The organism is Microbacterium sp. ZW T5_45 (assembly GCF_044987415.1).
GTDB lineage: Bacteria > Actinomycetota > Actinomycetes > Actinomycetales > Microbacteriaceae > Microbacterium.
Genome location: NZ_JBJDRJ010000003.1, coordinates 1 through 54,278, shown reverse-complemented (window position 1 = coordinate 54,278; position 54,278 = coordinate 1). Strand labels below are relative to the sequence as shown.

Below are 54,278 nucleotides of genomic sequence, written 5' to 3'. Positions count from 1 at the left end.
ACCACTGCTGTCACGGCCAGCGCACCGGCGACCCACAGCGGACGGCTCGTCCACCAGAGCGGCTCGCCCGGATGCGGCAGGTCGACGACCCCGACGAGCCCGAGGACGACACAGAGGCCCGCCATCCCCAGCAGGACAGGCATGTGCCAGAGATAGATCGTCATGGTGCGGCGGTTCACGAAGTCGCTCAGCATGCGCACGCGCGGCCTCCTGCTCCACGCCGCAATCCGTTCGCGCAGCAGCGACACGAGCATGATCTGGATGCCGCCGACGAGGAGCAGCGCGTTCGTCGGCGGATTCAGGTTCGCGATGAGATCGGGTGAGTGCACGCCGGTGAGGAAGGAGACGAGGAGAAGGCCCGCGCACGCGGCCGCGATGCCGATGCGCGTCCGCACTCCGACCCGGTCGATGCGTCCGTCGGCGAGGAGGAAGCCGATCTGCTGCAGCGTGAGCCAGACGAAGGCGAGGTTGAGGAAGCCGATGGCGTCCAGTCCGCTGAGGAGTCGGATCGCGTCGACCGAGACGGCTGCTCCGACAAGCAGTCCGAGCGTGCGCAGCGGCGCCTGCTCGTGCAGGCGGAGCAGCGCCGGGAGGAGCGCCTGACACAGCAGGAACACTCCGAGGAACCACAGCGGCTGCCCGAAGCGGAACCCGGCGACCGCGACGATCCCTGCAGGAACACCGGCCATGCTCAGCAGGGCCAGTCCGGCCCCCACGGCGGCGATGGTGAACCCGGCGGGGCGCAGCAGTCGGTGCAGCCGATCGGCGACGAACGCGGATGCCGTTCCGCCCGCCTCGCGCTGACGACGAAGGGCGATGGCACCGGCGAACCCCCCGATGATGAAGAACAGAGGCATCACCTGCAGCACCCAGCTCACCGGGACGATCCACCAGCCGCTGTCCGCCGCGTTCTCGAAGACCGGGCCGGAGGGGGTCACGGTGACGCCGACCATGAGTGCGTGCAGCACGACCACCGCGATCACGCTCACGGCCCTCAGGAGGTCGATGCCGGTATCTCGCGAGCGCGTGCTCGACGGGCGCGGATCGACGCGGGCGGGTGTCTCGATGACGGTCATCGTCTCCTCCTCGGATGGGTGTCCGAGGAGGTTATGGAGACGGTGCAGTTGGAAGCATCACCCCGCGGGCCGGTATCGCACCCCTACCGGGGGATGAGTGAGCTCATCCTGCGGGCTCGACGAGCCCCGTGTCGTAGGCGAGGATCACGGCGTGGACGCGGTCGCGGAGGCCCAGCTTGGCGAGCACCTTGCCGACGTGCGTCTTCACGGTCTGCTCCGCGATGAACAGGTCGCCGGCGATCTCGGTGTTCGAACGCCCCTTGCCGATCAGCACGAGGACCTCGCGCTCGCGGTCGGTGAGAGCCGCGAGCGACGACGCGGTGCGCGGCGGCCGCGGACGGCGCATGGAGAACTGCTCGATCACTCGTCGGGTGACGCTCGGCGACAGCAGCGCCTCTCCGGCGGCGACGACACGGACGGCGTGCACGAGCTCTTCGGGCAGCGCATCCTTCAACAGGAACCCGCTCGCACCCGCCTCCAGCGCGTCGTACACGTAGTCGTCGACGTCGAACGTCGTGAGCATGAGGATGCGCGGCACCTTCGCCGCCGGATACGAGGGGCCGAGGATCCGGCGGGTCGCCTCGATGCCGTCGAGCTCCGGCATCCGCACATCCATGAGGATGACGTCGGGATCCACCCGGGCCGATAGCGCGACGGCTTCCGCGCCCGAGGCCGCCTGTCCGGTCACCCGGATGCCGTCATGCGCGTCGAGCAGTGCGGCGAAGCCTGCCCGCACCATGGCCTGGTCGTCGGCGATGAGGACCTCGATGGTCATGCGTTCTCCTGTCGGGGTGCGAGGGGGATCTCGGCCACGACGGTCCAGCCGCCGTCGTCGGACGCCGCAGCGTCGAGCGAACCGCCCAGGATCTCCGCGCGCTCGCGCATGCCCCGCAGGCCGTGACCGCCACCGGCGGGAGACGACGCCGGTGCGCCGGGGCCGTTCTCGATCCGCAGGCGCACCGCGTCGGCATCCGTCCGGATTCGCACCGCGATCGGCGCGCCCGGACTGTGGCGGAGCGCATTGCTCAGGCACTCCTGGACGATGCGGTACGTCGCGATCTGCACCGACGCGGGCGCCGTCGACGTCGAGCCTGTGACGTCGAGACCGACGATCGCGCCGGCGCGACGGATGCTGTCCACCAGAGCCTCCACATCGTCGATGCCGTGCTGCGGCGCGAGCTCCGCACTGTGGTCCTCGGTCCGCAGCACGCCGAGCATCCGGCGCATCTCGGTGAGCGAACCGCGTGCTGTGGCCGCAATGGACTCGAACTCGGCCACCGCCGCCTCCTCGAGTCCGGGAAGCCGATAGCGGGCCGTCGAGGCCTGCACCTGGATCACCGACATGCTGTGCGCGATCACGTCGTGGAGTTCGCGCGCTATGCGCGTGCGCTCCTCGACGAGTGCGCGCCGCGCCTGCTCCAGCGCGGTGTGCTCGCGCTCCCGGCTCAGTTCATCGCCGATGCGCAGCCGCCCGGCGATCAGCACGGCGATCAGCAGGGCGCCGATCGAGATCGACGTCGTGACGATGAGATCGGCTGCGGCGGCACCGCCGGCTTCGATATCAGGGCGCACGAGCAGGGCGCCCACCCCGCTCAGGGCGCCGATCACGAGAGGGAAGAGGCCGAGGCGGGGTCCGTGCGTGAAGGTCACGGTGCCGACCAGGAGAACGAAGGAGAGCAGCGCGGGCACCGACCACGGCCACGGTGCGATCATCCCTCCCTCTGTGCTCACGAGCACGGAGAGCGCGAACGACGAGACGCAGAACATCGCGATCGCCGTGCGCGGTCGTGTCGACGAGAGCACCGGAGCCGCGCAGACCGCGCTCCCGAGGAGGAACACCACCGGGAGGGACGTGCCGTAGACGACGGCGTGGATCGGCACGAGCACCGCGAAGAGGACGGCACCTGCCGCGGCCAGCGCGAGAGTTCCGGCGGTCCGCCGGCTCAGCGAGCGGAGACGCGACCGGATGACCATGGCACTCATCCTGCCAGGCGGGGCTCCGCGGCACGACGTCGCCGAAGAGCGCTCAGACGATCGATCACGATCCCGATGACCAGCGCGAGCGCGATGCCGATCGCCGCTCCCACGAGCGGTTGGTCCTTGACCCAGGCTCCCGCGAAAGCGCCGATCGCGAGGCTGACCGCGCTCCAGCTGACACCCGCGACGATGCTGAGCGGAGCGAAGCGTCGCCACGGGAAGCCGAGTGCGCCGGCGGACATGTTCACCGCGACCCGGCCCACCGGGATGTAGCGCGCTCCGAGGATGAGCGCTCCGCTGCGGCGATCGAGCGCTGCGGCCGCGTGATCGAACGCGCGTCGCACCCGGGGGTTCCGCATCCATCGGAAGCGGTCGGTCCCGAGTCCGCGCCCGATCGCGAAGGCGATGTTGTCGCCGATCGTCGCTCCCGCGGCCGCGACGAGGCCGAGCGCGATGAGCACCCCGGCCTGCCCCGAGCCTGCGGCGATCGCCGCTGCGGCGACGAGCACGGTCTCGCTGGGCACGGGTGGGAAGAACCCGTCGACGATCGTCACCGCGAGCAGGATGAGGAGCAGCCACGGGGAGGCGACGCTCTGCAGGATGATCTCATTGATGACGTCCACGATTCGACGGTAGGAACCGGATGCCGCTCCGCGCATCACTCTCGGGTATCGCCGACGTCACCCCACGGAGTGATTCTCCGGCGCGATGCAGTCAGCGCACCGCCTTATACTGGGAGGCTGGCCCGTCGGCCGACATCCACCCCGAATGAACGGACATCCCGCTGTGCTTGCCGTGCACGAACTCGAGATCCGCGTTGGCGCCCGCCTGCTCATGGAGAACGTGTCGTTCCGCGTCTCCGATGGAGACAAGATCGGTCTGGTCGGACGCAACGGCGCCGGCAAGACGACGCTCACCAAGGTGCTCGCGGGCGACCTGCTGCCCTCTGGCGGCACCGTCACCCGATCGGGTGAGCTCGGCTACCTGCCGCAGGACCCGCGCTCAGGCGATCCGGAGATGCTCGCCCGCACCCGCATCCTCGACGCGCGAGGGCTCGGTTCGCTCGCGCTGGGGATGTCCGAGGCCACGGTCGCGATGGGATCGGACGACCCCGCCGTCGCGGAGAAGGCAATGAAGCGCTATGCGCGATTGACGGAGCAGTTCGAGGGTCAGGGCGGCTACGCCGCTGAGGCGGAGGCAGCATCCATCGCGAACAACCTCTCGCTGCCGGATCGCATCCTCGATCAGCCGCTGAAGACGCTGTCCGGTGGTCAGCGCCGCCGCATCGAGCTCGCCCGCATCCTCTTCTCCGACGCCGAGACGATGATCCTCGACGAGCCGACCAACCACCTCGACGCCGACAGCGTCGTGTGGCTGCGCGAGTTCCTGAAGAACTACAAGGGCGGGCTGATCGTCATCAGCCACGATGTCGAGCTGGTCGGCGAGACCGTCAACCGCGTGTTCTACCTCGACGCCAACCGTCAGGTCATCGACGCGTACAACATGAACTGGAAGAACTACCTCCGCCAGCGCGCCGCCGACGAGGAGCGTCGCAAGAAGGAGCGCGCGAACGCCGAGAAGAAGGCGACGACCCTGCAGCAGCAGGCCGCCCGATTCGGTGCGAAGGCGTCGAAGGCCGCCGCCGCCCACCAGATGATCGCGCGCGCCGAGAAGCTGCTCGCGGGTCTCGACGATGTGCGTCAGGAAGACCGCGTGGCCAAGCTGCGCTTCCCCAAGCCCGCGCCCTGCGGCAAGACGCCCATGATGGCGTCCGGGCTCTCGAAGTCCTACGGATCCCTCGAGATCTTCACCGACGTCGACCTGGCGATCGACCGCGGATCCAAGGTCGTCGTGCTCGGTCTGAACGGTGCCGGCAAGACCACGCTGCTGCGGATGCTCGCCGGCGTCGACCAGCCCGACACCGGGCAGCTCGAACCCGGGCACGGACTCAAGGTCGGCTACTACGCGCAGGAGCACGAGAACCTCGACGTGAACCGTTCGGTGCTCGAGAACATGGTGTCCGCGGCTCCGCACATCACAGAGACCGAGGCGCGCAAGGTGCTCGGTTCGTTCCTGTTCACGGGCGATGACGTGTTGAAGCCCGCGGGCGTGCTCTCGGGCGGGGAGAAGACTCGGCTCTCGCTGGCGACCCTCGTGGTCTCCTCCGCCAACCTCCTCCTGCTCGACGAGCCGACCAACAACCTCGATCCCGCCTCGCGAGAGGAGATCCTCGGGGCTCTCGCGCACTACGAGGGCGCGGTCGTCCTGGTCTCGCACGACCCCGGTGCCGTGCAGTCGCTCAACCCCGAGCGCGTGCTGATCCTCCCGGACGGCGTCGAGGACATCTGGAGCCAGGAGTACCAGGACCTCATCGAGCTCGCCTGAGCGAGCGTTGTCGGCGACGATGGCATGATCGGGGGCATGACGCTCGACGACATGTCCTCCTGGTTGCGTGCCCAGCCGTCTCTGCGCGGCTCCGCGCCGCCGCTCGACCTGCGCACGCTTCCGGATCTGCCGCACGTGCTCTTCGCGCAGTGGATCCTCGCCGCTGCAGGGGAGGGCGTACCGGAGCCGCACGCCATGACGCTCGCCACGGTCGACCATGAGGGCGTCCCGGATGCACGGACACTGATCCTGAAAGACGTGTCCGAACGCGGGTGGGCGTTCGCCGGGCCCCGCGCGAGCCGCAAGGCGGAGCAGCTCGTCACCCGTCCGCACGCGGCTCTGCTCTTCCGCTGGCAGCCCCTCGTGCGCGAAGTCCGCGTACGAGGACGGGTGCAGGAGGCGTCGCCGGAGGAGAGCGCGGCCGATCTCGCCGCCCGGTCGGAGGCGGCACGACGCGACGTCGAGCCCGGCTCCTGGGTGCGCTGGTGGCTCGTGCCCGACCGGGTGGAGTTCTGGCAGGGTGCCACGGACCGCCGGCACACGCGTATCGTCTACGAGCGCTCGGATGACGGGTGGTCCCTGTCGACACCCGCTGCTGTCGGCTGAGGATCAGCGCGCGTCGAGCAGTTCGTCTTCGTCGGCGGCGTCGCGGTCGCGCCGTCGGGGCTTCTTCTCCCGAGGCGGGGCGCCCTCGAGTTCCTCGCGGTGCTTCACGATCTCGGTGCGGATGATGTACCCCAGGAAGACGAAGGCCATCACCGCGAAGAGGATCCACTGGATCGCGTACGACAGGTTCATGCCGGCGTCCTCCTCCGGCTTGTCGAAGGATCCCAGCGACACCTCGGGGGATGGATTCTCGGAGACGAGTTGTCCGTACATCGTCGTGATCGCCTCGGGCTCGTCGAGTTCTGCGGCGACGGTGGGCAGGTGGATGGTCGGCACCTGACCGGGAGGAGCCGAGCGGCCCGACGACGGCAGGTTCTCGCCCGGGCGGGCGCGGACGACGATCGTGACCTCGCCGCTCGGGGGCGAGGCGATGGCCTCCGGTTCATCTCCGGACGCGGCCATGACCCAGCCGCGGTCGACGATGAGCACGCGTCCGTCGTCGGTGACGAAAGGCACCAGCGACTCGTACGCGCTGGTCCCCGCGTGCACACGATTGCGCACGACCGTGCCCTCGCCGATGTACTCGCCCGTGAGCTCGATCTGCATCCACTCGTCCGCGACGGCGTCGAAGGAGTCGTCGTCGCCGAGGACTTCGTCCAGCGCCACCGGAGTCGCATCGTAGTTCGCCTCCACGCGGGCGATCGTCGCGTTCTTCTCCTCCGAACGGTCGAACTGCCAGTGCGAGAGGAACGCGCAGGCGACGGCGAATCCGATCGCGATGAGGACGTACACCGTCCAGCGCAGCATCCTTGTGCTCATTCGGGTACTCCGTCTCGGACGACGACGGGGAAGTCCCGCGCGGCCAGATAGTCGTGCAGGAAGTCGACGTGCTCGGCGCACGCCAGCCAGATCTTCTCTCGGTCGGCGGCATGGATGCGCGGGTTGCGCCAGACGACCTGCATCGTCGCCGCGCTCCGGCAGCCGGCGCGCGAGCACTCCAGCGCGCTCACTCCTCGTCCCGCCGGCTCTCCTGGATGCGCAGGATGCCCGGATGCTCGTCATCATCGATCGCGGGCGGGGGAGCGGGGCTCTCGATCTGCGGGAGCGGGGACTCGGCCGCGGACTCCGTGCTGTCGCTGCCGGCGTTCGCGAAGACGACCGCGATGTACGGCAGCACCGCAGCGGCGATGCCGAACACCCACGTGTACCAGCCGTACGGCTGCACGAAGACGAGCAGCCCGAAGCAGACGATGCGGATGGTCATCGTGATCGCGTATCGACGCACGCGGTGGTCGCTCTCCTCCCGCGGAGCTTGCGGGAGAGAGGTGACGGCGGGCACCTGGCGCTTGTTCTTCACGATGGTTCCAGCCTACGCCGCTCCGCGTGCGCCGACGCGTCCGCGGCGTCGCGATCAGCGGTTGATGATCGCCGGCACGAACGCGCCGAAGAGCAGCAGGCTGCCCACGAAGAAGAGGATCTGAACGATGACCAGGCCAGCGCCGACATACCCCATGATGAGTCCGGCGAACGCCATTCCTCGACCGCCGAGATTCGGGTCGCGTCGCGTGCTCTTCACCGCCGCGTGTCCGCTGACGATCGCCACGACCGACAGGATGCCGGGCACCCAGAACCAGAACCCCAGCAGGCCGATGATCCCGCAGACGAGCGAGGCGACGGCGGCGCCGCTGCGCGGCAGGGGCGCCGGAGTGTATGCGCCGTAGGGTGCCTGGCCGTAGGGTGCCAGTCCGTAAGGTGCTTGTCCGTAAGGTGCTTGTCCGTACGGCGCTTGGCCGTAGGGCGTCTGTCCGTACGGGGCTCGGCCGTGCTGTGTCTGGTCGTAGGGGACCGGGGCACGGGACGGTGCGACGTCCCCTGCGGGGAGAGCGGGTGCCGGCGGCTGCGCGATCGGCGGAAGATACGGAGAGGGCGGAGGCGCGGGAACGACGTCGTCGTTCTGCGGGGTGTCGTCGTTCATGCTCGCTCCTCCTCGGATCCGGGTGCCAGGCTGTCATCCGTGCGGAGCGGTGTCAAACGGGAACCATGCCGGATCCCGCTGCTCGGTAGGATCGTTGACGACCGTGCCGCGAAGGCACCGGCCGGATCAGGAGTGGAAAAATGAGTTCTCAGCGCGTCGTCCTCGTCACCGGTGGCAACCGCGGCATCGGCCGCGCCATCGCCGAGAGGTTCGTGCGTGACGGCTACAAGGTCGCCGTCACCGCGCGCAGCGGCGAGGGCCCTGAAGGCGCTCTGACGGTGCGCGCCGATGTGACGGATGCCGCCGCGCTGGATGCCGCGTTCACCCAGGTGGAACAGGAGCTCGGCCCGGTCGAGATCGTCGTCGCCAACGCGGGCATCACCAAGGACACCCTGCTCCTGCGGATGAGCGAGGACGACTTCGACAGCGTCGTCGCGACCAATCTCGGCGGCTCGTTCCGTGTCGTCAAGCGGGCGTCGAAGGGCATGCTGCGGGCGCGCTTCGGCCGGGTCATCCTGATCTCGAGCGTCGTCGGCCTCTACGGCTCGGCGGGCCAGATCAACTACTCGGCGTCGAAGAGCGCTCTCGTCGGCTTCGCCCGCTCTCTCACCCGCGAGCTCGGCGGCCGAGGAATCACCGCGAATGTCGTTGCGCCGGGCTTCATCGAGACCGACATGACGGCCGAGCTGCCGGAGGAGACCCAGAAGCAGTACAAGGCCAGCATCCCCGCCGGGCGCTTCGCGACCGCCGATGAGGTGGCCGGAGTCGTCACCTGGCTGGCAGGCGACGATGCCGGGTACATCTCGGGAGCCGTCATCCCCGTCGACGGAGGCCTCGGGATGGGTCACTGACGATCAGCCGCGCCTCGTCGGCGTGAGCGTCATCGTGACGCCGCCGCGTCGACGAGTGCCGCGAGCCGAGCGGGGGCCGTGAACTGCGGCCAGTGACCCGATCCGATCGGGATCACCTCCACGTCGGCGATCCGCCGGAACTCCTCGGCGTACGGACCCCAGTTCTCGAGTTCGGCCTCCAACGCGGCTCGATCGGCCCCGCCCATCAGCAGCGTCACCGGCACCCGGAAGCGATCGGAGTCCTCGAGCAGGATGCGGTCCGTCGGCACCCGAGCCGGGACGCTCAGTGCTCGAGCGGCGGTGCGCTCTCTGGTCGGGGCGTCGAGATCGCGGACCTCGTCTTCGGGGAAGAAGTCCCACCCGGGGAACGGGATCACGCCGTCGACGATCTCGAACTCGCTGATGCCGTACCCCGTGGGCGGCGGCACCGTGTCAACGAGCACGACCCGCGAGACCCGGTCGGGACGAGCATCCGCCACACCCCAGGCGACGTTCCCTCCGCCGCTGTGCCCGACCACGACCGCCGGGCGGCCGATCGAATCGAGGGTCGCGGTCGCTGACGCCACCCAATCGGCGATCCCGATGTCGCGAGAGCTTTCGGCGGCCGCCCCCACGCCGGGCAGGGTGAGCGCGTGCGTGCGATGGCCCGCCGCCTGCAGTGCGGGTACGACGTCGTTCCAGCTGGCCGCATCGAGCCAGAGGCCCGGGATGAGGATGATGTCCATGTGGCCGAGGCTAACCCCGGCCGCCCACCCTCCGCTACGGGAGCAGAGGGATGACCTGGCTGAGGTCCTGAGGGCCGATGACGAGGCTCGCCGCCTGACGCACCGCCGGCTTGGCGTTGAACGCGAGCCCCAGGCCCGCGACCGCCATCATCCGCAGATCGTTCGCGCCGTCTCCGATGGCGACGGTCGCGTGTGGCGCGACACCGAGCTCGGCCGCCCACTCCTGCAGCGACGAGGCCTTGGCCTCGGCATCCACGATCTCGCCGTCGACGCGACCGGTCAGCACGCCGTCCGCGACGTCGAGCCGGTTCGCCCGCCAGCGATCGACGCCGAGTCCGGGGGCGATGTGGTCGAGGATCTCGTGGAATCCGCCCGAGACGACGCCGACGACGCCGCCGCGCTCGTGCACGGCCGCCGTCAGCTCGCGGACGCCCGGTGTCGGCTCGATCCGGGAGATGACCCGCTCGAACGAGGAGACGGGGACGCCCTCCAGCGCGGCCACGCGCGAGCGCAGGCTTGTCGCGAAGTCGACCTCGCCACGCATTGCCGCCTCCGTGGCTGCTTGCACCTCGTCACGGCGACCCGCCTCGTCGGCGAGGAGCTCGATGACCTCGTTGCGGATGAGGGTGGAATCGGCGTCGAGGACGACCAGGAAGCGCGCTGCAGTCACGCAGACGAGCCTAGCGACAGCCGCAGCGCGCTCCGGTCGTGTGACGTGACTCAGCGGTCGACGACGAGGCCCTTGCCGACGACCGTGATCCCCGAGTCGGTGACCGTGAAGCCGCGGGCGAGATCGCGCTCGCGATCGACGCCGACCGTGGCACCGTCGGCGAGCACGACGTTCTTGTCGAGGATCGCCCGGTGCACGCGGGCACCGGCCCCGACCCGCACGTAGTCGAACAGCACGGAGTCGGTGATGGTCGACCCGCCGCCGGCGAGCGTCCACGGTCCGACGGTGCTCCGCTCGAGGTGGGTGCCGGAGAGCACAGAGCCGAGCGACACGATCGAGTCGATCGAGTTGCCGATGCGCCCGACCGAGTCGCGCACGAACTTCGCGGGCGGAGAGTTCACCGCCTGCGAGTGGATCGGCCACTCGGTGTTGTACAGGTTGAAGATCGGCAGTGTCGCGATCAGGTCCTGGTGCGCGTCGAAGAACGAGTCGATCGTTCCCACGTCGCGCCAGTACGAACGGTCGCGCGGCGAGGAGCCCGGTACGTCGTTCTGCTTCATGTCGTAGTAGCCGGCCTCGCCGCGGTCGACGAAGTAGGGGACGATGTCGCCGCCCATGTCGTGCCCGGAGGTCGGGGACTCGCCGTCGGCCTCGACGGCGGCGATGAGTGCGTCGGCGTCGAAGACGTAGTTGCCCATCGAGGCGAGCACCTCGTGCGGTGCGTCGGAGAGGCCCACCGGGTCGGTCGGCTTCTCGAGGAACTGCTTGATGCGACCCGAGTCCTCGTCGGCGTCGATGACGCCGAACTGCGAGGCGAGCGCGATCGGCTGGCGGATGCCGGCGACCGTCGCCTTCGCCCCCGAGGCGATGTGCGCATCGATCATCTGACGGAAGTCCATCCGGTAGACGTGATCGGCGCCGATCACGACGACGATGTCGGGCTTCTCGTCGTTGAGGAGGTTCATGCTCTGCAGGATCGCGTCGGCCGAGCCCGAGAACCAGCGCTTGCCGAGACGCTGCTGGGCCGGCACCGAGGTGACATACGAGTCGAGAAGAGCCGACATGCGCCACGTCTGCGAGATATGCCGGTCGAGGCTGTGCGATTTGTACTGGGTGAGGACGACGACCTGGCGGAGACCCGAATTGATGAGGTTCGAAATGGCGAAATCGATCAATCGGTATTGTCCGCCGAAAGGCACTGCGGGTTTTGCGCGGTCGGCTGTGAGAGGCATGAGTCTCTTGCCCTCGCCGCCGGCGAGGATGATGCCGAAGATCTTCTTTGGTGCGGACATGGCTCCACCCTAGAGTGCCCATCCCGCCGTGTACTAGCGTTTGCGACATGCGAGTCGAAATGATCACGAAGGAATATCCGCCGGAGATCTATGGCGGTGCCGGCGTGCACGTCGCGGAGCTCGTCGCCGCCCTCAGAGCGCATACCGATGTGCGGGTTCGGGCCTTCGGTGCACCGCGCGATGAGGCGGGAACCTTCGCATATTCGACGCCCTCCGGACTCGCCGGCGCGAACGCCGCGCTGCAGACCCTCGGCACGGATCTCGAGATCGTCGCGGGCATCACGGATGCCGATCTCGTGCACAGCCACACCTGGTACGCGAACTTCGCCGGTCACCTCGCGTCGCAGTTGCACGGCATCCCGCACGTGCTCACCGCGCACAGCCTCGAGCCGCTGCGTCCGTGGAAGGCCGAGCAGCTCGGCGGCGGGTACGCCGTGTCCAGCGGCATCGAGAAGCTCGCGTACGAGAACGCCGCGGCGGTGATCGCGGTGTCCGCGGGAATGCGCAACGACATCCTCCGCAGCTACCCGGCGGTCGACCCCGCCAAGGTGCGCGTCATCCACAACGGGATCGACGTCGAGCGCTGGCGCCCCGTGCACGATCCGGACTTCCTGCGCTCGATCGGCATGGATCCCACACGCCCGTCCGTCGTGTTCGTCGGCCGCATCACCCGACAGAAGGGCCTTCCGTATCTGCTGCAGGCGGCGCGCGCCTTGCCCCCGGAGGTTCAGTTGATCCTGTGCGCCGGCGCCCCGGACACCCCGGAGATCATGGCCGAGGTCCAGGAGGGGGTGCGGCTGCTGCAGCAGAGTCGCGAGGGAGTCGTCTGGATCGAGCAGATGCTGCCGCGCGAGAAGCTCTCGGCGATCCTCACCGCGGCGACGACGTTCGTCTGCCCCTCGGTGTATGAACCCCTCGGGATCGTCAACCTCGAGGCGATGGCGTGCGGCGCCGCCGTAGTCGGCACGGCGACCGGTGGGATCCCCGAGGTCGTCGCCGACGGCCGAACAGGTCGCCTGGTGCCGATCGAGCAGGTGCAGGACGGCACCGGCACCCCGGTGGACCCCGAGCGGTATGCAGCGGATCTCGCCGCGGTGCTGACGGAGGTGGTCTCGGACCCCGACCGCGCACGGGAGTACGGTGAGGCCGGTCGGGAGCGCGCTCGGGACGACTTCAGCTGGGTCGCGATCGCCGACACCACACGCGCGCTCTACGAGGAGCTGACCGCCTGAGCCGTTAGGCTTGTCCTATGCCAAGCGCTCTCGAATTCACTGACGTCGTCGTGCGCCGCGAGGGGCGCAACATCATCGATCACGTGACGTGGCAGGTGCAGGACGACGAGCGTTGGGTCGTGCTCGGTCCGAACGGCGCCGGCAAGACCACGCTGCTCCAGCTGGCCGACACGCTCATGCACCCCACCTCCGGAGAGGTGACGGTGCTGGGTGAGACGCTCGGCCGCACGGACGTCTTCGATCTGCGTCCGCGCATCGGCTTCGCGTCCTCGGCGATGGCCAAGCGCATCCCTCGCGACGAGACCGTGCTGAACACCGTTCTGACCGCGGCGTACTCGGTGCTCGGGCGCTGGAACGAGCAGTACGAGGGCATCGACGAGCGCCGTGCCCTGCGCGTGCTCGGTGAGTGGAAGCTCGAGCATCTCGCCGAGCGCACGTTCGGCACCCTGAGCGACGGTGAGCAGAAGCGCGTGCAGATCGCGCGCGCCGTGATGACCGATCCCGAGCTGCTGCTCCTCGACGAGCCGACCGCCTCGCTCGACCTCGGCTCGCGCGAGGAGCTGCTGAGCCTGCTCAGCGGTTACGCCTCCTCTCCGACGACGCCGGCGATGCTCATGGTCACGCACCACGTCGAAGAGATCCCGGTCGGGTTCACGCACGTCCTGCTGCTCCGAGACGGCGGTGTCGTCGCGGCGGGTCCGATAGCGCAGACGCTCACGGCGGATGCTCTCGGCGAGGCGTTCGGCATGCCGATCGTGCTCTCCTCCGACGGCGGCCGGTACTCCGCACGCGCGGCCTGAACCGGCGCACCTGGTCTGCTAGAATCGATCCTTGGTGTTCTTCGCACCGCAGACTTCCCTCGCCCCTGGCACAATCCAGGGCACCACTTAAGGAATCCCATGAAGACTGACATCCACCCCACGTACCAGGCGGTCGTGTTCCGCGACCTCGGCTCGGGCGAGACCTTCCTCACCCGCTCGACGGTCTCGAGCGACAAGACGATCGAGCTCGACGGCGTCGAGTACCCCGTCATCGACGTCGAGATCTCCTCGGCCTCGCACCCGTTCTACACGGGCAAGCAGCGCATCATGGACTCGGCCGGTCGTGTCGAGAAGTTCAACCAGCGCTTCAAGGGCTTCGGCGGTTCCTCCAAGTAAGGTCCCGCACCCCGAAGGCCCCGCTCTCCTCGGAGAGCGGGGCCTTCGTCGTTCCCGCGCGTGAGGTCACAGATCGAGGACGATGCGTCCCGTGTCGCTGATCGTCGACGGCGGGTCGCCCGGCGCGGGAGCCGGGGCGGTGCGCTTGGTCTGCCGATCCCGCTCGATGCCGGCCTCATGCGCCGACGGCATCCACACGGCCTCGAAGGCTCCACCCAGCCCGCCGCCGGAGTTCTCGTACTTCTTCTCCAGGGGAACGCGGGAGTACACCGCGACGACCATGATGACGATCATCGCCGCCGCGGCGACGCTCACCGCGATCCACAGGATGTCCATGCGGCCAGGCTACGCGTCGCGGAAGGAGGGGCGCATCCGTCGGAAGGCGGAGATCAGCGGACGCGCCTGCCCTGGGCGAGGTCGATCAGATGCGAGAGCACCGGACCGGAGCGGAGCCCGTTGTGCTCGTGCTCGCTGGTGACCCAGAGCTCCACACCCGGAAGCAGCGCTGCGGTCTCGAGGGAGAACTCGAGCGGCACGTACACGTCGTTGACGTAGACGGCGGCAGCGCCGGTCGCATCGGATGCCGCGATCGCCGCGGTGTCGTAGATCGCCGGCCACTCGAACTCTGCGAGTTCGAGTGCGACGTCGCGCCACGGCTGGAACGCCGGGACGGTCTCTGTCCAGTCTTGCCGGATGTGCTCGCCGGTGAACAGGGTGACGTCCTCGACGAAGTCCGCAGGCTCCACGCGCTCGGCCGACCATCGCGTCGCCTCGCCGCTCGCATAGCTCGACTCGTGGAAGGCGAAGTAGAGAGGATTGCGGCCGCCGAACGGCATCGCGTGCTGCAGGTCGTAGCGGAACGCGTTCGACGAGGGGTCGCGTTCGAGCAGCGACCACAGCGTCTGCCAGCCGTCGTTCGTGCCCAGTGCCGAGCCGACCGACCGCAGGCGCGAGCGCGAGACGACTTCGCCGTCGGGCAGCACGAGCGAGCCGGCATCCGCCAGATCCACGAGCCGACGCATCACGTCCCGGTGCGCGGGGAACCGGCGGTAGTAGCGCTCGGACGCGACGCGCATCTTGTCATAGCAGAGGGCGTAGACCTCATCGGCGGAACGTTCCACGGTACTCAGACCGCCGGTGATGAACACGTCGTCGAGCGAAGCCGCATCCGTGGAGAGGTAGGCGAGCGTCGTGAAGCCGCCGAAGGACTGCCCGAGTACGCTCCACGTGTCCACACCGAGGTGCTCACGCAGTGCTTCGCAGTCGCGCACGATCGCATCCGCGCGCAGGTGGGTGAGGTACTCGGCGACGACGGAGGACCCGAGTTCGAGATCCGCGTCGCCGATCGGGGTCGAGAGGCCGGTTCCACGCTGGTCGATCAGCACGAGCCGGTAGTGGGCGAGCGCCTCGTCGAGCCACGCGGGTGACGTCGAGGCGTGGAACGGACGCGGTGCCTCGTGCCCGGGACCGCCCTGCAGGAAGACGAGGTGGGGGAGGGACTCGCCACCGGGGCGGGACACGACGCGTGCGAACACCTCGATCGTCCGGGTGTCCGCCGGATCGCCCCACACGAGCGGAACGGTGATCCGGTGCTCGTCGATGATCAGGTCGCTCATGGTCACATCACATTCCCGATGTAGGAGTACTTCACGAACACCTCGGAGGCGAGACCCGACTCGTCGAGGATGCCCTGGACGGCGCTCATCATGTAGTTCGAATCCCAGCCCATGTAGAGGAAGTGCGTGTCATCGAGCTGATCCCACTGCCCCTTCCACGCCATGTCATCGTAGATCGGTCCGCCGTGAGCGGCGCAGTACCGGAGCGCGGCGTCGCGCGTGTCGGTCCAGGCCCGACGCATGACGCGGTTGAACAGGTACTTGACGTCCGGGACCTCCCAGCGCTCGCCCCGGTACTCGACGTAGTCGAACTCGCGTTCCCAGCCGGTCGGCCAGCCGCGACGGCGCACCGCGTCGAGGATCGGAGTCAGGCCGTCATCATCGATCTCCGGCAGTGCCGGCCGGGCCCAGATCCGCAGCAGTTCGGCGGTCAGCGCCGCCGTGCGCGCAGAGATCGCCGTCGTGCCCCAGGCCTCGACGTCCGCGAGCGCACGGGTCATGGCGACGCCGCTGCGCGCGTAGGCGGCGTCGCGCTTGACCGGGAAGGACTCGCCGAAGACCCGCTCGGACAGCCCCTGCTCGAGCAGGGTGAGGTTCCCGAGCGTCGGCGCCAGGGCGCGGTGGGCGTTGCGCTCGTCCTCGGTGTACTCGATCCACGGGCGGGTGCCGTCTCCGGACCAGTGATCACTCGGAACGGTGGGGACGATGTGCTCGACGTCGTGGTCCGAGGTGTCGTCCACGCCCTCGAGGCGCCCGAGGACATAGGCGGGGTGCGGCAGTTCGCTGTACTTGAGCACGGCGCTGACGCGCTCGTCCGAAGGGGTGATCCGAGCGACCGCGCGCGCCAGCGCGTCGCGACCCTCGAGGCGCGCGCGGCAGAGGCGGGCGACCAGACGCTCGTTCGGCAGGCCGACCAGCGTGCGGCGCAGGTACATCGCCTGGATCCACTCCAGCGTCTCGATGAACTGCGCGCGGGGGATCAGCCCCCGCACGTGGTCGCTGTAAGCGCTCATGACCAGGGGGTATGCGGCGCGGCCGAAGGTATTGACGTGACGGATGCTCCGGGCGATCTCGGCATCCGCTTCGAGCGAGGGATCCAGCAGGATCCCGTAGATCTCGGCATAGTGACGCCATCGCTCGGCATCCGCCTGCAGATGCGCGACGTCGACCCGGGGGAAGCTGCGGCGGAACGCACCGTACACACCGTGCTCGCCGTCGACCGTGACCTCGCGGCCCGTCATCATCACGAGGTAGTGGCGCCAGAACGCGCCGATCGCTTCGCCGGTGTGCTGCTCGATCGGCAGCCAGAACCGCGACTCCACATCGAGCTGCTCGGCGTGCGTGAGCCCCATCAGGATGTAATTGTGGATCAGCTCGTGATCGCGCAGGGGCTCGCCCGTCGAGTTCAGGCTCTCGAAGATCTGCTGCGCGTTCGCGCCAGCGCCCAGCGTGATCGACACATGCTCGAGACGCTGCAGGCCCCGCCAGATGCGCTCGACCTCGTCGACGTGCACCTGGCTGCGGAAGAACGCGTAGTTGTCGTCGAAGCGGGACTCGCGCTCGGCGTCGCCGCGACGGTCCAGGACGACGGACTCGTAGAGGTCGGCCCAGGCGTCGTGCGGGCGCAGCCGCGTGCGCTGCGCATCGTCCGCGCGCACGAGCACGGACGCGAGCTCGGCGGCGAGTGCGGGATCGGTCTCCCGCACGGTGTGATGCAGCGCCGCGACGAGCAGCATGAGCGTCGTGATGCGCTGCTGGCCGTCGATGAGGATGAGGTCAGCCTCTTCGCCTCCGTCGTGCGCGGACAGGATCGAACCGATGAAGTGCCGGTGGTCGGAGTCCTGATCCGCCACCGCTCGGACGTCGCTGAGGAGCCTCTCGCACCCGCCGATGTCCCACCGGTACTGACGCTGGTAGACCGGCACGACGATGGTCGCGGATCCGGCGGAGAGCCACTCGATCGTGTTGACAGCAGTCGCCTCGACGTTTGTGGCAGTGCTCATTCCGAAAGCCTATCCGGTTATCCACGGCGCCCTTCCGGGGCTCCCGAAGGCTCGCCTGTTAGGCTCGCCTTATCAGGGCCTGTTAAAACGTGCTGGCCCCCGATGAAAGGATCTGGTTCAGATCATGGGTTACATCAAGTCCAAGGCACTCGAGGACAAGGGCTTCGTCGTCCTCGACAGCTACAACCAGGAGCTCGACCCCAAGGAATGGCTCGACATCGAGTACAACGACTGGAAGTCGTCGGGCGACACCCGCTTCGCACCGCTCGCCAGCGCGAAGGGCGAGATCGAGTGCAACGGCTTCTGGAACCACAAGCCGCCGCGCACCGACAAGGACGGCGTCTGGATCGACTCGCAGGTCGCCAAGGCCCCGAACCTCACGCGACGCGCCCAGGAGCCCGGTGCGAACGTCGGTCGCTGCCGCGTCATCGAGCTGCAGCCCACGCCGTACGGAGAGTGCCTCTACAACCTCCACCAGGACGACAACAACCGTCTGAACCCCGACGGCACCGGCTGGGTGGTCCGCGGCTTCTTCAACCTCACCGACGACAAGGACAGCTACTTCGTCCTGCGGGAGAACCGCACCGACCCGAGCATCGAGTACCGCCTCGCACTGCCTGCCGGAGCCCAGCTCATCGTCGACACGCAGCGTCTGTGGCACGCTGCCACCCACAACGGCACCGATCCGCGCTACTGCCTCATCACGTCGTGGACCTCCGGTCCCGAGCTCGACGCGTACATCGAGAAGTACCACGGCACCCAGGACGTCCCGAACGTCGAGGTGCCCCAGGATGTGCTCGAGGCCGGCTACGCGGAGCAGGCTCAGCGCGACGCCGCTCGTGCCGCCTATTACGCCGCCAAGGGTCAGCAGGTCAAGATGGCGATGAGCGAGGCCTGAGCCCCGCACATCATGAGAAAGGCCCCGGTCGTCGACCGGGGCCTTTCTCATGGGATCACACGCTTGTCATTTCACGGATCGTGGGCGAGAATAGCCGCACAACCGCATATTCTCGCCACTTCGGCAGTCAGGACGTTGGGGAAGACGCACCTGATGAAACGGAGAGATCATGGCGACGGCTTTTGCACGCGGAGTGGTGTTCATCCACTCCGCGCCTCGCGCGCTCTGCCCGCACCTCGAATGGGCGGTGGGACGCGCTATCGGGCGTGCGGTGAATTTCGACTGGAGCGACCAGCCGGTGCTGACCGGCGCCCGCAGAGCGGAGTTCTACTGGGACGGCCCCGTCGGCACGGGTGCTGCCCTCGCGACGGCGATCCGGGGCTGGGAGCACCTGCGGTTCGAGGTCAGCGAGGACCCCACGCCGCGTAGCGACGGCGGGCGCTGGATGCACACCCCGGATCTCGGCATCCACTACGCGCAGACCGATGCGGCCGGCAACGTCGTCATCGGCGAAGACCGGATCCGCTACGCGATGGAGATCGCCGCGGGCAACCTCACCGAGCTGCAGCGTGAACTCGACATCGCGCTCGGATCGGCGTGGGATGAAGAACTCGAGCCGTTCCGTCACGCGAGCGATGATGCGCGTGTCGTCTGGCTGCACAAGGTCGGCTGATCGGGCCCCGGCCACGAAGACGTGGAACGCGGAGGCGTGAGTATCGGATGCCGGTGAGTCGTCCCGGACGCTGAGAAGACGTATCCCGTTCCCTGAGTGGAGGACCCCGCCCCGGGGAAGGGGCGGGGTCCTCCTCGTCTGCCTGTCAGATGACCGCCGCGTGCGTGTGCTCGCGGGGGGACCGGCCGCGATCGTCGCCGAGGTCCTCCCACGCGCGACGCAGGCGCGTCATCGCCTCACGTGTGCGCTCAGGTGTGAGGGTGATGGGGATCCGCAGCCGACGCTCGAGCACGCCACCCGTCGAGAATCGCGGTCCGGGCGGCAGGATGAGGCCGTGGTCCCTGGCCGCGAGCGAGAGGGAGGTGGACACCGGAGAGCCGAGGTCGAGCCAGGTCGAGAGACCGCCGGGCGTCGGCGGCATCGCGAGGCGATCGATCGCGGCGAGCCCCTCGGCGACAGCCGCGCGACCTGCGCCGAGCCGAGCTCCGACGTGCGCCGTCAGAGCAGGCATCTCGTCGAGGAGCTCCACGGCGATGCACTGCTCGAGAAGGGCCGTGCCGAGCTCGAACGACGGCCGCGTCGCGAGGAACTGCCGGATCAGCGACTCCTCAGCCCGGATCCACCCCAGCCGCATCCCGCCCCAGGCGATCTTCGACATGGATCCCACCGTGATCACATGCGGACCGTGCGCGGCCATCGGCGTCGGCGCCCAGCCGCGATCGATGTCGAGCTCGGCCGTCGTCTCATCGATGAGCAGCAGTGTGCCCGCGTTGCGGGCGGTGGCGGCGAGTCGTGCGCGCTCGGCATCCGGAAGCGTCGCTCCCGTGGGGTTGTGGAAGTCGGGGATCAGATAGGCGAGATGCGGGCGGCTGTGCAGCAAGGTGTCGGCGAGATGGGACAGATCCCAGCCGTCGATGTCGACCGGAGTCGGCAGCATCCGATATCCGTGGCGCGCGAGCGCTTCCAACGCGTGCGGGAAGGTCGGCTGCTCCACCAGCGATCGGGACCCGCGCCGGCCGATCGAGGCGAGCACGAGGTTGACCGCGTTGAGCGCTCCTGAGGTGATGATGATCTGGTCGGCCGTGGTCGGAGCGCCGCGCTCGGTGAAGCGCGCGGCGACGGCCTCACGCAGCTCGGGGAGCCCTCGAAGCGAATACCCGCTGGTCCCGCGGAGCGCCGCGAGCCGTGGCAGCGAACGCACGGTCGCGTCGTACAGACCCGGGGTGGAGTCCATGGAGGCGATCGAGAGATCGATCGCAGTCTCGTCGTCGTCGGTCGGCACAGCGGGCCTCTCGTGCGGGAGGCTCACCCTCGTGCCGCCGCCGTGCACCCGAACGGCATAGCCGTCGGCCTCGAGCAGGCCATAGGCGCGTGTCACGGTCGACCGCGATCGACGCAGTTCGAGTGCCAGTGCCCGTTCACTCGGCAATCGTTCGCCGACTGTCAGTCGACCGTCGAGGATCAGTGCTCTGACCTGCTCGGCCAGTGTTTGAGCAGAGGCGCCCGCCAGGACCTGTGGACCGAGATGCGCGACCAGTCGAGAAGCCATGACTCCAGTATGGTGAAAAGTGGTATCCCATGTTGAGGCCACTTTCGAGTGAGTGGACTGATCTTCGGAGCCGCACCACCGGCCACGATGAGACACATGCAGATCCGTTCCCTCTTCCTCCCGATTACGATGAGCAGTCCTCGCGACCTCGTCGAGCGCCTCGTGCAGCTGATCGTCGGGCTCGTGCTCTACGGTGTCGCGCTGGCCTTCATGGTCCGGGGCAACATCGGGGTGTCTCCCTGGGACGTCCTCGCGCTCGGTGTCGCCGGGCAGTCCGGGATCGGTTATGGGCTGATCACGAGCCTCGTCGCCTTCGTCGTCCTGCTGCTGTGGATCCCTCTTCGTCAGCGCGCGGGGCTGGGAACTCTGCTCAACGCGCTGCTGATCGGACCGAGTGCTGACCTCGCCCTGCTGCTCGTCCCCGAGCCGCCGTCCGTCTGGGTCGGCGCGCCGATGTTCGTGTTCGGACTCGTGCTGCTGGCGTTCGCGACGGGGCTGTACATCGCCGCGGACTTCGGTCCAGGACCCCGGGACGGACTGATGACGGGACTGGTGCGACGCACCGGATGGCCGGTGTGGCTCGCTCGCACGCTGATCGAGGGCGGCGTGCTCGTGATCGGATTCCTGCTCGGCGGACCGGTGGGCGTCGGGACCGTGCTCTTCGCCTTCGGCGTCGGACCACTGATCGGCTGGTTCCTGACGTGGATCACGCGCCTGCGGGCGACGCGTTCGCAGAGGCTGCTCGCCACCCGCTGACTATCCTGGGCGGCATGCAGTCCGCCCATCACGCCCTCTTGTCAGCTCTCGATCGGGTCCGTGCGCACGAGGCTCCGCGACTGTCGCGCGATGATCGTCGCGAGCTCGAGCAACGCATGCGCGGGCTCGACGCCGCTCTCACCGCGGCGGAACGGGGGCACCTCGTCCTCACGGTTCTCGGCCGACGAATCGGTTCGCCCGGCGTCCCCGAGCATCCGTCAGACGAGGCCCGCGCCGCGGGTGCCGTGCTGCTCGACTCCGGAGCGCACGATCCGATCGAGCTCTCCGATGCGCAGGTGGGCTGGGCCCTGGAACTCGTCCGCTCACATCTGCCGGAGCGGGTCGATGCATCGAGCGCCCTGCCTCGTGCCGTGCTCGCCTATCTCCATGCTGCTCACCGCGAGGCTCCCAGCGAGCACACGCGCTCTGTCGCCGCACGCCTCGCATGGGAGTGGCCGGAGCCGACGATCCCCCTGCTGTGCCTGCTCGACGACCTGTCCGGCGGCGCATCGACGCATACCGGCGACGCTGGCGAGTCGCCGCATCTCCTCGCCCTCGCGCAGGCACGGCTCTGGTCCGTCGACGAGCGCCGCTCACTGCTCGCGCTCGAGAACGTGCCCGCGATCGCCCATACGTCGTGGTCTGTCTGGACGGAGCGCGTCGACGTCGATGAAGAGCAGCTCGAGGTCGCGCACGCCGAACTCTTGGCGATGAACCCTGCGCGGGTGAACGAAGCGTTCGAGACGCTGCAGTCGGGAATCAGTCGCTCTCGCGCGTTGCACGCCGGAGAGCTGGCGTACCACTCGGACCATCTGTTCACGCGGCGCGAGGTCGATGCGCTCGCCCGTGCCGCCGCGGTCGTCCTCGCCGCGGATGCTCCCGACGCGGGGCCACGGGTCGTCTCCCTCATCCGCGACGTGTCGATCGCCCCTACGACCGCGGCGACGGCGCCCTCGCAGGCGGCGACGCACGCCCTCGGGCAATGGTTGGCGAGGCTTCCCACACCGGAAGCGATCGCCGCTCTGACGGAGGTCATTCCGGACGTCCGCCACAAGGGGCTCGTAACGCGCCTGTCGAGGCAGCGCCGGAAAGCGATCAAGACGCTGCCGCTGCGCGCGACCGTGGCGCTCCGGATGCCGGCAGACGGCACATCGTCCGCCGCGCGCAAGCGCACCTACCTCGCGGCGTTGCAAGGCCAGTTCGCGATCGACACCTGGTGGTCTCCGGAGGAATGGCACAGGGCGTTCTCTGCCTCTGCCTGGACGACCTCGCTCGCGTCGGTGCTGGTCTTCGAGCACAGCAGCGACGGCGGCACCGTGTGGACCGCGTTCCGCCCGGGAACGTCGCAGCCGGACGCCCCCGAGATCCACGGCGTCGACGTCGAGGGCGGTGAGTCCAGATTCTCCGAGGGAGTCATCCGGCTCTGGCACCCGGCGCGGGCGTCGGCGGAGGAGCGCCGCATCTGGCGCGAGCACGTCTGGGCCGAGAGGATCGTTCAGCCGTTCGCGCAGGTCTTCCGTGAGCACTACGCGACAGCCGATCGCGAGTCGGACGCCGAGTTCGCCGGATTCGAGGTCGAGCTCCGCCGCCTCCTCGGGGTCGCGCTCTCGGACGGCTGGCGGGTGAGCCGCGGCGCGCTCGAGCGCGCGTTCGGATCGACCCTCGTGCGCTTCGGACTGAACACCGATGTGTACCCCGGGATGGAGGGCACGGGGATCACCGAGCGTGTCCGTGCGCGGGTCGCGGGTGCGGACGTCCCCTTCTCGGAGATTCCGGCGGTGACCGGGTCGGAGGTGCTGAGAGCCGTCGACCTGCTGGTGGGCACGAGCGCCCTGGAGACGGCATCCGCGGACCGGCGCTCGCATCTTCGCGGTGATCCGCGCTCGACGGACCGTGCAGCCGTCCGCCGGATCGTGGTCGAGCACCTGCACGGCACGGACCCGCGGGTGCGCGTCGAGGGGCGCCGGGTGCTCGTGGGGGAGTACTCCGTGCACCTGGCGACGGCGCGCGTCATGAGGAACGGCGAACAGGTGAGCCTGCCGGATGCTCCGCCGACCCGTCGCGCGTTCGTCCCCAGTGACGAGAAGCTCCTGCTGTCGATCCTCGACGCTCTGGATCGACTCCTCGGGTCGGACGCGTGAGACGAGTGAAGGCCCCGGGAGATCCCGGGGCCTTCACTCGTCACCTGCAGCGAGAGGTCATTCCGCGGCGCTGGCGAAGACGGCGACGGCGTTGTGTCCGCCGAAGCCGAAGGAGTTGCTGATCGCGTACAGCGTGCCGTCACCGAGGGGCTGCGCCTCACCGGAGAGCTTGAAGGGCACGGCCTCGTCCTGCTCGGTCATGTTGATCGTGGGCGGGGCGATCCGGTCGCGCAGCGCGAGCAGTGTGAAGATCGCCTCCAGAGCTCCGGTGCCGCCGAGCAGGTGGCCCGTGGACGCCTTGGTCGCGGAGACCGGGATCTCGTCGAGACGGTCTCCGAACACCTTCTTCAGCGCGACGTACTCGTTCGGGTCACCGACAGGGGTCGACGTCGCGTGCGCGTTGATGTGCGAGATCTGGCCCGCGGTGACACCCGCCTCCTCGAGAGCCTGCGTGACGGCGCGAGCCGCTCCGTTGCCCTCGGGGTCGTTGCCGGTGATGTGGTATGCGTCGGCGGTCACGCCGCCGCCGAGGACGTAGCCGTAGATCTTGGCGCCGCGCGCCTTCGCGTGCTCCTCGGTCTCGAGGATGAGCGCGGCAGCTCCCTCACCCATCACGAAGCCGTCGCGGTCGACCGCGCCAGGGCGCGAGGCGTGCGCGGGGTCGTCGTTGCGGCGGGACAGAGCCTGTGCCGAGGCGAAGGACGCCATCGTGATCGGGTGGATCGCCGACTCCGTGCCGCCGGCGATGACGACGTCGGCGAGCCCCTCCTGCAGGTGGTGCACGGCGTGGATGATCGACTCGGTGCTCGAGGCGCAGGCGCTGACAACGGTCTGCGCGTAGGCACGCGCGCCGAACTGCAGCGACAGGTTGCCGGCCGCCGCGTTGGGCATGAGCATCGGGACCGTGAGCGGCATGACGCGACGCGGGCCCTTCTCGCGCAGCGTGTCCCAGGCGTCGAGCAGGGTCCAGAGGCCGCCGATGCCGGTGGCGAAGTCGACGCCGAGACGCTCGGGAGCGACCTCCGGCGCGCCGGCATCGTCCCAGGCCTCGCGCGCGGCGATGAGCGCGAACTGCGATGAGGGGTCGAGACGCTTCGCCTCGTGACGGGGGAGCACCTCTTCGGGGCGCACCATGGCCTCGGCGGCGAAGGTCACGGGAAGTTCATACTGCGCGACCCAGTCGTGTTCGAGGGTGCGGGTGCCGGACATGCCGGCGAGCAGGTTGCTCCAGTTGTCCGGAGCGGTCCCGCCGATGGCGGACGTGGCGCCGATGCCGGTGACGACGATGCGCTTGGTCATGGTGTGGTTCCTTGTCGTACGGGGTGCGTGCGAATGAGGGCAGGAAGGAGGATGCCACGCCCCGCGGGTGGCGGGGGTGGCATCCTGCCGGGATTACTCCTGGCCTGCGACGATGAAGTTGACGGCGTCGCCGACGGTCTTGAGGTTCTTGACCTCGTCGTCGGGGATGGTGACGCCGAACTTCTCCTCGGCGTTGACCACGATGGTCATCATCGAGATCGAGTCGATGTCGAGGTCGTCGGTGAAGGACTTCTCGAGGGCGACCTCGGAAGCGTTGATGCCGGTCTCGTCGGTGATGAGCTCGGCGAGGCCGGCGAGGACCTCATCGTTGGTGAAAGCCATGGTGGTCTTCCTCTTTCTTGCGGGTTGTATTCGGAACCGTGGAACAGTCTAGAGAAGGTCGTGACGTTCTCAGGGGAGGACGACGACCTGTGCGGCGAAGACGAGGCCGGCTCCGAAGCCGATCTGCAGGGCGAGTCCGCCGGACAGCTCGGGATGCTCGGCGAGCAGGCGGTGCGTGGCGAGCGGGATCGACGCCGCCGAGGTGTTGCCCGTGGTCTCGATGTCGCGGGCGATGATGGTCGTCTCGGGCAGCTTGAGCTGCTTGGCGAACTCGTCGACGATGCGCATGTTCGCCTGGTGCGGCACGAACGCGGCGATGTCCTCGGGTTCGACGCCGGCGCGGTCCAGTGCCTCGCGGGCGACCTTGGCCATCTCCCAGACCGCCCATCGGAACACCGTCTGGCCCTCCTGGCGCAGAGTCGGCCACGGTGCCTGTCCGTCGCGGAACTCGGTCAGAGTGTGGTTCATCCCCACAGCGTCCGCCTTCGAACCGTCGGATCCCCACACCACGGGCGCGATACCCGGCGTGTCGCTGGGACCGACGACAGCCGCGCCCGCGCCGTCTCCCAGCAGGAAGGAGATCGTGCGGTCGGTGGGGTCGACGATGTCGGAGAGCTTCTCGGTGCCGATGACCACCGCGTACCGTGCAGCGCCGGACTTGATGAGGGCGTCGGCCTGCGTGACCGCGTAGGCGAAGCCGGCGCAGGCGGCGTTGATGTCGTAGGCGGCGGCCGGGTTCGATCCGACGCGGTCCGCAACGATCGCCGCGACCGACGGGGTCTGCTTCGGGTTGCTGATGGTCGCCACGATGACGAGGTCGATCTGGTCGGCGGGGACGCCGGACTTCGCGATCGCCTCGGCGGCGGCATCCGTCGCCAGATCGATCGCATCTGTGCCCTTGTCGGCGCGGACGCGGGTGATGATGCCGGTGCGCTGACGGATCCACTCGTCGCTGGAGTCGATGGGGCCGATGAGATCGTCGTTGGGCACGGCGTTCTCGCCGCGAGCGGCACCGTACGAGTAGATGCGAGTGTACGTGGCACCGGTGGGCTGGGTCAGGGTGGCGCTCATGCCGCTTCTCCGTTCAGCAGCGCGACAGCTGCATCGAGGTCGTCAGGGGTCTTCACGGCGACGGTCGGCACGCCGCGCAGCCCGCGCTTCGCGAGGCCGGTCAACGCGCCGGCCGGCGCGAGCTCGATGAGACCGGTGATGCCGTTCTCCGCGAACGACGCCATGCACAGGTCCCAGCGGACCGGCGACGAGACCTGGTCGACGAGGTAGTCGAGAGCGGTGGCGCCCTCGGTGACGATCGTGCCGTCCCGGTTGGTCCAGAGGCGCACGGTCGGGTTCGCGGGTTCGACGCCGTCGACCGCTGAGCGGAGGGCATCGACGGCGGGTGCCATGTACGAGGTGTGGAAGGCCCCGGCGACCTGCAGCGGGATCACGCGGGTGCCGCGCAGCGGCTCCTCGGCCAGCGCGGCGAGAGCGGGGAGTGCGCCGGCCGCGACGATCTGCCCGCCGCCGTTGTAGTTCGCGGGGGTGAGCTCGAGCTCGGCGAGGCGCGCGAGCACCGCCGCCTCATCGCCGCCGAGGACCGCGCTCATGCCCGTGGGAGTCTGTGCTGCGGCATCCGCCATCGCACGGCCGCGCACCCCGACCAGGCGCATCGCGGTGCGATCGTCGATCACGCCCGCCTCGGCGAGAGCAGCGAGCTCGCCCACCGAGTGCCCGGCGATGCCCTCGGGGGCTGTACCGGTGCGCTCGCGCAGGGCGCGCGCTGCGATCAGCGAGGCCGCGACGATGAGCGGCTGGGCGATGCGGGTGTCGCGGATCGTGTCGGCATCCGACACGGTGCCGTGGGTGTGGAGGTCGACCTCCGCCGCCTCCGAATAGGCGGCCAGCAGGTCGGCGACGCCGTCGAGTTCGAGCCAGGGGGAGAGGAATCCAGGAGTCTGAGACCCCTGTCCGGGGCATGCGTAGACGATCACCTCCCCAGTCTGTCAACGATCCGACGGAAACGGTGGATGATCCATCACAAGATTCCGCGAAACCGTTGTGCGTGGCGTACAGCGGCCTGCGGGACGGATGCTCCGCGGAGTACCGGGGAGCGGTGAGGCTCAGCGCGGAGGGCGCCGCAGGGGCGCGCGTCGACGCATCTGGTCGCCGGCACCGATCGAACCCAGGATCAGTGCGGTCTGGAGGATGAGAGCTTCTCGAGGACCGGTCGCGTCCCAGCCGATGACCTCGCTGACCCGCTTGAGGCGGTAGCGGACGGTGTTCGGGTGCACGAAGAGCTCTCGCGCCGTCGCCTCGAGGGAGCGGCCGTTGTCGAGATAGCTCCACAGCGTGGTCACGAGATCCGTGGAGTGGGCCTGCAGGGGCCGATGGATGCGCTCGATGAGGGTCTGCTTCGCCAGGGGGTCGCCGGCGAGGGCGCGCTCGGGGAGCAGATCATCCGCCTCGACGGGTCGTGGTGCGTTGCGCCAGGCTCGGGCCACGGCGAAGCCGGCGAGCGCGGCCCGAGCGCTCTGACTCGCGTCGACGAGCGCGGCGACCGCCGGTCCCAGCACGATGTGACCAGGGCCGAATGAGGGCTCCAAGCGCGAGGCGATCTCCTGGAAGCCCAGTTCCTCCTCTTCGGCATCCTGTCCCGGCACCCGCGCGCGTCCGAGCACGAGGACGAGACGGGATCCCTGCACGCCGATGAGCACGTCGACGGAGAGCTTGCGAGCGCTGCGTCGTACGAGGTCGACGTCGAACTGCGGAGGCGTCGTGCCGACGAGGACCGCGACCTCGCCGTGACCGTGCCAGCCGAGGGCGGCAATGCGGCTGGGAAGCTCCTCGTCGGCCTCGCCCGTGAGGATCGAGTCCACGACGAGGGCCTCGAGGCGCGCATCCCAGAGTCCGCGGGCCTCGGCGGCGCGTGCATACACATCGGCCGCCGCGAAGGCGACATCGCGTGAATAGAGCAGGATCGCCTCGCGCAGGTACTCGCCCTTGCCGGCGACCCGCTCCTCGGTGATCTCCACGGTCACCCGGATCAGCTGCAGGGTCTGCTGCAGGCTGACGCTGCGCAGCAGTTCGCGAGGAGCCGCGGCGAAGATGTCCGCAGCGATCCACGGAGTCGAGGTGGGGTCGTCGTACCACTGGATGAACGAGGTGATGCCGGCCTGGGCCACCAGCCCGACGGCGGAGCGTCGGGCCGGTGGCATGTCGGCGTACCAGGGGAGCGTGTCCTCCAGCCGCTTGATCGTCGCCGTAGCCAGGTCGCCGGAGATCCGGCGCAGCCAGGTGAGCGTCGCGGCCTTGTCCATCCCCGCGGGGGACGAATCCTTCGTCACCGAGGACTCAGCTTTCGCCGCCCGCGTTGCCGCTGGTGCCGGCGTTGACGTCGTGCAGGCTGTACTTCTGGATCGCCTGCGCCGCGAGCGAGCGGTCGACGACGCCGTCCTCGGCGAGCGACTGCAGCGTGCGCACAACGATCGACGGTCCGTCGATCTTGAAGAAGCGACGCGCGGCGGCGCGGGTGTCCGAGAAGCCGAATCCGTCGGCTCCGAGCGTCGCGAAGCGGTTCGGCACCCAGGGGCGGATCTGGTCCTGCACCGCGTGCATGAAATCGCTGACGGCGACGACGGGACCTTCTGCTCCCTGCAGCTTCTGGGTGAGGTAGGCCGTGCGGGGCTCCTCCTCCGGGTGCAGGAAGTTGTGCTCGTCCGCGGCGAGGCCGTCGCGGCGCAGCTCGGTCCACGAGGTGACCGACCAGACATCGGCGCTCACGCCCCAGTCGTTCTTCAGCAGCTCCTGCGCCTCGAGCGCCCACGGGAGTCCGACGCCCGACGCGAACAGCTGCGCACGGGGGCCGTCGCCCTCGCCGACGGAGACGCGGTGGATGCCGCGGACGATGCCGTCGACGTCCACGTTCTCCGGCTCGGCCGGCTGCACGAGGGGCTCGTTGTAGACGGTGATGTAGTACATCACGTTCGGGTCCTCGTGGGTGCCGCCGTACATGCGGTCGAGGCCGGAGCGCATGATGTGCGCGATCTCGTAGCCGTAGGCGGGGTCGTACGAGACCGTCGCCGGGTTCGTCGCCGCGAGCAGGTGCGAGTGCCCGTCGGCGTGCTGAAGGCCCTCACCCGTGAGAGTGGTGCGACCTGCGGTGGCGCCGATGATGAAGCCGCGCGCCATCTGGTCGCCCGCGGCCCACTGGGCGTCGCCGGTGCGCTGGAACCCGAACATCGAGTAGAAGAGGTAGATCGGGATCAGTGGCTCGCCGTGCGTCGCGTACGACGTTCCGGCGGCGGTGAACGCGGCCAGCGCGCCGGCCTCGTTGATGCCGACGTGGACGATCTGCCCCTGCGGGCTCTCCTTGTAGGCGAGCAGCAGCTCCCGGTCGACCGACGTGTAGTGCTGGCCGTTCGGGTTGTAGATCTTGGCGGTCGGGAAGTACGCGTCCATGCCGAACGTGCGGGCTTCGTCGGGGATGATCGGCACGATGCGGTGGCCGAAGTCCTTCGAGCGGAGCAGGTCCTTGAGCAGGCGGACGAACGCCATCGTGGTGGCGATCTCCTGCGTTCCGGAGCCCTTCTTGGGCAGCGCGTACGCGGAGTCGTCGGGAAGCGACAGACCGACGTGCGTGGTGCGGCGCTCGGGGAGGAAGCCGCCGAGCGCGCGGCGGCGCTCGAGCATGTACTGGATCGTCTCGTCCTGGGGGCCGGGGTTGTAGTACGGCGGCAGGTACGGGTTCTCCTCGAGCTGCGCATCCGTGATCGGGATGTGCATGGTGTCGCGGAACGTCTTGAGGTTGTCCAGCGTCATCTTCTTCATCTGGTGGGTCGCGTTGCGGCCCTCGAAGTGCGGTCCGAGACCGTAACCCTTGACGGTCTTCGCCAGGATGACGGTCGGCTGGCCCTTGTGCTCGGTCGCCGCCTTGAACGCCGCGTAGACCTTGCGGTAGTCGTGGCCACCGCGCTTGAGCTTCCAGATCTGGTCGTCGGAGTAGTCCTCGACGAGAGCGGCCGCGCGCTCGTCGCGCCCGAAGAAGTGCTCGCGGACGTACGCGCCGGACTCGGCCTTGTACGTCTGGAAGTCGCCGTCCGGCGTGGAGTTCATGAGGTTGAGCAGAGCGCCCTCGCTGTCGCGGGCGAGCAGGTCGTCCCACTCGCGGCCCCAGACGACCTTGATGACGTTCCAGCCGGCACCGCGGAAGAACGACTCGAGCTCCTGCATGATCTTGCCGTTGCCGCGGACGGGTCCGTCGAGGCGCTGGAGGTTGCAGTTCACGATGAACGTGAGGTTGTCGAGGCCCTCGTTGGCGGCGACCTGCAGCTGGCCGCGGCTCTCGACCTCGTCCATCTCGCCGTCGCCCAGGAACGCCCAGACGTGCGAGTCGGAGGTGTCCTTGATGCCGCGGTTCTCGAGGTACTTGTTCGACATCGCCTGGTAGATCGCGTTGATGGGTCCGAGACCCATCGACACGGTCGGGAACTGCCAGTAGTCCGGCATCAGGCGCGGGTGCGGGTACGAGGGGATGCCGTGCGGGGCGTGCGACTTCTCCTGGCGGAACCCGTCGAGCTGGTCCTCGCTCAGGCGGCCCTCGAGGAAGGAACGTGCGTACGTGCCGGGGGAGGCGTGGCCCTGGATGAAGATCTGGTCGCCGCCGCCGGGGTTGTCGAGTCCCTTGAAGAAGTGGTTGAAGCCGACTTCATACAGCGCGGCGGACGATGCGTAGGTGGAGATGTGGCCGCCGACGCCGATGCCAGGGCGCTGTGCGCGGTGCACGGTGATGGCCGCGTTCCAGCGGATCCACGCGCGGTAGCGTCGCTCGATCTCTTCGTCACCGGGGAACTCCGGCTCGTTCTCGGGAGCGATCGTGTTGATGTAGTCCGTGGTGGGAACCATCGGCACACCCAGGTGCAGCTCCTTGGAACGCTTGAGCAGGCTGAGCATGATCTCGCGCCCGCGGCCATGGCCCTTCGCGTCGACGAGTTCGTCGAGCGACTGCTGCCACTCTCCCGTCTCTTCCGGGTCGCTGTCGAGCGGGCCCTGGGAATACGGATCCTGGTCGTGCACAGTCACGGGGAGCCTTTCGTCAAGCTGGCAGGTCATGCCGAGGAAACGGGAAGCGACGCGGGCAGCCTTTGTCGGCTGTGCACAACGCGTGCTGTCCACAGCCTAGCCCTGTTCCGCAGGACGTGGTGCTCATCGGTATCCGGATAGACTGGACCGCACCAGGGCCTTTAGCTCAGCTGGTAGAGCGCCACGTTTACACCGTGGATGTCGTCGGTTCGATCCCGGCAGGGCCCACCTCATCTCCGAGCGATCGAGAGCGCGACTTCTCCCTGCGCAGGCTTCTTCCGGCGCTCCGGTCGCCGCTGTCCGGTGCGCGTCCATGTCTCACATGCATGCGTGTCGATGTCTCACACGCATGCGTTCTTCATCATTCAGGGACGGGACGACCGTCGGGAATTCTTCGTGCACCCCTTGGCTTTTATACCCCCAGGGGGTATCCTGGACGTCGACGAACGGCGACGTGCCTTGCCCACCTCTGAACGCATCGGAAGCGAAGGAGGCTCATGATGAGCCAGCAGGAGCACAGCACTTCACAGGGCCACGGTCCCCACGGGGCCGGCTCGCACAGGGGGAAGTCGGATGCCGATCGTGAGCACGACTTCGGCCACGAAGGTCACCTGCAGCACGGCGATCATGAGGATCACGCTGGACACGGCGGTCACGCTGAGCATGGCGGACACGGCGATCACGTCGGACAGTTCCGACGGCTGTTCTGGATCATGCTCGCGCTGGCGGTTCCCGTGGTCGCCTTCTCGTCGATGTTCGCGATGCTGCTGGGCTACTCGCTTCCCGATGCGGCGTGGGTCACGTGGGTTTCACCGGTTTTCGGAACCGTGATGTACGTCTGGGGCGGCGCTCCGTTCCTGACGGGGGCGGTGAGTGAACTGAGGTCCCGCAGACCGGGCATGATGCTCTTGATCGCCCTGGCCATCACGGTGGCGTTCCTCGCCTCGTGGGGCGCGAGCATCGGGCTCCTGCATCATGAACTCGACTTCTGGTGGGAGCTCGCGCTCCTGATCGTGATCATGCTCCTGGGCCACTGGATCGAGATGCGCTCCCTCGCCCAGACAACCTCCGCGCTCGATTCCCTCGCGGCGCTGCTGCCGGATGAGGCGGAGAGGGTCGAGGGCGAGAACACCGTCGCTGTCGCCCCGTCCGACCTGCGGGTCGGCGACGTCGTCGTGGTCCGCCCAGGCGGCCGCGTTCCGGCGGATGGACGGGTCGTGCAGGGTGCGGCCAGCATGGACGAGTCGATGATCACCGGCGAGTCCCGCCCCGTGCGCCGCTCGGGCGGGGATCAGGTGATCGCCGGCACGGTCGCCACGGACTCCGGACTGCGGGTGGAGATCACCGCCGTCGGAGAAGACACCGCATTGGCGGGCATCCGGAAGCTGGTGGCCGAGGCGCAGAGTTCCTCGTCGCGGGCCCAGCGACTCGCGGATCGTGCGGCAGGCTGGCTGTTCTGGTTCGCCCTCGGAGCCGGGCTGATCACGGCGATCGTCTGGACTCTCGTCGGGCTGCCCGACCAGGCCGTGATCCGCACGATCACGGTACTGGTCATCGCCTGCCCGCACGCGCTGGGGCTCGCGATCCCGCTCGTGGTGTCGATCGCGACCGAGCGCGCAGCGCGGGGCGGGGTCCTGGTGAAGGATCGTCTCGCGTTGGAGAGCATGCGCACCGTCGACACGGTGCTGTTCGACAAGACCGGAACGCTCACGAAGGGCACCCCTGCCGTCACCGGCATCGAACCGGCAGGAGCCTTCGGCGAGGCCGAGCTGCTCGCGCTGGCCGCGGCCGCCGAGTCCGACTCCGAGCATCCCCTCGCCAGGGCGATCGTGAACGCAGCGAAGGAGCGCGACCTGGCTGTCCCCTCGGCCCAGGACTTCGCTTCCTCGCCCGCCGTGGGCGTCACGGCGCGGGTCGACGGCCGCATCGTGCGGGTCGGCGGACCGCACATGCTCGCACAGGAGCATGCGGCGGAACTGGGTATCGCGGATCAGTGGCGCACCGAGGGAGCGATCATCCTCCACGTCCTCGTCGACGGCGCGGTCGCCGGCGCGCTCCGACTGGCGGACGAGGTCCGCCTCGAGTCGCGCGACGCCGTCCGGGCCCTGCACGACCGCGACGTGCAGGTCGTCATGATCACGGGGGATGCGGAGGCCGTCGCGGCATCCGTGGCGGCCGATCTCGGCATCGAGCGGTTCTTCGCCGGGGTGCGCCCCGAGGACAAGGCAGCGACCGTGAAGCAGCTTCAGGGCGAGGGGAGGAAGGTCGCCATGGTCGGTGACGGGGTGAACGACGCCCCCGCGCTCGCGCAGGCCGACGTGGGAATCGCCATCGGTGCAGGAACGGACGTCGCGATCGCATCCGCCGGCGTCATCCTCGCCAGCGATGATCCCCGCTCGGTGCTGTCCGTGATCGAGCTGTCCCGTGCCAGCTACCGCAAGATGACGCAGAACCTGTGGTGGGCGGCCGGGTACAACCTCCTGTCCGTGCCCCTCGCTGCGGGAGTCCTCGCACCGATCGGGTTCGTGCTGCCGATGTCCGTCGGCGCGGTGCTGATGTCTCTCTCCACGATCGTGGTCGCGCTGAACGCGCAGTTGCTGCGTCGGCTGCGTCTCTCCCCTGACGCGGTCATCGAGAAGTAGGCCGACGAGAAGGAGGCGGAAGGATGCTGATCACGATTGCGCGACGCATGACGACGCACCGCGCGCTCGACCGCACCCTTCTCATCGTCGTCGTGGTGGCCGTCGCCGTGATCCTCGGGCTCCTCGCGATGCACTCGGTGAGCACTCACGTCACGGCGTCTGGCCACGCTCGCACCGTCGCCGCGGAGAACGGCACCGCCCACACAGGCGGTCACCCCGCTGAGCTGTCGGTGGGCGATTCTCCCGGTGCGGTGCCAGCGGAGTGTGCGAACTGCGCCGATGACGACGGCATGGGCGGGATCGCGTGCGTGCTCGCGCTGCTCGTCGTCGCCGTCCTGGTCGTTCGGTCCACTGCATGGCGCCGTCCGTTCGGTTCCGCTCTCGGCCGGTCGACCGCCCCGACACGGCATCCGAGCGCTCAACGCCCGCTTGCGCCGCCCTCTCTCACCGCTCTCTGCATCATTCGCACGTGACCAGGGGCATGCCCGCGCTCAGCGGGCCATGTCTCCGTGCCCCGCACCCGCGGGGTGCCTGATCACCGACTCCTGGAGAGAAACATCATGAAGACCCGTTCGGTGGCTTCCGCCGCACTCAGCCTCGCCGCCCTGCTGGCCCTCGTCGGTTGCGCGAGCACCACATCCACCGACCACATGGGCGGCATGGACCACGGCGGCAGCAGCACTTCCGCCCCCGCATCCGCCGAGGCGAACGACGACGACATCATGTTCGCCGGCATGATGAAGCAGCACCACGAGCAAGCGATCGAGATGTCCGACATGCTCCTCGGCAAAGAGGGCGTCGATGAGCGCGTCGTCGCCCTGGCTCAGCGGATCAAAGCCGCGCAACGGCCCGAGATCCAGCTGATGGACGAGTGGCTAGAAGACTGGGGCGTCGACGCTTCCGCCATGGGCGGCATGGACCACGGCGACGGCATGATGTCGGAGTCCGACATGCAGGCTCTCGACGACGCCACCGGTGCGGAGGCGGGACCCCTGTTCCTCGTGCAGATGATCCAGCACCACGAGGGAGCCGTCGAGATGGCGCAGGACGAGGTCGACAACGGGCGCAACCCCGACGCCGTCGCCCTGGCCGAGACCGTCATCGACGCGCAGACCGAGGAGATCGCCGAGATGGAGGAGATCCTCGCCACCCTGTGATTCCGGTACGGGTGCCGGATCACCTCCGGCCCCGTACCGCCGTCGCGCGCGCCGCGGCGCTTCCTCGGAATCCCCGCCTCGGACTGCCAGACTGACGACATGGCGATCATCGAGAACTCGAAGCTCACCGTCGTCGGCGCCGGGAGCGTCGGATCGAGCGTGGCGTACGCCGCACTGATCCGCGGCTCGGCCCGCCACGTCGTCCTCTACGACATCGCGACCCAGAAGGTCGAGGCCGAAGTGCTCGACCTCGCTCACGGAACCCAGTTCACCGGGTCGAGCGACATCACCGGCGGCAGCGACCTCTCGGCCGTCGCCGGCTCGCACGTCGTCGTGATCACGGCAGGGGCGAAGCAGAAGCCGGGGCAGACCCGGATGGAGCTCGCCGAGGTGAACGCGGAGATCATCCGCGGCATGATGCCGCGTCTGCTCGAGGTCGCACCGGATGCCGTCTACGTGATCGTCACGAACCCGTGCGACGTGCTCACCGTCGTCGCCCAGCGGGCGACCGGCTTGCCACCCGAGCGGATCTTCGCATCGGGGACCGTGCTGGACACGTCACGGCTGCGATGGAAGCTCGGCGAGCGTGCAGGGGTCTCCACCGCGAGCGTGCACGCATGGATCGTCGGTGAGCACGGCGACACGGAGTTCCCGCTGTGGTCCCAGGCGACCATCGGCTCGGTCCCCGTGCTCGACTGGCAGGCGCCAGACGTTCCGGCTCTCACTCGGGAGGAACTCGATGAGATCGCCGTCGACGTGAGGGATGCGGCATACGCGGTGATTCGCGGCAAGGGCGCGACCAACTATGCGATCGGTCTGTCCAGCGCGCGCATCGTCGAAGCCGTCCTCCGTGACGAGCACGCGGTGCTGCCCGTCAGCACTGTGCTCTCCGACTTCCACGGCATCGACGGGGTCGCCCTCTCGGTGCCCTCGGTCGTGAGCGCCGCGGGCGCGATCCCGGTGAGGAACACTCCGTTCTCGGAGGATGAGCTCCGATCGTTGCGCCGGTCGGCGGACGCACTCGCGGCAGCCCTCGACGAACTCGACGTGCCCGGTGCCCCCTCGACCGGTGCGGAGGCGACGGCATGACCGGTCGGGTCGTGATCAGCGGAGCATCCGGTCTGATCGGCTCCGCCCTCGCCGAGTCCTTGCGGGCGGACGGCATCGCAGTGACCTCGCTGGTGCGGCGCGCGCCTCGCGGCGTCGACGAGGTGCAGTGGGCGCCGGGAGCGGCCCGGCTCGATCCCGCCGTTCTCGACGGCGCCGATGCGCTTGTCGCCCTTGGCGGGGCGAGTGTCGGACGTCTGCCGTGGACCGCCGGTTATCGCCGTGAACTGGTCGCGTCGCGCATGTCCGCGACGCGAACTCTGTCCACGGCGCTGCGCGAGCTCGGATCCGACGCTCCTCACTTCGTCTCGGCATCCGCGGTCGGGTACTACGGCGCCGTTCCCGGCGCTGTGCTCGACGAGGCGTCACCCGCCGGCGACACCTTCCTCGCCCGACTCTGCGTCGACTGGGAGGATGCGGCAAAGGGAGCGGGCGAGAGCGCCCGCGTCGCCCTGCTGCGCACCGCACCCGTGATCCACCGCCAAGGGGTGCTCAAGCCGCTGATCCTGCTCACCCGCTTCGGTGTCGCAGGGCCGCTCGGCCGAGGCACGCAGATCTGGCCGTGGATCTCGCTGGCCGACGAGGTGGCGGCGATCCGGCACGTGATCGACACCCGTATCGCCGGGCCGGTCAACCTCACCGGGCCGACGCGGGCATCGGCGAACGACATCGGCAAGGCCCTCGCCCGACGGATGCATCGGCCGTTCTGGCTGCCGGTGCCCGCATGGGCGCTGCGCCTCGGCCTGAGCGCCGCGGCGGCGGACTCGTTGCTGCTCAACGACGCGGATGCTCGACCCGGGGTCCTCGAGAGCTCAGGGTTCCGATTCGCCCACGCCACCGTCGAAGACGCCGTCGCCGCAGCGCTCTGACCCGATCACCTGCCGTGCGGATCCGTGCGGTTGAGCACCGACACGACCTGCGCGTAGTCGCCACGCGCCTCTCCGTAGCGCAGGAACTTGACCCGTTCGACCTGGATCTCGTCGGCATCCGGCCGGTTCTCGAGCAGATCCATGACCTCGGTGATGTATGCCTCGAGGGGCATGGCCGACGCGTTGTCCTCGTGGCCGGGCATCAGGGCGGTCTGCACGGCCGGGGGCTCCAGTTCGAGCACGCGGATGCCACTGCCCGCATACTGCAACCGGATCGACTCGCTGAGCATGTGGATCGCGGCCTTGGTGGCGTTGTACGTCGGCGTGACCTTGAGCGGCGCGAAGGCGAGACCCGAGGACACTGTCATGATCGTCGCATCCGGCAGCGACCGCAGGTGCTCGATGAACGCCGCGATCAACCGGATCGGCCCCAGCAGGTTCGTGGTGACCGTCTCTTCCGCGGTCTGCAGGAACGACGACGAGGTCCAGTCCTCGACGCGCATCACCCCGGCCATGGTGATGAGCACGTTGATCCCGGGGTAAGACGCCAGGACTTCGTCGGCCGCGGTGCGGATGCTGTCCGCATCCGTGGTGTCGATGCGGACGGTGCCGAATCCTTCGGCGGCGATCTCGGCGAGCAGCTCGGTGCGGCGGCCTCCGACGATGACGGTGTTGCCCCGGTCCTGCAAGGCCCTCGCCAGTGCGAGGCCGATGCCGCTCGTGGCCCCGGGGATGAAGATGATGTTTCCGCTGATGTTCATGACTCCACGATCGGCGGCGCGGGCGAGTCCGGGCAGAGAGCGCTCATCCGGGGATCGGCGATCCCTGGATGAGCACGGAGGCGCCGGGGGATACTGCCGGTATGGACCGTGATGCTCTCGCCGATTTCCTCGTGCACCGCCGCGAGGAGCTGCAACCGGCCGACGTCGGCCTCAGCACCGGATCCCGTCGGCGCGCACCAGGCCTGCGCCGAGAAGAGGTGGCCATGCTCGCGGCCATGTCGACCGACTACTACGCACGTCTCGAGCAACGGAGGGGTCCGCAGCCGAGCGTGCAGATGCTGTCGTCGCTCGCCCGCGCGCTGAGGCTGACCTCCGATGAGCGGGACTACCTGTATCGGGTCAGCGGTCACAGCGCGCCCGATCGTGCGGTGTTCTCCGACTACGTCGCTCCGGGGATGCTCCGGATCCTCGATCGCCTCACGGACACGCCCGCATTCGTCGTGTCCGTCCTCGACGAGGTGCTGGTCCAGAACGATGCGGCCCGCGCACTGTTCGGCGATGCCAGCGCCCTGGTGGGGATGGAACGCAGCGGCGCCTACCGCTGGTTCGCGCATCCCGACACGGCACGACGCGTCTATCCCGTGCGCGACCACGAGCGATCTCGGCGAGATCGAGGTCGACTGTCAGGCGCTGCTCACCGAGGACGAGGCGCAGGCACTGATCGTGCTCACCGCCCCGCGGGGGAGCGAGGCGGCGAGCAAACTCGATCTTCTGCGTGTGCTGGGGACTCAGCCCGTCGGCGCCGGCTGACCGTTCTCACGCCGTGCCGTGAGGCCGAGTGTCAGAGCTTCTCGAACACGAGCGTCGCCTGGATGCGATCGCCACCGCCGAAGCCGGCGCTTCCTCCGGATGACGTCGTGATCGTGTGCAGGCGGTAGCCGAGCGCGGCCTGGGCGTTGATCGCGTGCTCGAGTTCGGTGAGATTGCCCGAACCGGATCCCCAGAACTTCTCCTTGAGGACGACCTGGAGAACCACGTAGCTCATGCCGTTCTGCGCGGGGCGAGGCTGTGCTCCCGCGACGGCCTCGGCCTGGATCCGGTTGATCACTCCGTCGAGACCCGGTTCCGGGGCGCTCGGCGGTTGCACCGTCTCGGTCCAGCTCGTGCCGTCCCACCAGCGCTGCGTTCCCGTGCCGTCGTCGTACCAGCCGGCCTGCGTCGTCGACATCTCAGCTCTCCTCGTGGGTGGCGGGGTCGGCGTCGAACAGTCGTCCGTCCGGGCGGCCCAGTGCGGTGATCGCGTCGACCTCTGCGGTGTCGAGGACGACCGTGCCCGCTTCGAGGTTCGAGCGCTGATGCTCGAGAGACGATGCCTTCGGGATGGCGACGGTCTCGCGCGCGACATGCCAGGCGAGCACGACCTGGGCGGGGGAGATGCCGTGGGCGGCCGCGATCTCGGCGATCACCGGCTGCGAGAGCACATCGGATCCCTTGCCGAGCGGGCTCCACGCCTCGGTGATGATCCCGTGCTCGCGGTGATACGCCAGCTGCTCGCTCTGCGGGAAGTAGGGATGCACCTCGATCTGGTTCACGACGGGACGCACCCCGGTCTCACGCTCGATGCGCTCGAGGTGCTCCGGGAGGAAGTTCGAGACGCCGATCTGACGCACGACGCCGCGCTGCTGCGCATCGACCAGGGCCGCCCACGCCTGGACGTACTCGTCCTGGATCGGGTTGGGCCAATGGATGAGGTGCAGATCGGTCGCATCGAGCGCGAGACGCGAACGGCTCTCTTCGATGCTCGTCGGCGCCTTCGACGACGGGTGGTGGCGGCCGGGCAGCTTGGTCGTCACGATCACCTCGGAGCGGTCGACACCGGATGCCGCGACGCCGCGGCCGACGGAGCCCTCGTTCTCGTAGTTGAACGCGGAGTCGACGAGACGGTACCCGGCACCGAGAGCTGCGGCGACGGCATCCGCCCCTGCGTCTCCCCACAGGCCGTACGTGCCGAGACCGATCGCGGGCAGTCGGAACCCGTTATGGGCGGTGAACTCGGGGGATGCAGGCATCGGATCTCCTTCACTGGTGGATGCGTCTCAGCGTAGACCGGGCACGCTCCCGTGGTGCGGGTTGTTGCTCCATATGCCGCGCGGCGGCGGGCGAGGTGCTCCGGCGCCACCTGCCACGCGGTGGACGGAGGCTCCCCGAGTGGGCCAAGCTGGCTCTCATGACCTCGGTGATCCTGCCCTCATGATCGATGACTCCGCGCGGTGCCCGTGCGGCTCCGGCGACCTGCTCGGCGGATGCTGCGGTCCGATCCTCGCCGGAGTACCGGCACCCACCGCGGAGCGTCTGATGCGTTCGCGGTACACGGCGTTCGCGCTGCACGACGTGGAGCATCTGCGCCGCTCCTGGCACCCGTCGACGATGCCGTCCGACCTGGATCTCGATCGCGACCTCGTCTGGCGACGGCTGCTGATCCTCGATCGCGTCGCGGGGGGACCGTTCGACCGCGAGGGCGTCGTGGAGTTCGAGGCGTTCTGGCGTGAGGGCGACGCCCGCGGTTCGCTGCGCGAGCGCAGTCGCTTCGTGCGGGAGGGCAGGGCGTGGCTGTACCTCGACGGTGAGGTGCTGTGATGGGCGTCGTCGGCACCGGATACATTTGACAGTGTGAAAGCGAGCCCCGAACACCAGCGCATCCTTCTCGACGTCGCCGACATCGATCGGCGCATCTCCCAGGCGGAGCACGCGCGGACCAAGCCGGTGCAGGCGGCGCGCATCAGCGAACTCGTCTCGATCCGTCAGGATCAACTGCGGGAACTCACCGCTCTGACGGGCGTGCGCGACGATGCGCGCATCGAGTTGACCAGGCTCGAAGCCGATGTGAAGCTCGTCGAACAGCGCCGCGCGCGAGACACGGAGCGCCTCGCCACGGCGACCAATGCGAAAGAGGCGCAGGCGCTCGAATCGGAGCTCGACAGCCTCGCCCGTCGCCAGAGCTCTCTCGAAGACACCGAGCTCGACGTGATGGGCCGCGTCGAAGAAGCCGACGCGGCGGTCGCCGCACAGCAGGCGCTGCTCGACGCCACCACCGCCGAAGGCTCCGCGCTCACGGCACAGGCGAAGGCCGACGTCGCAGCGGCCACCGAGCTCGGTGCGCAGCTCGCGCGTGACCGGGCCGCCATCACCGAGGTACTCCCCGCACCGCTTCTGGCGGACTACGCGCGACGCGCCGGCAACAGCGCCGGGGCCGCGCTGCTGACCGCCGGTACCTGCGAGGGCTGCCGCATCGTCCTGCCGAGCACTGACCTCAACAGCATTCGGCGGGCGGCTGACGACGAGGTCGTGTCGTGCCCTGAATGCGGCTGCATCCTCGTCCGCACCGACGAGTCCACGCGGACCGACGAGTCCGGGCGGTGACCGGCGGGGCGTTCAGCCCCGCTGCGCGATGACGGCGGTGCACGAGCAGCGCGTACTGCTGCTGTCCGTCGGCGCCGGACGGTTCGCCGTCGTCGAGATCACCGGCGAGGGGAGCGCGGGCGAACGTCGCGATCTGTCCGAGTCCGAGCTCATCGAATGGGTGGACCGGCGCGAACGTGCGCAGAGCCCGCGCTGGGTGATCCGCGCCGCGAGCGAGATCTACCCTCGGCTGCTCTCGGCAGGGGTCCGGCTCGGGCGCACGCATGATCTCGTGCTCTGCCATGCGATTCTGCGTGACACGGCGATCGTTCCCCGCCCGCTGGCACCCTCCGCCGACTGGGCGCGGCGGGAGCCGGTCGTCGAGGCTCCTGCACTCTTCGATGCGTTCGACGAGAGCGTCGAAGAGCACCCTGTCGATCAGGCTCTTGCACAGTATCGAGCGCAGTCCGACGTGATCGCCTCGTCCACGGACGGTCGCCTGCTGCTGCTCTGCGCGGCGGAGTCGGCCGGCGGCTTGATCGCCGAAGAGATGCGTGCCGCCGGGCTGCCCTGGGATGACGTCGAGCACGACCGCATCCTCACAGAGATGCTCGGGACGCGCCCGATCGGCGGCGGTCTGCCGAGCCGGATGGTCGAACTCGGCGATCGCGTGCGCGAGATCCTCGGCGATCGCTCGCTCCACCTCGACAGCCAGCCCAAGATGCTCCGCGCGCTGCACCGTGTCGGCGTGCACGTCGAGTCCACGAGCAAGTGGGAGCTCGCTCAGCATGAGCATCCGGTCGTGGAGCCGCTGCTCGCGTACAAGAAGATGTCCCGCCTGCTCAGCGCGAACGGATGGGCGTGGTTGGCGGAGTGGGTGCACGACGGGCGGTTCCGTCCTGTGTACGTTCCCGGCGGAGTCGTGACCGGACGCTGGGCCTCATCGGGTGGTGGCGCACTGCAGCTGCCGCGCGGTCTGCGCACGGCCGTGCGGGCGGATCCCGGCTGGATGCTCATCGTCGCCGACGTCGCCCAGTTGGAGCCGCGGATGCTCGCCGCCATGGCTGCGGATCAGGCCATGGCGCGCGCCGCACAAGGACGAGACCTCTATGCCGGAGTCGTGGAGTCGGGTGCCGTCGCCACGCGCGAGGAGGCCAAGTACGCGGTGCTCGGCGCGATGTACGGCGCGACCACGGGGGACAGCGGACGACTCGTGCCCCGGTTGCGCAAGGTCTACCCGCGGGCGATGAGCCTGGTGGACGATGCCGCGCGCAGCGGTGAGGACGGCGGTGTCGTGTCCACCTGGCTCGGACGGTCCTCGCCCCGCCCGTCTGTCGAGTGGTCGCAGCTGCAGTCCCGTGCGACCGACGCCGATGTCGACCAGAGCGAGGTCGCCGTCGCCCGCCGCCGGGCGCGCGATTGGGGGCGTTTCACCCGCAACTTCGTCGTACAGGGTACCGCGGCGGAGTGGTCGCTGATCTGGCTCGCCGAGATCCGCCATCGGCTGGACGCCCTGCCGCCCGCTCCCACCCCTGCTGCGGCATCCGGTCCGTTCGCCCGCCGCGCGCATCTCGCCTTCTTCCTGCATGACGAGGTCATCCTGCACGTACCCGAGGAGCAGGCGGATGCCGCGGCGGAGGCCGTGCGTGAGGCGGCCGCCGTCGCGACCCGTAGGCTCTTCGGCACCTTCCCGATCGACGTGCCGCTGGACCTGCGGGTCTCGCGCTCGGGGGAGAAGTAGCGCCGGTAGACTGGTGGGGCGAATGGGTCGACTGGACGGTCGCGTGGCGGGAGACCGCACCGAGGAACGTCCGGGCTCCACAGGGCAGGACGGTGGGTAACGCCCACCCGGAGCAATCCGCGAGAAAGTGCCACAGAGAGCAGACCGCCCCGCAAGGGGTAAGGGTGAAAGGGTGGTGTAAGAGACCACCGGGGGCCATGGTGACATGGCCCGCCAGGTAAACCTCGTCCGGAGCAAGATCAGACAGAGGATGTCGACGCGGCTCGCCGAGTCCTCGGGTAGATCGCTAGAGTGCCACGGCAACGTGTCGCCGAGAGAGATGGCCGTCGAAGGGGCGAAGAACCCCGGAACAGAACCCGGCGTACAGGTCGGCCCATTCGCATTTACGGCTTTGACCAGGACTTATCCCAGTCCAGGTCGGATCAAGTCCGCGCAGAGTCCGCATGAGTCCTCTCACGCGTGCCGTACCGCTGTTGGCGAACCGATCGTGCGACGATGCCGTCATGGGGATGGGTGCTGAGGTTCAGTGGTTGACGTACGCCGAGGCTGCACGGCGGGTGCAGAAGTCGAAGCGCACGGTGCAGCTGTGGCGCCGGCAGGGGATGCCGATGCAGTGGACGGAGCAGGACGGGCAGCGGGTGCGGGTCGTCGAGCTCGATGTTCTGCTCGCGTGGTGGCGGCGGAAGATGACGGCGAGCCCGGTGCACTTCTACCAACTGCGGAAGCGTGCGGTCGAGCGGGGCGAGACACCCCCTCCGGTCCCTGAGAGGTTCCGTGCCCGCAGAACCCCCACTGAACAGCCTCAGGGACGGGAAATCGGCGCCTCACAGCCCACTCAGGTACCAGACGGCCAGGACGACGTTACGGGGCGCTCAGAGACGTTCGCTCAGGTGCTCGCCGACCTCCCACCATTCCACGGCTACTCCGAGCACGCGGTGCTCATGGCCGCGATGGAAGAAGACCCGCCGGCATGCGATGGGCTCGAGGTATTCACCCGCGACCGATACGGCGAGCCGGAAGAGGTCGCAATGATGCGTGACATCTGCCGGTCATGCCCGCTGCTCGACCTCTGCCAGGCGTTCGCGGCCGCCGGGAAGCCGACCGGCGGCATGTGGGCCGGCATGACACCGGCAGAGATCGGGGGTCGCGTTTCAAACGCGACCCCCGCAGCGGCCTGAGCGTTCCGACCGGATTCCGACTGGAATCAGCGACGCGGTTTGCGGAACTTCCCCCGCGGCGACGGGTACTTCAACTCGCCCTGATCCGGGAAATCAGCAGCCACGGCCGCGGCGGCGATCGCGAGCTCCTCCTCCACACGCGCCAGAGGTGTGCCCTGCGCGAGTATCGACGCGAAGTACTGCGCGATATGGATCGGATCGACGCCGCTGTCCCACGCCGCCTCATACGCTGCAGCGCCGACAGACGCGTCATGTGAATGCGCCGCCTGGATCAGCAGCAGCGCCTGGTACTTCAGGTCGTCGCCGTAGCTCATGATGCCGAGAACGCCCTCTCTGCCTCACGACCCCACTGCCGCATCTGAAGCCGCGGGTCCGTCTGCTGCGGGTAGATGTACTGGACCACGGAACGAGAGACCGCCGGCGACGCCGCACGAGCAGTGCCACCAACTCCGGCCACCGTCTCGGGGTCGGAGTAGGTCGCCGCCGGGAAGGCCGGTCCTGTCTTGCCCATGCCGCTGAGCCACTGGTCCCAGTACGCCTCACCCGACTTCTCAAGCCGCGTCCAACCCGAACCCGCGAGAGGGCCACGAAGAGCCGGCGAGTTCGGGAAGAACCCCTTCACCCACTCGAGCGCGTCGGACACCTTCTCGCCGATCTTCGCGAACATCGACGTCACGCCGTCCAGGAATCCGCCCATGAGAGCCTGCCCCGACGAGTAGAGCGTCTTGCCCAGATCGCCGATTGCTGCCAGAGCACGCCCTGGAAGGCCAGCGATGAACCCGACAGTCTCGTTGATCTTGTTCGACACGCTGGACGCGATCTCCCCAAACCATGACTGGAATCCGAGTAGAAGATCTGCTCCCCACCGGTGAACGTCGCCGATCGGGCCGCCCAAGTCGAGCAGCTTCTGCCCGAACTCCGAGAAGGAGGTGTCCCCAGAGAGCAGGCCGAAGATCGCCTCGTACATGCCGATCTGGTCGTTACCTGCCTTCGTCACGTCGACCATCAGCGGAGCAAGCCACCCGATGAGTTCGATGATCGCCGGGAGGGCATCCGCGAAAGACTCCAGCAGGCCAGGCAGCAACGGCAGGACGTCCTCGGCGAGCTCTGCGAGTTTCGGGAGGACGTCGGCGAACGCTTCCGCGAGTTCGGGGCCCTTGTCCTCGGCAAGCTGCGCGATCGCGGGCATCAGGTCGTCACCGATGATGCCCGCGACCTTCTCAGCGATCGGCAGGAAGCTGTCACCGATCGTCGCGGAGATGTTCTCCCACTTCGCCGAGTTCTGCTGCACCATCGACGCGTAGGAGTCCTGCTCACGAATGGCGCCGCCCTGAGCATCCGCCGTCTGCTCGTACAGCGCTGCGAGCGTTTCCTGACGCTTCGCCTCATCCTTCGCAGGCCCCTCGAGGTCGCCGAGGCCCTTCGCCAACAGGCGGGCTTCCAACGTCGCATCAGAGATCGTGACGCCGTACCGTTCGATCGGATCGCGCTCACCACGGAGCAGCGACGACAGCGCCTCCACAGCCTCGGACGTTGTCCCGCCGTAAGTGGCCGCGAGGTCCGAAGCGAGCCCGATCAGGTCGTCGGTCTTACCTGCGACCTGATCCATCGGGATGCCCATGTTCTTGAACTGGGAACCGATGACCGTCGCGAACTCGTTGTACGCGTTCTTCGACAGACCAACCGACTGCGCCGCCTCCGACGCCCACTCATGGATCGCGTCCGCCTGGTCACCGAACACAGCGTCGACACCGCCGACAGACTGCTCAAGATCCGACGCAGCACCAATCGCGTCGAGGACGAAATCCTTCGCCTGCCCGAACGCATCCGCGACGATGTTCCCGATGCCGAGCGCCGCGAAAGCCGCGATCAGCGGACCCGCGAACCCCTTGACCCCGCCGACGACGTTCGACCGGAACCCGTTGATGCCCTTGTCGCCCGCCTGCGCGAGCTCGTCGCCCGCGTCATCCGCAGCGCGCGCGAGCTCACCCTGGGCCTTCTTGAGCCCGTCTGTGGCCTTCTCGGTGCCGTCGTGTGCTTCCTTCAGCTGCCGGGAAGCTGTTGCGAGACGCTCCTGAGCACGGATCGCCTGGGACGAGTCCTCCGAGTACTTCTCGTTCGCCTCGTTCAGCTGCGCCTGAGCGACACGCACCTTCCCGATCGCGTCCTGTTCCTTCAGACGCGCCTGAGACAGTGCTCGCGATGCCTTCGCGACGTCCGCCTCAAGCTGCTTCGTGACCTTGTCGGATGCCCCGTTCGCGGACTGCTCGAACGCCTTCTTGAACCCGGAGCCGACCTGCTTCCCGGAGTCCGTGCCCGTTGTCGCGAACGCCCGCGAGAAGCCCTGTGCGCCAGCCTTGCCGCTGGCGTTCGTCTCCTTCGTTACCTGGGAGCGGAACCCCTTGAACACGGGGACGACAGCGACCTCTGCGACGGCAACCTGAGACATGCACGCACCTCCTGGTGCTTCGGGGAATGGGTCAGACGGCCTGACACAGATGGGAAACGGGAAATGACACAGTTACCCCGCGAAAACCGCGAGATTCCGGGGCAAATGCGAACCAATACGAATGCGAACAGGTCGCGAATTGTGTCGGAGAGAGACGCGGCCACGCCGGGCGGGAGGTGTCCCGTCGACCCGAGGTTGGGTCATACCCCCGGGTCGACGGACGGTGTTGGTTCGAGCTCGAAGCGCCACGCGCCGGTCTGGGTGCGGAACGGTGCGATTGCCCGCGCGTAGACGCCGCAGTCTCCGCACCTCACCCGGTCCCGTGGTGGGTTCGGGAGGCGCTCCCAGTCGTGAGCGTGTGGCATCGGCTCAGGCCGTGATGAGGATGCGGCTCAGTGCCTTGGGGTGCGGGAAGCCGAAGCCGAGGCGCATGACGGCACGGATCAGCACGGCGTCGCGGGTGAACGCGGCGTGCTCGCTGGTGTCGATGTCGACGTCCTTGCGGAGGATGACCTTCGCGTAGGTCGGGTCGACGCCCCAGATCGTGCCGACCGGGACCGCGGGGCTGCGGAGCAGGGGCACGCCGAACACGGACTGCGCGCCGGGACGCGAGACGTTCATGTTCAGGACGGGCTCGATGCTGTCAGCCTGCTTCTTCAGCGTGCTGATGAGCAGCGCATCGGAGGGGTTGGCGATGAACGACTGGATGCTGCCGCCGTTCTGCTCGCTGAGCGACAGAGCGTTGGCGAACGGGTCGAGGTTCGTGAGGATCCCGCCGGTGACCGTGACGGTGTTCACGTCTGCGGTGATCGATCCGAGGCCCTTGGGTGCCGGTGCGGCGAGGTTGCCGAAGAACGCCTGGTCGACCTTCTTCGCGATGTCACGGGCGATGCTCGCGCCGATCACGTCGCCTGCCTCGGGGTCCGAGTCCTCGAGCATCTCGGTTGTGGTCTCGGTCAGGCCGGCGAGCTTCGCGAGTTCGACGACGAGCTTGTCGAAGGTGGGGTCGCTCTCCGCGATCTCCTGCCCCTCGGCGGTCCATGATGCGGTGGCGTCCTCGGTGACCAGCGGGATGACGTAGCGGTGCAGCGAGGTCGGGATGACGTCAGCGACCTGGAAGGCGATCGACGCCTCGGTGACCGGCTGGACGATGAGCGAGCCGTAGTCGTCGGGCAGAAGGCCGGAGACGTCGTCGGTGTTGGTGGTGATGGACATGCGAGCTCCAAAAGGATGAGGGGCACGCGATGGACACGTGCCGTGTGGCTGGTGTCACGTTGCGGCCCTGCCGCTTCGCGTGCCCCTCAGGAGCTTCGGGAGTCAGGTGTGGATCACTGATCCGGGTTCCTGCTCACCTCCAATCGTACCTTGCTCGACTTCGCCTCGACGGCAGGATCGCCGCCGCCGCGCCGAGTTGGAATGACGTCGCTCCACCGGCGGCCCGAGTCCCCGAATGCCCGCTCGAGCTTGCTCGGCCGCTCGGCAGGACGACCCTGGACAGGCGTACCCCGCCCCGGCTGCGGCTTCGTCCGAGGCTGCACCCGCTGCGGCTTCAGCGACGGATGATCCTCGAGCAGTTGCGCCACCGCGGCGTCGAGCTTGGTCAGATCGATACGCCCATCCTCACCGACCCACGCCTCCCGGTCGACGAGCTTCCCGAACACCTTCGGGTCGCCCACGCGGTCGGCGATCAGGCCCACGATGACGTGCTCCTGCAGCTCAGCGATGTGCGACTCATGGTCCGCGATCGTCGCCTCCGCGGCGCGCAGCTGCGTCCGATACTTCGCGGCCTCCGCATTGCCCTTCTTCTCCGGCTCGACGGACTCCTGCGGCTCTGCCGGCGGCTCCTGCTGCTGTTCCTCACCCTCGACAGGCTCGATCGGCTCCTGACCCTCTGCGGCGCCCTCAGCGCCAGTCGTATCGGTCATTCTGACTCCTGTTCTGCTGCGGACTCGATGAGCTCCGCGGCCTCGATGTCGGCCTCCGTCACCCCGAACGCCTCGGGGAGGAAGACCACTGTCTGCTGGTAGATCTCGTCGACATGGATCGGGACGCCGTCCACGTCCTCGACGACCGTCACGATCTGCTCCGTGAACCCGTCGAGCTTCTTGATCGCGAGCGCCGCGGCGAGACGCTCATCCCTCGACGCACTCACGCGATCGCCTCGTGAGTCACCTTTGGACGCGACCCCGTCAGACCATCCCGATACCGGCGGCCGGCACGATCACGGATGCATCCTGCCACCTCTCCATCATTGGCCAGCGCCGCGGGGACGCGGCAAGATCGCGAGCACCTGCAGAGGTGAGATGGGGCGTGCTGCCGTGCTCCCAGCGTCATCTCGCCTTGAGCCGCCTCGCCGGCGGGGCATCGAGCGGCAAGCCGCCCGATCAGCGATGAGGGATTCATGATCGATCTGTTCGAGGGGAATGCTCGCTCTGGTCGATGCGCGGGACGCGCGAGACGAAGTCGTTGGAGTCCGGCAGAGCGTGTGACGTGAGAGGTATCTACTTCATGGCTACCCAGTGGCCCATAGGCGGATCCGCTGTATCGCATACCCAGTGGCCCGAAGTATGGGCTACCCAGTGGCCCATAACTCGCCCTTGAACTTGACCAGATAGTGCGCTGAGTTCCCGCTGCCCTGGCTGCCCGCCGAGAGCTGCTGGATGATGCCCTTCTCCATGAGCGCATCGAGCGCCTTGCGGACACCGGATCGCTGCATACCGGTCTCCTTCGCGATGAGATCCTGACTCGGCCACGAGACACCGGTTGCGTCCGCGTGGCTCCGAAGGCAGAGCAGCACGAGACTCTGCCCTGGCGTGGTGGGAAGATCCGCGAGCACCTTGCTGCGGAGCATCCGATCGGCTGGCATGCGCGCCACACGACTTACACCCCACCTTCGCGGTCGCGGTGCGCCTCGTCGACGCCCGCAGGACGCCGCAGAACACGCTCAGTAGCCGTCGCCGCCTCTAACAGCCGCATCGCCACATGACGGGCCTCAGCTCGCGTCAGAGGGGCCTTGTGCCGCACGGTGATCCCTGCGGCCTCCACGACCACCACTGGAGTGGCAGGCGCCGTCTCCAACGCGTGGACGAGGTCGAGCAGCTCGTCGAAGTTCGGACGGCTCATGAGCTCGTCGAGGATGTTGCGCAGCCTGCCCGTCTCGGCGATCTCGTCTGCGAGCACGGCAACGGTGACGCACAGCATCCGCAGCGCTCCCTCGACGACCTCGGCGGACGTGTCAGGGGCCTCGTGCACGCGGCGGTGGATGATCTCGGTCACCATGTCGTCGCGAAGGTCACCGAACTCGGTGTTCGTCGCCGTGCGGGTCAGCTCCTGCGCGAGCGTGAACGCCGTGGCGCGCATCAGCACACCTCCCGCTGCTGCAGCGCGACAGAAACCGCGGCGAACTCGAGCGCAGCACACGCAGCGATACGGGCGAACGACTCCGCCTCCTGCACGCTCGTGAACCGAATCTGCGTGTTCCCGTCCACCCACATCGTGAGCGTCAACTCGCCCATCACCACCTCGTCCGTGTCCGGCCGATAGGTGAGCTCCTGCTCGATCACCGGGTGATACTCCGCGTCGATCGGCCGCACCCACGCGATCACAGGCTCGTCACCTTGCTCGGCGTCATCGTCGGGGATCGACGCGCCCCGTTCCTCCACCGACTGCACCCACGGCGCCGGCGTGACATTGGGGAACTCGGGGAACACCTTGGGCGAGTGGTAGATGTCGCGCCACTCCCTGCCCCGGCAGTAGTGCTCATGCCACGCGGCTCTCTCGCTCGGCTCGAAGTGGTCGACGTCCGCGGTCGACGTGCCGTCCTCGGCAGTGAACTTGTCGCGGTTGGTGGCGAAGAAGGCGGCGAGCTCGGCGTATCGAGGATCCGTGGGGCCGTAGATCGGGAAGATCGGCTCGCCCTCGCGCGCGTCGGTGGTGTCTGAGATGATGTCCATGTTCGTGCTTTCTCCTGGGATGGGGTCAGATGCGTTCTCGGCCTCGTCAGCGGTTGCCGCCGCTGCGGGGCCTTCTTCGTGTTCGAGGACGGCGCCGAAGCCCTCGACGAGCGTGCGCCGCGCCTCAGCGACAGCCGACGCTGGCTGGGAGGTGTCCAGCGTCGCGATGCGGCCGGACGGCAGCACGTACCGCTCGACGCTCACACCTGCTCCTCGAATGCCGCTGCGATGTAGGCCTCGAGGTCGCTGCGGCGGATCATCCTGCGGCCGGAGATCTTCCCGCTCTTGATCTGCTTGTCGTGGATGAGCCAACGCACCGATGAGACCGTGCGGCGTAGCGCATCAGCGACCTCCTCGACGGTCATCAGATCTCCGAATGCGGTTCGTTCCTGTGTCATGTCGACCCTCTCAATAGTGTGAAAGCGACAGCATGCTGTCGACATGGCCAACGCTATTTGGGGTTGTGTGCTGTTGTCAAGTAGGTATGCTGAGTTTGTGACAGCAGAGCAGGAGTATGACCGTGAGTTCGGCCAGAAGGTGGCGTCGTCGAGAACGGCTCAGAACGTGAGCCAGCGGGCTCTGTCCGCCGAGCTCTCGAAACTGGGTGTATCGCTGGACTCGGCTGCGCTCTCTCGCCTCGAACAGGGGAAGCGAGCTCCGAAGTTGCAGGAGGCGGAGGCGATTGCGACCGTGTTGCAGGTTCCTCTTCAAGACCTGTTGCCAGGCGCCGAGCGGTCTCCGGTCGAAGAGCTTGGTAGGGCGTGGGGCGCTATCCAGAAGAGCACCGACGACGTGCTCTACAAGCTCACGGGTTTGGCTGGTCAGCTTGACCACTTCGCCACGCTGCTTGACGTCAATCCCGACGCGGCAGACGAGCTATGGGGGAAGGAAGGCGATGCTGACTGGAAGCAGTGGATGCGCTGGACGGTATCGACTCTCACTCGATATGCGCCAGATCGGGTCGTCGAAGCCACGGGGGAGAGGCGGGCCGATCTCATCGAAGTACTCGAGGTTGTCGCCCGTGGAGCGATTGCCCGAACGTCGAGCACTGTTTCGGCCAGTGACCTCGATGACGACGGTATGCCAGGCTTCTTGTTCTCGGTGAGAGAGGTTTCTGACGATGGCGAGCATCAAACAGAGGCCTGACGGTGTCTGGCGAGCCCGCTACCGCGACAACGCAGGCAAGGAGCATGCCCGCCACTTCAAGCTGAAACGAGACGCGCAGCGCTGGCTCGACGAGGTCACAGCATCCGTCGTCACCGGCCAGTACGTCGACCCGAAGGCCGCGCAGAGCACCTTCCGCGCATACGCCGAAGCGTGGCTCGCCGCCCAGGTCCACAAGCCGGCCACGGCCACTCTGTACGCCGGCCACCTCGAACGACACGCCTACCCCGTGCTCGGCGATCTGCGCCTCGGCAGCATCACGACGACGACCGTTCAGGGCTGGGTGAAGCGCCTCAGCATCGGCGACGAGACGGCGGACAGAGCCCCGCTCGCGCCCGCGACAGTCGGCGTGGTCTACACGATCGTCGCGTCGGTGTTCCGCGCCGCTGTGCACGACCGGAAGCTCGCCGAGTCACCGTGCAAGCGGATCAAGCTCCCGACCGTCGAGAAGTCCCGCATCCGGCCGCTGACAACCGAGCAAGTCACGATGCTCGAGGACACCGTTCCCGACATGTTCCGGGCGCTCGTGATTCTCGGTGCCGGAACCGGCATGCGTCAGGGCGAGATGCTCGGACTCACCCGCGACCGGCTGCGCCTGCTCGGGAAGAACCCTGTGGTCACCGTCGACAGGCAGCTCGTCACGCGCGAGCACGGCGAGACGGAATTCGCGGCACCGAAGACCGAAGCATCACGCCGAGTCATCCCGCTCCCGCGCGTCGTCGTGACCGCTCTGAACGATCACCTCGCGCGGTACGACGTCGCCGCTGACGGGCTGCTGTTCACCTGGATGGGGCGAGCGATCACCCGGCAGCGGTTTGGGCGCATGTGGCGTCCTGCAGCCGCGGTTGCCGGTCTGGACTCGGAGACGGGCACGGGCGCGCATGCACTCCGTCACTACTACGCGAGCTTGCTCATCCGCTACGGCGAGTCCGTGAAGACCGTGCAGGCGCGGCTCGGGCACAAGTCGGCATCGGAGACGCTCGACACGTACGGGCACCTGTGGGCGGATTCCGACGACCGCACTCGGGATGCCATAGATACGGTGCTATCAGTCCGCGCCGAGTCCGCAGATAGTCCGCAGAAGTCCCGGTCTGTGGCAACAGCGTCCAATACCGCTCATTGACTCGATCCCAGATCAGAGCGCGAATCCCGTCATCGGCAACACTGGCCAATCAGATACGCTCTGAACCCGGCGTACAGGTCGGCCCATTCGCACCTCCGGTTCGACCGCGTGGATGCGCGTCGAGGCAGCGGAACCGAGCGCAGCTGTCCTTGCGCCTTTCGGCACTTGCGCGTTGCGCGGGGGTGGGCTGCCCGTTCGGTCGTCGAGGGCTCACCTTTGTCGAGGCCGGAGCCGGCACCTCTTCTCCTCGGGGCTGAACGTCGCGCCACGACGTTCAGAGAGCTCTTGTTCTGGGGGCGTCTTCGTGCTTTCGTGTCATATATTTCACCGCGATCCTCTTCCGTTATTCGTAGTTTTGTTCTATACTCGGTTCATGGATACCCCGTGTGATCTGGATCTCGAGTTCCGGGAGCGTGAGCGGATTCTCGCGTCCTGGGTCGAGGTGCGGGAGCGGATCGCGGCGTTGGAGGCGGTCGCGGCGGGTCTGCTGATGGAACAGGTCGATCAGCATGATCGGGACGTGGTCGAGTTCCCGCGGCATCGGGATGCGATCTACCGATCGATGGTCGCGGAGTTCTCCGCCGCAGGCCACGTGTCCAAGGGGTCGATGGAGTACGCGTTCACGGATGCCCGTCGGGTGCGGGACTGGCTCCCCGCCGTGCGTGCTGCCGCGCAGGCCGGGAAGCTGTCGGCCGCGCATGTGCGGGAGATCGCACGGGTGTCGGAAGTGGTCGCGGAAGCGATCTCGGCGGGGCGGGCGGATGCCGCGTTGATGGGGCTGTTTGAGGCCGCGGTGCTTCCGGTCGCAGAGACGGATACGGCGTCGCGGACGCGGGTGCATGCGCGGGAGGTCGCGTCCTCGCTCGTCGGGGAGACCGTCGTGGGTCGTCATAAGCGTGCGGCGCGGGAGCGGTCGGTGACGGTGCGGTCCCTCGACGATGGGCTGGCGATCTTGACGGCGGTGTTGCCGGAGTGGATCGCGGTCGCGATTCAGGACCGGATCACGCGGATGTCGCAGCAGGTGATCGCGGACCGTGACGCTCGCGAACCCGTCCTGGACACCACGGAGCCCGACGCGGATGGGTCGTTGCGTGCGGATGATCTCGACCCGTGGGACCCGCGCCTGGATGAGCATGATCGTCTCGATGACGAGGCGGTGATCTTCAGCGCCGACGGGGCGACGTTCACCCGCGACCCCGACGACGACATCGAACACCTGCCTGCGGATACCCGCACCCGGGATGAGGTGCGGGCGGACGTGTTCACCGACCTGCTCCTCGCCGGTGTCCCGAGTGCGGCGGTCGGGGATGCGGCCGCCGCGGTCCAGGCGCGCATCCAGGTCACGGTCAGAGCTTGTCAAGTTGTGTGTGTAAGGAGTCGGGGTCTCACGGTTAGAGGTAGGGCTCGATGCGCTCGGGATAGACGAGGGCGAGTTGTTCGAGGGCTTTCATCCAGTTCGTGACGACTTGTCCTTCG

The 54,278-nt window shown here is 68.3% G+C and carries 55 protein-coding genes, 1 tRNA gene, 1 other RNA gene and 2 pseudogenes (1 of these 59 running past the window's edge); 25 read left to right on the top strand and 34 right to left on the bottom strand.

Translation table 11 applies throughout. The features are described 5' to 3' along the window. The 4 genes from ACI3KS_RS02100 to ACI3KS_RS02085 form a co-directional block, all read right to left on the bottom strand. On the bottom strand, positions 1-1,076 hold the 5' portion of the coding sequence (locus ACI3KS_RS02100) for an acyltransferase (protein ID WP_404914706.1). The gene continues 235 nt to the left of window position 1, outside the view; 1,076 of the gene's 1,311 nt are visible here — the first part of the coding sequence; it begins with the start codon at positions 1,074-1,076; its stop codon lies beyond the left edge, outside the window. A 103-nt stretch (positions 1,077-1,179) separates the two neighbouring features. Beyond that, on the bottom strand, positions 1,180-1,851 hold the full coding sequence (locus tag ACI3KS_RS02095; RefSeq protein ID WP_404914704.1) for a response regulator: 672 nt from the start codon (positions 1,849-1,851) through the stop codon (positions 1,180-1,182). After that, positions 1,848-3,050, bottom strand: coding sequence for a sensor histidine kinase (locus ACI3KS_RS02090; protein WP_404914702.1), 1,203 nt, complete (start codon positions 3,048-3,050; stop codon positions 1,848-1,850). The genes ACI3KS_RS02095 and ACI3KS_RS02090 overlap by 4 nt, the downstream gene beginning before the upstream one ends. Positions 3,051-3,055: 5 nt before the next feature. Then, complete coding sequence (locus tag ACI3KS_RS02085) at positions 3,056-3,676, bottom strand: DedA family protein (RefSeq protein WP_404914700.1); 621 nt, start codon at positions 3,674-3,676, stop codon at positions 3,056-3,058. 163 nt (positions 3,677-3,839) lie between these two features. On the opposite strand from ACI3KS_RS02085, the gene ACI3KS_RS02080 reads away from it, so the two are divergent. Next, positions 3,840-5,438 (top strand): ABC-F family ATP-binding cassette domain-containing protein, encoded by a 1,599-nt coding sequence (locus tag ACI3KS_RS02080; RefSeq protein ID WP_404914898.1) that lies wholly within the window; start codon positions 3,840-3,842, stop codon positions 5,436-5,438. Between the two features lie 36 nt (positions 5,439-5,474). Beyond that, a complete protein-coding gene (locus ACI3KS_RS02075; protein ID WP_404914698.1) occupies positions 5,475-6,044 on the top strand; it encodes a pyridoxamine 5'-phosphate oxidase family protein in 570 nt (189 codons plus the stop codon). A gap of 3 nt (positions 6,045-6,047) precedes the next feature. On the opposite strand, the gene ACI3KS_RS02070 is transcribed toward ACI3KS_RS02075, so the two are convergent. Genes ACI3KS_RS02070 through ACI3KS_RS02055 form a run of 4 tightly spaced genes read right to left on the bottom strand, consistent with a single transcriptional unit; the run spans position 6,048 to position 8,019 of the window. Further along, positions 6,048-6,863 carry an SURF1 family protein gene (locus tag ACI3KS_RS02070; protein ID WP_404914697.1) on the bottom strand — a complete coding sequence of 272 codons (816 nt, stop codon included), beginning with the start codon at positions 6,861-6,863 and terminating at the stop codon, positions 6,048-6,050. After that, entirely contained in the window at positions 6,860-7,054 is a 195-nt protein-coding gene (locus tag ACI3KS_RS02065; RefSeq protein WP_404914695.1) for a hypothetical protein, read from the bottom strand. The genes ACI3KS_RS02070 and ACI3KS_RS02065 overlap by 4 nt, the downstream gene beginning before the upstream one ends. Beyond that, on the bottom strand, positions 7,051-7,401 hold the full coding sequence (locus tag ACI3KS_RS02060) for a DUF3099 domain-containing protein (RefSeq protein WP_404914693.1): 351 nt from the start codon (positions 7,399-7,401) through the stop codon (positions 7,051-7,053). Before ACI3KS_RS02060 ends, ACI3KS_RS02065 begins: the two co-directional genes overlap by 4 nt. A gap of 54 nt (positions 7,402-7,455) precedes the next feature. Beyond that, positions 7,456-8,019: a DUF4190 domain-containing protein gene (locus tag ACI3KS_RS02055; RefSeq protein ID WP_404914691.1), complete on the bottom strand. Its 564-nt coding sequence runs from the start codon at positions 8,017-8,019 to the stop codon at positions 7,456-7,458. Positions 8,020-8,159: 140 nt separating this feature from the next. Here ACI3KS_RS02055 and ACI3KS_RS02050 point away from each other — a divergent pair, with 140 nt between their 5' ends. Beyond that, positions 8,160-8,870 (top strand): beta-ketoacyl-ACP reductase, encoded by a 711-nt coding sequence (locus ACI3KS_RS02050; protein WP_404914689.1) that lies wholly within the window; start codon positions 8,160-8,162, stop codon positions 8,868-8,870. A 29-nt stretch (positions 8,871-8,899) separates the two neighbouring features. Here ACI3KS_RS02050 and ACI3KS_RS02045 read toward each other — a convergent pair whose 3' ends face one another. Genes ACI3KS_RS02045 through ACI3KS_RS02035 form a run of 3 tightly spaced genes read right to left on the bottom strand, consistent with a single transcriptional unit; the run spans position 8,900 to position 11,557 of the window. Beyond that, positions 8,900-9,595, bottom strand: coding sequence for an alpha/beta fold hydrolase (locus tag ACI3KS_RS02045; protein ID WP_404914687.1), 696 nt, complete (start codon positions 9,593-9,595; stop codon positions 8,900-8,902). A 34-nt stretch (positions 9,596-9,629) separates the two neighbouring features. Then, positions 9,630-10,265, bottom strand: coding sequence for a phosphoserine phosphatase SerB (gene serB, locus ACI3KS_RS02040; RefSeq protein WP_404914685.1), 636 nt, complete (start codon positions 10,263-10,265; stop codon positions 9,630-9,632). Between the two features lie 50 nt (positions 10,266-10,315). Further along, entirely contained in the window at positions 10,316-11,557 is a 1,242-nt protein-coding gene (locus ACI3KS_RS02035; protein WP_404914683.1) for a glucose-1-phosphate adenylyltransferase, read from the bottom strand. A gap of 47 nt (positions 11,558-11,604) precedes the next feature. On the opposite strand from ACI3KS_RS02035, the gene glgA reads away from it, so the two are divergent. The 3 genes from glgA to ACI3KS_RS02020 all read left to right on the top strand — a co-directional run bounded on the left by glgA (position 11,605) and on the right by ACI3KS_RS02020 (position 13,946). Further along, positions 11,605-12,789 carry a glycogen synthase gene (gene glgA / locus ACI3KS_RS02030; RefSeq protein ID WP_404914681.1) on the top strand — a complete coding sequence of 395 codons (1,185 nt, stop codon included), beginning with the start codon at positions 11,605-11,607 and terminating at the stop codon, positions 12,787-12,789. Positions 12,790-12,806: 17 nt separating this feature from the next. Further along, complete coding sequence (locus ACI3KS_RS02025; protein ID WP_404914679.1) at positions 12,807-13,589, top strand: ABC transporter ATP-binding protein; 783 nt, start codon at positions 12,807-12,809, stop codon at positions 13,587-13,589. Positions 13,590-13,688: 99 nt separating this feature from the next. Further along, positions 13,689-13,946, top strand: a complete 258-nt coding sequence (locus ACI3KS_RS02020; protein ID WP_404914677.1) for a type B 50S ribosomal protein L31 — start codon at positions 13,689-13,691, stop codon at positions 13,944-13,946. Positions 13,947-14,012: 66 nt separating this feature from the next. On the opposite strand, the gene ACI3KS_RS02015 is transcribed toward ACI3KS_RS02020, so the two are convergent. From ACI3KS_RS02015 to ACI3KS_RS02005, 3 genes are read right to left on the bottom strand one after another with little or no spacing between them, the layout of a single operon-like run. Next, positions 14,013-14,282 (bottom strand): hypothetical protein, encoded by a 270-nt coding sequence (locus tag ACI3KS_RS02015; protein ID WP_404914675.1) that lies wholly within the window; start codon positions 14,280-14,282, stop codon positions 14,013-14,015. 53 nt (positions 14,283-14,335) lie between these two features. After that, positions 14,336-15,562: an alpha/beta fold hydrolase gene (locus tag ACI3KS_RS02010; protein WP_404914673.1), complete on the bottom strand. Its 1,227-nt coding sequence runs from the start codon at positions 15,560-15,562 to the stop codon at positions 14,336-14,338. Between the two features lie 2 nt (positions 15,563-15,564). Next, complete coding sequence (locus ACI3KS_RS02005) at positions 15,565-17,565, bottom strand: DUF262 domain-containing protein (protein ID WP_404914671.1); 2,001 nt, start codon at positions 17,563-17,565, stop codon at positions 15,565-15,567. 124 nt (positions 17,566-17,689) lie between these two features. On the opposite strand from ACI3KS_RS02005, the gene ACI3KS_RS02000 reads away from it, so the two are divergent. Both ACI3KS_RS02000 and ACI3KS_RS01995 read left to right on the top strand, forming a co-directional pair. Further along, positions 17,690-18,463, top strand: coding sequence for a hypothetical protein (locus ACI3KS_RS02000; RefSeq protein WP_404914669.1), 774 nt, complete (start codon positions 17,690-17,692; stop codon positions 18,461-18,463). A gap of 169 nt (positions 18,464-18,632) precedes the next feature. Further along, the gene (locus ACI3KS_RS01995) at positions 18,633-19,136 is read left to right on the top strand and encodes a DUF3145 domain-containing protein (protein ID WP_404914667.1); all 504 of its coding nucleotides are present in this window, start codon (positions 18,633-18,635) and stop codon (positions 19,134-19,136) included. Positions 19,137-19,281: 145 nt separating this feature from the next. Here ACI3KS_RS01995 and ACI3KS_RS01990 read toward each other — a convergent pair whose 3' ends face one another. Beyond that, entirely contained in the window at positions 19,282-20,685 is a 1,404-nt protein-coding gene (locus tag ACI3KS_RS01990) for a PLP-dependent aminotransferase family protein (RefSeq protein WP_404914665.1), read from the bottom strand. 96 nt (positions 20,686-20,781) lie between these two features. On the opposite strand from ACI3KS_RS01990, the gene ACI3KS_RS01985 reads away from it, so the two are divergent. Further along, on the top strand, positions 20,782-21,441 hold the full coding sequence (locus tag ACI3KS_RS01985; protein WP_404914663.1) for a YitT family protein: 660 nt from the start codon (positions 20,782-20,784) through the stop codon (positions 21,439-21,441). Positions 21,442-21,455: 14 nt separating this feature from the next. Then, complete coding sequence (locus ACI3KS_RS01980; RefSeq protein WP_404914661.1) at positions 21,456-23,582, top strand: DUF4132 domain-containing protein; 2,127 nt, start codon at positions 21,456-21,458, stop codon at positions 23,580-23,582. A 57-nt stretch (positions 23,583-23,639) separates the two neighbouring features. On the opposite strand, the gene ACI3KS_RS01975 is transcribed toward ACI3KS_RS01980, so the two are convergent. The 6 genes from ACI3KS_RS01975 to aceE form a co-directional block, all read right to left on the bottom strand. Continuing rightward, the gene (locus tag ACI3KS_RS01975) at positions 23,640-24,881 is read right to left on the bottom strand and encodes a beta-ketoacyl-[acyl-carrier-protein] synthase family protein (RefSeq protein WP_404914657.1); all 1,242 of its coding nucleotides are present in this window, start codon (positions 24,879-24,881) and stop codon (positions 23,640-23,642) included. A 93-nt stretch (positions 24,882-24,974) separates the two neighbouring features. After that, positions 24,975-25,223: an acyl carrier protein gene (locus tag ACI3KS_RS01970; RefSeq protein WP_017202249.1), complete on the bottom strand. Its 249-nt coding sequence runs from the start codon at positions 25,221-25,223 to the stop codon at positions 24,975-24,977. Between the two features lie 69 nt (positions 25,224-25,292). Then, entirely contained in the window at positions 25,293-26,294 is a 1,002-nt protein-coding gene (locus ACI3KS_RS01965; protein WP_404914655.1) for a beta-ketoacyl-ACP synthase III, read from the bottom strand. Next, complete coding sequence (locus ACI3KS_RS01960; protein ID WP_404914653.1) at positions 26,291-27,211, bottom strand: ACP S-malonyltransferase; 921 nt, start codon at positions 27,209-27,211, stop codon at positions 26,291-26,293. Before ACI3KS_RS01960 ends, ACI3KS_RS01965 begins: the two co-directional genes overlap by 4 nt. A 129-nt stretch (positions 27,212-27,340) precedes the next feature. Continuing rightward, complete coding sequence (locus tag ACI3KS_RS01955; RefSeq protein ID WP_404914896.1) at positions 27,341-28,537, bottom strand: PucR family transcriptional regulator; 1,197 nt, start codon at positions 28,535-28,537, stop codon at positions 27,341-27,343. A gap of 34 nt (positions 28,538-28,571) precedes the next feature. Next, positions 28,572-31,298, bottom strand: coding sequence for a pyruvate dehydrogenase (acetyl-transferring), homodimeric type (gene aceE / locus ACI3KS_RS01950; RefSeq protein ID WP_404914651.1), 2,727 nt, complete (start codon positions 31,296-31,298; stop codon positions 28,572-28,574). Positions 31,299-31,453: 155 nt separating this feature from the next. Between aceE and ACI3KS_RS01945 the strand changes: the two genes are divergently transcribed. Then, positions 31,454-31,526 (top strand) — tRNA-Val (locus ACI3KS_RS01945). 296 nt (positions 31,527-31,822) lie between these two features. Here ACI3KS_RS01945 and ACI3KS_RS01940 read toward each other — a convergent pair. After that, positions 31,823-31,972 carry a hypothetical protein gene (locus ACI3KS_RS01940; RefSeq protein WP_404914649.1) on the bottom strand — a complete coding sequence of 50 codons (150 nt, stop codon included), beginning with the start codon at positions 31,970-31,972 and terminating at the stop codon, positions 31,823-31,825. 39 nt (positions 31,973-32,011) lie between these two features. Between ACI3KS_RS01940 and ACI3KS_RS01935 the strand changes: the two genes are divergently transcribed. The 5 genes from ACI3KS_RS01935 (at position 32,012) to ACI3KS_RS01915 (ending at position 37,073) form a co-directional block, all read left to right on the top strand. Further along, the gene (locus ACI3KS_RS01935; protein ID WP_404914647.1) at positions 32,012-33,940 is read left to right on the top strand and encodes a heavy metal translocating P-type ATPase; all 1,929 of its coding nucleotides are present in this window, start codon (positions 32,012-32,014) and stop codon (positions 33,938-33,940) included. Between the two features lie 23 nt (positions 33,941-33,963). Further along, entirely contained in the window at positions 33,964-34,413 is a 450-nt protein-coding gene (locus tag ACI3KS_RS01930; RefSeq protein WP_404914645.1) for a DUF6153 family protein, read from the top strand. An 87-nt stretch (positions 34,414-34,500) separates the two neighbouring features. Beyond that, entirely contained in the window at positions 34,501-35,097 is a 597-nt protein-coding gene (locus tag ACI3KS_RS01925) for a DUF305 domain-containing protein (RefSeq protein ID WP_404914643.1), read from the top strand. A 99-nt stretch (positions 35,098-35,196) separates the two neighbouring features. After that, the gene (locus tag ACI3KS_RS01920; protein WP_404914641.1) at positions 35,197-36,186 is read left to right on the top strand and encodes an L-lactate dehydrogenase; all 990 of its coding nucleotides are present in this window, start codon (positions 35,197-35,199) and stop codon (positions 36,184-36,186) included. Beyond that, a complete protein-coding gene (locus ACI3KS_RS01915) occupies positions 36,183-37,073 on the top strand; it encodes a TIGR01777 family oxidoreductase (RefSeq protein WP_404914639.1) in 891 nt (296 codons plus the stop codon). The genes ACI3KS_RS01920 and ACI3KS_RS01915 overlap by 4 nt, the downstream gene beginning before the upstream one ends. Positions 37,074-37,078: 5 nt before the next feature. Here the strand turns inward: ACI3KS_RS01915 and ACI3KS_RS01910 are convergent, their stop codons facing one another. After that, entirely contained in the window at positions 37,079-37,834 is a 756-nt protein-coding gene (locus ACI3KS_RS01910; protein ID WP_404914637.1) for an SDR family oxidoreductase, read from the bottom strand. 101 nt (positions 37,835-37,935) lie between these two features. Here ACI3KS_RS01910 and ACI3KS_RS01905 point away from each other — a divergent pair. Then, positions 37,936-38,605 (top strand): annotated as a pseudogene (locus ACI3KS_RS01905) (helix-turn-helix domain-containing protein). A 31-nt stretch (positions 38,606-38,636) separates the two neighbouring features. On the opposite strand, the gene ACI3KS_RS01900 reads toward ACI3KS_RS01905, so the two are convergent. Continuing rightward, positions 38,637-39,023, bottom strand: a complete 387-nt coding sequence (locus ACI3KS_RS01900) for a DUF2510 domain-containing protein (RefSeq protein ID WP_404914635.1) — start codon at positions 39,021-39,023, stop codon at positions 38,637-38,639. A gap of 1 nt (position 39,024) precedes the next feature. Continuing rightward, positions 39,025-39,864, bottom strand: coding sequence for an aldo/keto reductase (locus ACI3KS_RS01895; protein WP_404914633.1), 840 nt, complete (start codon positions 39,862-39,864; stop codon positions 39,025-39,027). A gap of 181 nt (positions 39,865-40,045) precedes the next feature. Between ACI3KS_RS01895 and ACI3KS_RS01890 the strand changes: the two genes are divergently transcribed. From ACI3KS_RS01890 to ACI3KS_RS01870, 5 genes are all read left to right on the top strand, one after another. Next, on the top strand, positions 40,046-40,432 hold the full coding sequence (locus ACI3KS_RS01890; RefSeq protein ID WP_404914631.1) for a YchJ family protein: 387 nt from the start codon (positions 40,046-40,048) through the stop codon (positions 40,430-40,432). Positions 40,433-40,465: 33 nt separating this feature from the next. Further along, the gene (locus ACI3KS_RS01885) at positions 40,466-41,215 is read left to right on the top strand and encodes a zinc ribbon domain-containing protein (RefSeq protein WP_404914629.1); all 750 of its coding nucleotides are present in this window, start codon (positions 40,466-40,468) and stop codon (positions 41,213-41,215) included. A gap of 28 nt (positions 41,216-41,243) precedes the next feature. Continuing rightward, positions 41,244-42,935, top strand: coding sequence for a bifunctional 3'-5' exonuclease/DNA polymerase (locus tag ACI3KS_RS01880; protein ID WP_404914627.1), 1,692 nt, complete (start codon positions 41,244-41,246; stop codon positions 42,933-42,935). A gap of 23 nt (positions 42,936-42,958) precedes the next feature. Further along, positions 42,959-43,315, top strand: an RNA gene (rnpB, locus tag ACI3KS_RS01875) — RNase P RNA component class A. Between the two features lie 63 nt (positions 43,316-43,378). After that, positions 43,379-44,113 (top strand): WhiB family transcriptional regulator, encoded by a 735-nt coding sequence (locus ACI3KS_RS01870; RefSeq protein WP_404914625.1) that lies wholly within the window; start codon positions 43,379-43,381, stop codon positions 44,111-44,113. A gap of 26 nt (positions 44,114-44,139) precedes the next feature. On the opposite strand, the gene ACI3KS_RS01865 is transcribed toward ACI3KS_RS01870, so the two are convergent. The 9 genes from ACI3KS_RS01865 to ACI3KS_RS01825 all read right to left on the bottom strand — a co-directional run bounded on the left by ACI3KS_RS01865 (position 44,140) and on the right by ACI3KS_RS01825 (position 50,913). Then, positions 44,140-44,427, bottom strand: coding sequence for a hypothetical protein (locus ACI3KS_RS01865; protein WP_404914623.1), 288 nt, complete (start codon positions 44,425-44,427; stop codon positions 44,140-44,142). Further along, the gene (locus ACI3KS_RS01860; protein ID WP_404914621.1) at positions 44,424-46,562 is read right to left on the bottom strand and encodes a hypothetical protein; all 2,139 of its coding nucleotides are present in this window, start codon (positions 46,560-46,562) and stop codon (positions 44,424-44,426) included. Before ACI3KS_RS01860 ends, ACI3KS_RS01865 begins: the two co-directional genes overlap by 4 nt. A gap of 369 nt (positions 46,563-46,931) precedes the next feature. Beyond that, positions 46,932-47,777 carry a phage major capsid protein gene (locus ACI3KS_RS01855; protein WP_404914619.1) on the bottom strand — a complete coding sequence of 282 codons (846 nt, stop codon included), beginning with the start codon at positions 47,775-47,777 and terminating at the stop codon, positions 46,932-46,934. 113 nt (positions 47,778-47,890) lie between these two features. Then, on the bottom strand, positions 47,891-48,487 hold the full coding sequence (locus ACI3KS_RS01850; protein ID WP_404914617.1) for a hypothetical protein: 597 nt from the start codon (positions 48,485-48,487) through the stop codon (positions 47,891-47,893). Continuing rightward, entirely contained in the window at positions 48,484-48,714 is a 231-nt protein-coding gene (locus ACI3KS_RS01845) for a hypothetical protein (protein ID WP_404914615.1), read from the bottom strand. Before ACI3KS_RS01845 ends, ACI3KS_RS01850 begins: the two co-directional genes overlap by 4 nt. Before the next feature lie 420 nt (positions 48,715-49,134). Continuing rightward, positions 49,135-49,428, bottom strand: coding sequence for a helix-turn-helix domain-containing protein (locus ACI3KS_RS01840; RefSeq protein ID WP_404914613.1), 294 nt, complete (start codon positions 49,426-49,428; stop codon positions 49,135-49,137). Between the two features lie 14 nt (positions 49,429-49,442). Then, positions 49,443-49,922 carry a hypothetical protein gene (locus ACI3KS_RS01835; protein ID WP_404914612.1) on the bottom strand — a complete coding sequence of 160 codons (480 nt, stop codon included), beginning with the start codon at positions 49,920-49,922 and terminating at the stop codon, positions 49,443-49,445. Further along, the gene (locus tag ACI3KS_RS01830) at positions 49,922-50,719 is read right to left on the bottom strand and encodes a hypothetical protein (protein ID WP_404914610.1); all 798 of its coding nucleotides are present in this window, start codon (positions 50,717-50,719) and stop codon (positions 49,922-49,924) included. The genes ACI3KS_RS01835 and ACI3KS_RS01830 overlap by 1 nt, the downstream gene beginning before the upstream one ends. Beyond that, entirely contained in the window at positions 50,716-50,913 is a 198-nt protein-coding gene (locus ACI3KS_RS01825) for a helix-turn-helix domain-containing protein (protein WP_404914608.1), read from the bottom strand. Before ACI3KS_RS01825 ends, ACI3KS_RS01830 begins: the two co-directional genes overlap by 4 nt. A gap of 97 nt (positions 50,914-51,010) precedes the next feature. On the opposite strand from ACI3KS_RS01825, the gene ACI3KS_RS01820 reads away from it, so the two are divergent. From ACI3KS_RS01820 to ACI3KS_RS01810, 3 genes and pseudogenes are all read left to right on the top strand, one after another. After that, entirely contained in the window at positions 51,011-51,661 is a 651-nt protein-coding gene (locus tag ACI3KS_RS01820; protein ID WP_404914606.1) for a helix-turn-helix domain-containing protein, read from the top strand. Beyond that, positions 51,636-52,802: a tyrosine-type recombinase/integrase gene (locus ACI3KS_RS01815; protein ID WP_404914604.1), complete on the top strand. Its 1,167-nt coding sequence runs from the start codon at positions 51,636-51,638 to the stop codon at positions 52,800-52,802. The genes ACI3KS_RS01820 and ACI3KS_RS01815 overlap by 26 nt, the downstream gene beginning before the upstream one ends. Positions 52,803-52,914: 112 nt before the next feature. Next, a pseudogene (locus ACI3KS_RS01810) lies at positions 52,915-54,147 on the top strand (DUF222 domain-containing protein); the annotation flags it as partial. Positions 54,148-54,278 lie beyond the last annotated feature (131 nt).

Excerpts from the sequence above, each read along its gene's own strand:
- ACI3KS_RS01860 (WP_404914621.1), bottom strand. The coding sequence starts at position 46,562 with ATGTCTCAGGTTGCCGTCGCAGAGGTCGCTGTCGTCCCCGTGTTCAAG.
- ACI3KS_RS02005 (WP_404914671.1), bottom strand. The coding sequence starts at position 17,565 with ATGAGCACTGCCACAAACGTCGAGGCGACTGCTGTCAACACGATCGAG.
- ACI3KS_RS01915 (WP_404914639.1), top strand. The coding sequence starts at position 36,183 with ATGACCGGTCGGGTCGTGATCAGCGGAGCATCCGGTCTGATCGGCTCC.
- ACI3KS_RS01955 (WP_404914896.1), bottom strand. The coding sequence starts at position 28,537 with ATGGACAAGGCCGCGACGCTCACCTGGCTGCGCCGGATCTCCGGCGAC.
- ACI3KS_RS02045 (WP_404914687.1), bottom strand. The coding sequence starts at position 9,595 with ATGGACATCATCCTCATCCCGGGCCTCTGGCTCGATGCGGCCAGCTGG.
- ACI3KS_RS01900 (WP_404914635.1), bottom strand. The coding sequence starts at position 39,023 with ATGTCGACGACGCAGGCCGGCTGGTACGACGACGGCACGGGAACGCAG.
- ACI3KS_RS01930 (WP_404914645.1), top strand. The coding sequence starts at position 33,964 with ATGCTGATCACGATTGCGCGACGCATGACGACGCACCGCGCGCTCGAC.
- ACI3KS_RS01990 (WP_404914665.1), bottom strand. The coding sequence starts at position 20,685 with ATGGCTTCTCGACTGGTCGCGCATCTCGGTCCACAGGTCCTGGCGGGC.
- ACI3KS_RS02050 (WP_404914689.1), top strand. The coding sequence starts at position 8,160 with ATGAGTTCTCAGCGCGTCGTCCTCGTCACCGGTGGCAACCGCGGCATC.
- ACI3KS_RS01815 (WP_404914604.1), top strand. The coding sequence starts at position 51,636 with ATGGCGAGCATCAAACAGAGGCCTGACGGTGTCTGGCGAGCCCGCTAC.
- ACI3KS_RS01935 (WP_404914647.1), top strand. The coding sequence starts at position 32,012 with ATGCTCGCGCTGGCGGTTCCCGTGGTCGCCTTCTCGTCGATGTTCGCG.
- ACI3KS_RS01925 (WP_404914643.1), top strand. The coding sequence starts at position 34,501 with ATGAAGACCCGTTCGGTGGCTTCCGCCGCACTCAGCCTCGCCGCCCTG.
- ACI3KS_RS01975 (WP_404914657.1), bottom strand. The coding sequence starts at position 24,881 with ATGACCAAGCGCATCGTCGTCACCGGCATCGGCGCCACGTCCGCCATC.
- ACI3KS_RS01920 (WP_404914641.1), top strand. The coding sequence starts at position 35,197 with ATGGCGATCATCGAGAACTCGAAGCTCACCGTCGTCGGCGCCGGGAGC.
- ACI3KS_RS01970 (WP_017202249.1), bottom strand. The coding sequence starts at position 25,223 with ATGGCTTTCACCAACGATGAGGTCCTCGCCGGCCTCGCCGAGCTCATC.
- glgA (WP_404914681.1), top strand. The coding sequence starts at position 11,605 with ATGCGAGTCGAAATGATCACGAAGGAATATCCGCCGGAGATCTATGGC.
- ACI3KS_RS01965 (WP_404914655.1), bottom strand. The coding sequence starts at position 26,294 with ATGAGCGCCACCCTGACCCAGCCCACCGGTGCCACGTACACTCGCATC.
- ACI3KS_RS01870 (WP_404914625.1), top strand. The coding sequence starts at position 43,379 with ATGAGTCCTCTCACGCGTGCCGTACCGCTGTTGGCGAACCGATCGTGC.
- ACI3KS_RS01850 (WP_404914617.1), bottom strand. The coding sequence starts at position 48,487 with ATGACCGATACGACTGGCGCTGAGGGCGCCGCAGAGGGTCAGGAGCCG.
- ACI3KS_RS01890 (WP_404914631.1), top strand. The coding sequence starts at position 40,046 with ATGATCGATGACTCCGCGCGGTGCCCGTGCGGCTCCGGCGACCTGCTC.
- ACI3KS_RS01880 (WP_404914627.1), top strand. The coding sequence starts at position 41,244 with ATGACGGCGGTGCACGAGCAGCGCGTACTGCTGCTGTCCGTCGGCGCC.
- ACI3KS_RS02015 (WP_404914675.1), bottom strand. The coding sequence starts at position 14,282 with ATGGACATCCTGTGGATCGCGGTGAGCGTCGCCGCGGCGGCGATGATC.
- ACI3KS_RS02025 (WP_404914679.1), top strand. The coding sequence starts at position 12,807 with ATGCCAAGCGCTCTCGAATTCACTGACGTCGTCGTGCGCCGCGAGGGG.
- ACI3KS_RS02035 (WP_404914683.1), bottom strand. The coding sequence starts at position 11,557 with ATGTCCGCACCAAAGAAGATCTTCGGCATCATCCTCGCCGGCGGCGAG.
- ACI3KS_RS01835 (WP_404914612.1), bottom strand. The coding sequence starts at position 49,922 with ATGCGCGCCACGGCGTTCACGCTCGCGCAGGAGCTGACCCGCACGGCG.
- ACI3KS_RS01995 (WP_404914667.1), top strand. The coding sequence starts at position 18,633 with ATGGCGACGGCTTTTGCACGCGGAGTGGTGTTCATCCACTCCGCGCCT.
- ACI3KS_RS01865 (WP_404914623.1), bottom strand. The coding sequence starts at position 44,427 with ATGAGCTACGGCGACGACCTGAAGTACCAGGCGCTGCTGCTGATCCAG.
- ACI3KS_RS02095 (WP_404914704.1), bottom strand. The coding sequence starts at position 1,851 with ATGACCATCGAGGTCCTCATCGCCGACGACCAGGCCATGGTGCGGGCA.
- ACI3KS_RS02070 (WP_404914697.1), bottom strand. The coding sequence starts at position 6,863 with ATGAGCACAAGGATGCTGCGCTGGACGGTGTACGTCCTCATCGCGATC.
- ACI3KS_RS02000 (WP_404914669.1), top strand. The coding sequence starts at position 17,690 with ATGGGTTACATCAAGTCCAAGGCACTCGAGGACAAGGGCTTCGTCGTC.
- ACI3KS_RS02090 (WP_404914702.1), bottom strand. The coding sequence starts at position 3,050 with ATGGTCATCCGGTCGCGTCTCCGCTCGCTGAGCCGGCGGACCGCCGGA.
- ACI3KS_RS01980 (WP_404914661.1), top strand. The coding sequence starts at position 21,456 with ATGCAGTCCGCCCATCACGCCCTCTTGTCAGCTCTCGATCGGGTCCGT.
- ACI3KS_RS02075 (WP_404914698.1), top strand. The coding sequence starts at position 5,475 with ATGACGCTCGACGACATGTCCTCCTGGTTGCGTGCCCAGCCGTCTCTG.
- ACI3KS_RS01910 (WP_404914637.1), bottom strand. The coding sequence starts at position 37,834 with ATGAACATCAGCGGAAACATCATCTTCATCCCCGGGGCCACGAGCGGC.
- ACI3KS_RS01895 (WP_404914633.1), bottom strand. The coding sequence starts at position 39,864 with ATGCCTGCATCCCCCGAGTTCACCGCCCATAACGGGTTCCGACTGCCC.
- ACI3KS_RS01825 (WP_404914608.1), bottom strand. The coding sequence starts at position 50,913 with ATGACACAGGAACGAACCGCATTCGGAGATCTGATGACCGTCGAGGAG.
- ACI3KS_RS01840 (WP_404914613.1), bottom strand. The coding sequence starts at position 49,428 with ATGCCAGCCGATCGGATGCTCCGCAGCAAGGTGCTCGCGGATCTTCCC.
- ACI3KS_RS02010 (WP_404914673.1), bottom strand. The coding sequence starts at position 15,562 with ATGAGCGACCTGATCATCGACGAGCACCGGATCACCGTTCCGCTCGTG.
- ACI3KS_RS01855 (WP_404914619.1), bottom strand. The coding sequence starts at position 47,777 with ATGTCCATCACCACCAACACCGACGACGTCTCCGGCCTTCTGCCCGAC.
- ACI3KS_RS02055 (WP_404914691.1), bottom strand. The coding sequence starts at position 8,019 with ATGAACGACGACACCCCGCAGAACGACGACGTCGTTCCCGCGCCTCCG.
- ACI3KS_RS01985 (WP_404914663.1), top strand. The coding sequence starts at position 20,782 with ATGCAGATCCGTTCCCTCTTCCTCCCGATTACGATGAGCAGTCCTCGC.
- ACI3KS_RS02020 (WP_404914677.1), top strand. The coding sequence starts at position 13,689 with ATGAAGACTGACATCCACCCCACGTACCAGGCGGTCGTGTTCCGCGAC.